The sequence below is a fragment of the Streptomyces sp. BE20 genome (assembly GCF_036322525.1).
Lineage (GTDB): Bacteria > Actinomycetota > Actinomycetes > Streptomycetales > Streptomycetaceae > Kitasatospora.
Genome location: NZ_JAQYWW010001060.1, coordinates 115,344 through 170,612, shown reverse-complemented (window position 1 = coordinate 170,612; position 55,269 = coordinate 115,344). Strand labels below are relative to the sequence as shown.

The 55,269-nt window shown below is 73.7% G+C and carries 53 protein-coding genes (2 of these 53 running past the window's edge); 14 read left to right on the top strand and 39 right to left on the bottom strand.

Features of this window, described 5'->3' with window-relative positions; translation table 11 throughout:
- On the top strand, positions 1-617 hold the 3' portion of the coding sequence (gene sepH / locus PUR61_RS30205) for a septation protein SepH (RefSeq protein WP_329882666.1). It extends 460 nt beyond the left edge of the window; the window shows 617 of its 1,077 coding nt (coding positions 461-1,077); its start codon lies beyond the left edge, outside the window; the stop codon is at positions 615-617.
- A 127-nt stretch (positions 618-744) separates the two neighbouring features.
- Here sepH and PUR61_RS30200 read toward each other — a convergent pair whose 3' ends face one another.
- The gene (locus PUR61_RS30200) at positions 745-1,605 is read right to left on the bottom strand and encodes a sulfurtransferase (protein ID WP_329882665.1); all 861 of its coding nucleotides are present in this window, start codon (positions 1,603-1,605) and stop codon (positions 745-747) included.
- 153 nt (positions 1,606-1,758) lie between these two features.
- Here PUR61_RS30200 and PUR61_RS30195 point away from each other — a divergent pair, with 153 nt between their 5' ends.
- Complete coding sequence (locus tag PUR61_RS30195) at positions 1,759-2,517, top strand: VOC family protein (protein WP_329882664.1); 759 nt, start codon at positions 1,759-1,761, stop codon at positions 2,515-2,517.
- A 52-nt stretch (positions 2,518-2,569) separates the two neighbouring features.
- Here the strand turns inward: PUR61_RS30195 and PUR61_RS30190 are convergent, their stop codons facing one another.
- From PUR61_RS30190 to PUR61_RS30175, 4 genes are all read right to left on the bottom strand, one after another.
- The gene (locus tag PUR61_RS30190; protein ID WP_329882663.1) at positions 2,570-3,232 is read right to left on the bottom strand and encodes a thymidine kinase; all 663 of its coding nucleotides are present in this window, start codon (positions 3,230-3,232) and stop codon (positions 2,570-2,572) included.
- 33 nt (positions 3,233-3,265) lie between these two features.
- On the bottom strand, positions 3,266-4,450 hold the full coding sequence (locus PUR61_RS30185; RefSeq protein ID WP_329882662.1) for an alkaline phosphatase family protein: 1,185 nt from the start codon (positions 4,448-4,450) through the stop codon (positions 3,266-3,268).
- Between the two features lie 172 nt (positions 4,451-4,622).
- Positions 4,623-5,222 (bottom strand): DUF5998 family protein, encoded by a 600-nt coding sequence (locus PUR61_RS30180; protein ID WP_329882661.1) that lies wholly within the window; start codon positions 5,220-5,222, stop codon positions 4,623-4,625.
- Positions 5,223-5,315: 93 nt separating this feature from the next.
- Positions 5,316-8,069 (bottom strand): bifunctional acetate--CoA ligase family protein/GNAT family N-acetyltransferase, encoded by a 2,754-nt coding sequence (locus PUR61_RS30175; RefSeq protein WP_329882683.1) that lies wholly within the window; start codon positions 8,067-8,069, stop codon positions 5,316-5,318.
- 355 nt (positions 8,070-8,424) lie between these two features.
- Here PUR61_RS30175 and PUR61_RS30170 point away from each other — a divergent pair, with 355 nt between their 5' ends.
- Positions 8,425-8,706: an HPr family phosphocarrier protein gene (locus PUR61_RS30170; protein WP_329882660.1), complete on the top strand. Its 282-nt coding sequence runs from the start codon at positions 8,425-8,427 to the stop codon at positions 8,704-8,706.
- Positions 8,707-8,786: 80 nt separating this feature from the next.
- Here PUR61_RS30170 and PUR61_RS30165 read toward each other — a convergent pair whose 3' ends face one another.
- From PUR61_RS30165 to PUR61_RS30115, 11 genes are all read right to left on the bottom strand, one after another.
- Positions 8,787-11,357, bottom strand: a complete 2,571-nt coding sequence (locus tag PUR61_RS30165) for an ABC transporter permease (protein ID WP_329882659.1) — start codon at positions 11,355-11,357, stop codon at positions 8,787-8,789.
- On the bottom strand, positions 11,354-12,106 hold the full coding sequence (locus PUR61_RS30160; RefSeq protein ID WP_329882682.1) for an ABC transporter ATP-binding protein: 753 nt from the start codon (positions 12,104-12,106) through the stop codon (positions 11,354-11,356). Before PUR61_RS30160 ends, PUR61_RS30165 begins: the two co-directional genes overlap by 4 nt.
- A gap of 38 nt (positions 12,107-12,144) precedes the next feature.
- A complete protein-coding gene (locus PUR61_RS30155; protein ID WP_329882658.1) occupies positions 12,145-12,525 on the bottom strand; it encodes an SHOCT domain-containing protein in 381 nt (126 codons plus the stop codon).
- A gap of 364 nt (positions 12,526-12,889) precedes the next feature.
- On the bottom strand, positions 12,890-13,558 hold the full coding sequence (locus PUR61_RS30150; protein ID WP_329882657.1) for a response regulator transcription factor: 669 nt from the start codon (positions 13,556-13,558) through the stop codon (positions 12,890-12,892).
- A gap of 36 nt (positions 13,559-13,594) precedes the next feature.
- Positions 13,595-14,827 carry a sensor histidine kinase gene (locus PUR61_RS30145; protein WP_329882656.1) on the bottom strand — a complete coding sequence of 411 codons (1,233 nt, stop codon included), beginning with the start codon at positions 14,825-14,827 and terminating at the stop codon, positions 13,595-13,597.
- Positions 14,828-14,841: 14 nt separating this feature from the next.
- Positions 14,842-15,636 (bottom strand): DUF2269 domain-containing protein, encoded by a 795-nt coding sequence (locus PUR61_RS30140; RefSeq protein ID WP_329882655.1) that lies wholly within the window; start codon positions 15,634-15,636, stop codon positions 14,842-14,844.
- Positions 15,637-16,009: 373 nt separating this feature from the next.
- Positions 16,010-16,648, bottom strand: coding sequence for an NAD(P)-dependent oxidoreductase (locus PUR61_RS30135; protein ID WP_329882654.1), 639 nt, complete (start codon positions 16,646-16,648; stop codon positions 16,010-16,012).
- 97 nt (positions 16,649-16,745) lie between these two features.
- The gene (locus tag PUR61_RS30130) at positions 16,746-17,375 is read right to left on the bottom strand and encodes an NAD(P)-dependent oxidoreductase (RefSeq protein ID WP_329882653.1); all 630 of its coding nucleotides are present in this window, start codon (positions 17,373-17,375) and stop codon (positions 16,746-16,748) included.
- A 76-nt stretch (positions 17,376-17,451) separates the two neighbouring features.
- Positions 17,452-19,086, bottom strand: a complete 1,635-nt coding sequence (locus tag PUR61_RS30125) for an outer membrane protein assembly factor BamB family protein (RefSeq protein ID WP_329882652.1) — start codon at positions 19,084-19,086, stop codon at positions 17,452-17,454.
- A gap of 31 nt (positions 19,087-19,117) precedes the next feature.
- A complete protein-coding gene (locus PUR61_RS30120) occupies positions 19,118-20,095 on the bottom strand; it encodes an NAD(P)-dependent oxidoreductase (RefSeq protein ID WP_329882651.1) in 978 nt (325 codons plus the stop codon).
- A 290-nt stretch (positions 20,096-20,385) separates the two neighbouring features.
- On the bottom strand, positions 20,386-22,107 hold the full coding sequence (locus tag PUR61_RS30115) for an MDR family MFS transporter (protein ID WP_329882650.1): 1,722 nt from the start codon (positions 22,105-22,107) through the stop codon (positions 20,386-20,388).
- Between the two features lie 217 nt (positions 22,108-22,324).
- Between PUR61_RS30115 and PUR61_RS30110 the strand changes: the two genes are divergently transcribed.
- Together PUR61_RS30110 and PUR61_RS30105 are read left to right on the top strand one after the other, a co-directional pair.
- Positions 22,325-23,188: an SDR family NAD(P)-dependent oxidoreductase gene (locus PUR61_RS30110; protein WP_329882649.1), complete on the top strand. Its 864-nt coding sequence runs from the start codon at positions 22,325-22,327 to the stop codon at positions 23,186-23,188.
- A 154-nt stretch (positions 23,189-23,342) separates the two neighbouring features.
- Positions 23,343-24,098: a GNAT family N-acetyltransferase gene (locus PUR61_RS30105; RefSeq protein WP_329882648.1), complete on the top strand. Its 756-nt coding sequence runs from the start codon at positions 23,343-23,345 to the stop codon at positions 24,096-24,098.
- A gap of 282 nt (positions 24,099-24,380) precedes the next feature.
- Here PUR61_RS30105 and PUR61_RS30100 read toward each other — a convergent pair whose 3' ends face one another.
- The 13 genes from PUR61_RS30100 to PUR61_RS30040 form a co-directional block, all read right to left on the bottom strand.
- A complete protein-coding gene (locus PUR61_RS30100) occupies positions 24,381-25,430 on the bottom strand; it encodes an ArsR family transcriptional regulator (RefSeq protein ID WP_329882647.1) in 1,050 nt (349 codons plus the stop codon).
- Between the two features lie 204 nt (positions 25,431-25,634).
- On the bottom strand, positions 25,635-26,813 hold the full coding sequence (locus PUR61_RS30095) for an RCC1 domain-containing protein (RefSeq protein WP_329882646.1): 1,179 nt from the start codon (positions 26,811-26,813) through the stop codon (positions 25,635-25,637).
- 31 nt (positions 26,814-26,844) lie between these two features.
- On the bottom strand, positions 26,845-27,243 hold the full coding sequence (locus PUR61_RS30090; protein ID WP_327681289.1) for a nuclear transport factor 2 family protein: 399 nt from the start codon (positions 27,241-27,243) through the stop codon (positions 26,845-26,847).
- Between the two features lie 54 nt (positions 27,244-27,297).
- A complete protein-coding gene (locus PUR61_RS30085) occupies positions 27,298-28,725 on the bottom strand; it encodes a tryptophan 7-halogenase (RefSeq protein ID WP_329882645.1) in 1,428 nt (475 codons plus the stop codon).
- Positions 28,726-28,729: 4 nt separating this feature from the next.
- Complete coding sequence (locus tag PUR61_RS30080; protein ID WP_329882644.1) at positions 28,730-29,095, bottom strand: antibiotic biosynthesis monooxygenase family protein; 366 nt, start codon at positions 29,093-29,095, stop codon at positions 28,730-28,732.
- A 29-nt stretch (positions 29,096-29,124) separates the two neighbouring features.
- Complete coding sequence (locus PUR61_RS30075; RefSeq protein WP_329882643.1) at positions 29,125-30,360, bottom strand: beta-ketoacyl synthase N-terminal-like domain-containing protein; 1,236 nt, start codon at positions 30,358-30,360, stop codon at positions 29,125-29,127.
- Complete coding sequence (locus PUR61_RS30070; RefSeq protein ID WP_329882642.1) at positions 30,357-31,643, bottom strand: beta-ketoacyl-[acyl-carrier-protein] synthase family protein; 1,287 nt, start codon at positions 31,641-31,643, stop codon at positions 30,357-30,359. The genes PUR61_RS30075 and PUR61_RS30070 overlap by 4 nt, the downstream gene beginning before the upstream one ends.
- Entirely contained in the window at positions 31,640-32,071 is a 432-nt protein-coding gene (locus tag PUR61_RS30065) for a cupin domain-containing protein (RefSeq protein ID WP_329882641.1), read from the bottom strand. The genes PUR61_RS30070 and PUR61_RS30065 overlap by 4 nt, the downstream gene beginning before the upstream one ends.
- Before the next feature lie 5 nt (positions 32,072-32,076).
- Positions 32,077-32,568, bottom strand: coding sequence for an SRPBCC family protein (locus PUR61_RS30060; protein ID WP_329882640.1), 492 nt, complete (start codon positions 32,566-32,568; stop codon positions 32,077-32,079).
- A 3-nt stretch (positions 32,569-32,571) separates the two neighbouring features.
- On the bottom strand, positions 32,572-32,841 hold the full coding sequence (locus PUR61_RS30055; RefSeq protein WP_329882639.1) for an acyl carrier protein: 270 nt from the start codon (positions 32,839-32,841) through the stop codon (positions 32,572-32,574).
- 119 nt (positions 32,842-32,960) lie between these two features.
- The gene (locus PUR61_RS30050; RefSeq protein ID WP_329882638.1) at positions 32,961-33,293 is read right to left on the bottom strand and encodes a TcmI family type II polyketide cyclase; all 333 of its coding nucleotides are present in this window, start codon (positions 33,291-33,293) and stop codon (positions 32,961-32,963) included.
- Positions 33,294-33,334: 41 nt separating this feature from the next.
- On the bottom strand, positions 33,335-33,790 hold the full coding sequence (locus tag PUR61_RS30045; protein WP_329882637.1) for an ester cyclase: 456 nt from the start codon (positions 33,788-33,790) through the stop codon (positions 33,335-33,337).
- A 117-nt stretch (positions 33,791-33,907) separates the two neighbouring features.
- Positions 33,908-34,363, bottom strand: coding sequence for a hypothetical protein (locus PUR61_RS30040; protein ID WP_329882636.1), 456 nt, complete (start codon positions 34,361-34,363; stop codon positions 33,908-33,910).
- A gap of 408 nt (positions 34,364-34,771) precedes the next feature.
- Here PUR61_RS30040 and PUR61_RS30035 point away from each other — a divergent pair, with 408 nt between their 5' ends.
- The 4 genes from PUR61_RS30035 to PUR61_RS30020 all read left to right on the top strand — a co-directional run bounded on the left by PUR61_RS30035 (position 34,772) and on the right by PUR61_RS30020 (position 38,402).
- Positions 34,772-35,872 (top strand): amidohydrolase family protein, encoded by a 1,101-nt coding sequence (locus PUR61_RS30035; protein ID WP_329882635.1) that lies wholly within the window; start codon positions 34,772-34,774, stop codon positions 35,870-35,872.
- A 259-nt stretch (positions 35,873-36,131) separates the two neighbouring features.
- Positions 36,132-37,088: an SDR family NAD(P)-dependent oxidoreductase gene (locus tag PUR61_RS30030; protein WP_329882634.1), complete on the top strand. Its 957-nt coding sequence runs from the start codon at positions 36,132-36,134 to the stop codon at positions 37,086-37,088.
- Between the two features lie 59 nt (positions 37,089-37,147).
- Complete coding sequence (locus tag PUR61_RS30025) at positions 37,148-37,528, top strand: SchA/CurD-like domain-containing protein (RefSeq protein WP_329882633.1); 381 nt, start codon at positions 37,148-37,150, stop codon at positions 37,526-37,528.
- Position 37,529: 1 nt separating this feature from the next.
- On the top strand, positions 37,530-38,402 hold the full coding sequence (locus tag PUR61_RS30020; protein WP_329882632.1) for an LLM class flavin-dependent oxidoreductase: 873 nt from the start codon (positions 37,530-37,532) through the stop codon (positions 38,400-38,402).
- A 230-nt stretch (positions 38,403-38,632) separates the two neighbouring features.
- Here the strand turns inward: PUR61_RS30020 and PUR61_RS30015 are convergent, their stop codons facing one another.
- From PUR61_RS30015 to PUR61_RS30000, 4 genes are all read right to left on the bottom strand, one after another.
- On the bottom strand, positions 38,633-39,232 hold the full coding sequence (locus PUR61_RS30015; protein WP_329882631.1) for a TetR/AcrR family transcriptional regulator: 600 nt from the start codon (positions 39,230-39,232) through the stop codon (positions 38,633-38,635).
- A gap of 197 nt (positions 39,233-39,429) precedes the next feature.
- The gene (locus PUR61_RS30010; protein WP_327681265.1) at positions 39,430-39,936 is read right to left on the bottom strand and encodes a quercetin 2,3-dioxygenase; all 507 of its coding nucleotides are present in this window, start codon (positions 39,934-39,936) and stop codon (positions 39,430-39,432) included.
- Positions 39,937-40,022: 86 nt separating this feature from the next.
- Entirely contained in the window at positions 40,023-41,000 is a 978-nt protein-coding gene (locus tag PUR61_RS30005; RefSeq protein ID WP_329882630.1) for an alpha-ketoacid dehydrogenase subunit beta, read from the bottom strand.
- 107 nt (positions 41,001-41,107) lie between these two features.
- Positions 41,108-42,034 carry a thiamine pyrophosphate-dependent dehydrogenase E1 component subunit alpha gene (locus PUR61_RS30000; RefSeq protein WP_329882629.1) on the bottom strand — a complete coding sequence of 309 codons (927 nt, stop codon included), beginning with the start codon at positions 42,032-42,034 and terminating at the stop codon, positions 41,108-41,110.
- A gap of 548 nt (positions 42,035-42,582) precedes the next feature.
- Between PUR61_RS30000 and PUR61_RS29995 the strand changes: the two genes are divergently transcribed.
- The gene (locus PUR61_RS29995) at positions 42,583-43,446 is read left to right on the top strand and encodes a sensor histidine kinase (RefSeq protein ID WP_329882628.1); all 864 of its coding nucleotides are present in this window, start codon (positions 42,583-42,585) and stop codon (positions 43,444-43,446) included.
- A gap of 124 nt (positions 43,447-43,570) precedes the next feature.
- Positions 43,571-44,227, top strand: coding sequence for a response regulator transcription factor (locus PUR61_RS29990; protein ID WP_329882627.1), 657 nt, complete (start codon positions 43,571-43,573; stop codon positions 44,225-44,227).
- A gap of 91 nt (positions 44,228-44,318) precedes the next feature.
- Here PUR61_RS29990 and PUR61_RS29985 read toward each other — a convergent pair whose 3' ends face one another.
- Both PUR61_RS29985 and PUR61_RS29980 read right to left on the bottom strand, forming a co-directional pair.
- Complete coding sequence (locus PUR61_RS29985) at positions 44,319-44,585, bottom strand: hypothetical protein (RefSeq protein WP_329882626.1); 267 nt, start codon at positions 44,583-44,585, stop codon at positions 44,319-44,321.
- Between the two features lie 130 nt (positions 44,586-44,715).
- Positions 44,716-45,738 carry a medium chain dehydrogenase/reductase family protein gene (locus tag PUR61_RS29980; protein ID WP_329882625.1) on the bottom strand — a complete coding sequence of 341 codons (1,023 nt, stop codon included), beginning with the start codon at positions 45,736-45,738 and terminating at the stop codon, positions 44,716-44,718.
- Between the two features lie 168 nt (positions 45,739-45,906).
- On the opposite strand from PUR61_RS29980, the gene PUR61_RS29975 reads away from it, so the two are divergent.
- Positions 45,907-46,536, top strand: coding sequence for a TetR/AcrR family transcriptional regulator (locus PUR61_RS29975; RefSeq protein ID WP_329882624.1), 630 nt, complete (start codon positions 45,907-45,909; stop codon positions 46,534-46,536).
- Positions 46,537-46,879: 343 nt separating this feature from the next.
- Here PUR61_RS29975 and PUR61_RS29970 read toward each other — a convergent pair whose 3' ends face one another.
- Entirely contained in the window at positions 46,880-47,593 is a 714-nt protein-coding gene (locus tag PUR61_RS29970) for a DUF4386 domain-containing protein (RefSeq protein ID WP_329882623.1), read from the bottom strand.
- 197 nt (positions 47,594-47,790) lie between these two features.
- Between PUR61_RS29970 and PUR61_RS29965 the strand changes: the two genes are divergently transcribed.
- On the top strand, positions 47,791-48,228 hold the full coding sequence (locus PUR61_RS29965) for a MarR family winged helix-turn-helix transcriptional regulator (RefSeq protein ID WP_329882622.1): 438 nt from the start codon (positions 47,791-47,793) through the stop codon (positions 48,226-48,228).
- Between the two features lie 95 nt (positions 48,229-48,323).
- Here PUR61_RS29965 and PUR61_RS29960 read toward each other — a convergent pair whose 3' ends face one another.
- The 3 genes from PUR61_RS29960 to PUR61_RS29950 all read right to left on the bottom strand — a co-directional run bounded on the left by PUR61_RS29960 (position 48,324) and on the right by PUR61_RS29950 (position 52,698).
- Entirely contained in the window at positions 48,324-49,517 is a 1,194-nt protein-coding gene (locus tag PUR61_RS29960) for an RtcB family protein (protein WP_329882621.1), read from the bottom strand.
- Positions 49,518-49,906: 389 nt separating this feature from the next.
- Entirely contained in the window at positions 49,907-51,274 is a 1,368-nt protein-coding gene (locus PUR61_RS29955; RefSeq protein ID WP_329882681.1) for a M16 family metallopeptidase, read from the bottom strand.
- A gap of 20 nt (positions 51,275-51,294) precedes the next feature.
- A complete protein-coding gene (locus tag PUR61_RS29950; RefSeq protein ID WP_329882619.1) occupies positions 51,295-52,698 on the bottom strand; it encodes a M16 family metallopeptidase in 1,404 nt (467 codons plus the stop codon).
- Positions 52,699-52,949: 251 nt separating this feature from the next.
- Here PUR61_RS29950 and PUR61_RS29945 point away from each other — a divergent pair, with 251 nt between their 5' ends.
- On the top strand, positions 52,950-55,269 hold the 5' portion of the coding sequence (locus PUR61_RS29945) for a DNA gyrase/topoisomerase IV subunit A (RefSeq protein WP_329882618.1). The gene runs 131 nt beyond the window's last position; only the first 2,320 of its 2,451 coding nucleotides appear in the window; the start codon lies at positions 52,950-52,952; its stop codon lies off the right edge, out of view.

Sequence of the window (55,269 nt, the reverse complement as noted above, 5' to 3'; positions counted from 1 at the left end):
GCCGCGACGACGGTACGTGGGAGGTCATCCTCTCCTACCGGGCCGACGGCGAGGGCCGCAGCGCGGCCTGGACGTACGACCCGCCCCGGCGCCTGGTGCAGCCCAACGACGACGAGGCCCGCGCGCTGATCGGCGAGAACGTCGAGCGCGAGGAGGAGTCGGTCTTCCCGTTCATCCCGCGGATCGCCCGGCTCCCCCACGACCGGCCGCTGCGGCCGATGATCGACCGTCCCTCCGCGGACCGGATCATGTCGTCCCGCGAGGTGCGCGAGTCCCGCGAGGCGACGGCCGAGGCCAGGGACTCGCTGACCAGCCTGCTGGACGTCGTCCCGGCGTTCCGGGGCGACCTCGCCGTGGGCGCCCCGCCGCCGGTCGAGCCGATGCCCGCCGAGGTCGCCGAGGAGGCCGAGGAACCGGCGGCCGCCGCTCCGGCGGTCGGCGCGGGCTCCGCGTACGCGGACATCCTGATGCCGCGCGCGGTCGCGCCGCACCGGGAGCGACTGGTCGGCACCACCGACCGGCAGGCCGAGGCGGACGGCGTCCGGCCCGGGCGCCGGGCCACCGTGCCGAGCTGGGACGAGATCGTCTTCGGCAGCCGGCGCAAGAAGCAGGAGTGACACCGGGCACGACGGTGTGACGAAGGGGCGGGAGGCCGTGGCCTCCCGCCCCTTCGTCACCCGTCACCCGTCACCCGTCACCCGTCACCCGTCACCTGTCACGGGGTGGCGTCGGCCGGGCCCGGGATCAGCCCGGCTGGTCGGTGACCGCGACCGGCCGGGTCTCGTCACCGGACCACTCGCTCCAGGAGCCCGGGTAGAGGGCGGCCGGCAGGCCGGCCACCGCCAGCGCCAGGATCTGGTGCGCGGCGGTCACCCCGGAGCCGCAGTAGACGGCCGTCCCCCGCTCCCCCGCTCCCAGCGCCCGGAACCGGGCGGCGAGTTCGGCGGGCGCCAGGAAGCGGCCGTCCGACCCGACGTTCTCGGTGGTCGGCGCCGAGACCGCACCCGGGATGTGCCCGGCACGCGGGTCGATCGGCTCGGTCTCGCCGCGGTAGCGCTCCCCCGCCCGGGCGTCCAGCAGCAGACCCTCACGGGCCCAGACGGCGGCGCCGTCCGCGTCGACCGTCGGCAACTGCCCCGGGACCGCCTTGAAGTCGCCCTCCCCGGCGGGCGGCACCTCGGTGGTCACCGGCAGGCCGGCCTCCTGCCAGGCCGCGAAACCGCCGTCCAGGACGCGGACGTCCGGGTGGCCGGCCCAGCGCAGCAGCCACCAGGCGCGGGCCGCGGCCAGCGAGGTCGCACCGTCGTACAGCACCACCGGGCGGTCGGCGCTGACGCCGAAGCCCCGCAGGGCGGCGCCGAACGCCTCCGGGTCGGGCAACGGGTGACGGCCACCGCGACCGGGCGGGCCGGCCGGGGCGGCGAGATCCGTGTCCAGGGACACGAAGTGGGCGCCGGGCAGGTGGCCCGCCGAGTAGTCGTCGATGCCGGGCGGGCCGCCGAGCTGCCAGCGCACGTCGAGCAGAACCGGCGGGTGCGCGGAGTCGAGCGCCGCCCGCAGGTCGGTCACCGAGACCAGCGGGGAATCATCGTGATGGGTCGTCATGGCGGCCATTCTGGCGCAGCGCGACCTGGCCGGTGCTCTTTGTCCGGTCTTTGCCGGACTTTCCGCGCGGCCCGAGGGTTCGATGCACGCCACGGTGGAAGCATCACCCTCACTGCGCCGTTTCGTGCGCCTACCGCCCGTGAGGAGACTGTCATGCCCGCGGTGACACTCCGGCTGGCCCAGGGCACCCCGTGCTGGGTCAGCCTGATGACCGACGACCTACCCGGCTCCCGGGCGTTCTACGGCGAACTGCTCGGCTGGGACTTCGCGCCGGGCCCCGGCCCGCTCGGCGAGTACGTCCGGGCCCGGCTCGGCGGGGAGTCGGTGGCCGGCCTCGGGGAGTCCTCGGTGACGGGCTTCCCCGTGCAGTGGACCACGTACTTCGCGGTGGACGACGCCGACCGGGCGACCCAGTCGGTGCGGGAGTGCGGCGGGACGGTCGCGGTCGGACCGCTGCAGGCCGAGCGGGCCGGGCGGCTGGCGATCGCCTCCGACGTCTCCGGCGCGGTCTTCGGGCTCTGGCAGGGCGAGGAGCACCCGGGCCGGGAGACCGGGCCCGAGCCGGGCGGCCCGGCCTGGGCGGAACTGCTCACCCCGGACGCGGACGGGGCGGCGGCCTTCTACCGTGCGGTGCTCGGGGTGTCGGCGGCGGCGGCCGAGGGCGGGTCGGCGCTGCTGGTGGGCGGCCGGCCGGTGGCCGGGATCCGCCGCGGCGACGAGCTGCGCGGCCACCCGCCGCGCTGGCGGTCCCATTTCGCCGTGCAGGACGTCGACTTGACGGCCCGCCGGGCGGCGGAGCTGGGCGGCCGGGTGCTGGTCCCGCCGCAGGAGACGGTGCGCGGCCGGGCGGCCCGGCTGGCCGACCCGCGCGGCGGGCACTTCTCGGTGCTCGAAGCCCGGGGCCTGACCTGACCCGACCCGGGGCCTGACGTGACCTGACCGCGGACCTGTCGGTCCGTGTGCCTCAGAGCGTGGGCTGCTGCTCCTCGAAGGGGAGGACGTCCGGGGAGAGGACGGAGGCCCGGGCGGTGGCGGCGGTGAGCCGGCGGCGGTGGTGGCGGCGGCAGAGTACCTCGTAGCCGACCTCGTCGTCGCGGACCGAGATGTCGCCGATCACGACCTGGGCGCCCTCGACCACCATCACGCCGCCGACGGTCCGGGCGTTGTGGGTGGCGCGGGCACCGCACCAGCAGAGCGCCTCGACCTGGAGCACCTCGACCCGGTCGGCCAGCTCGATCAGCCGCTGCGACCCGGGGAAGAGCCGGGTGCGGAAGTCGGTGGTGATGCCGAACGTGTAGACGTCGATGTCGAGTTCGTCGACCACCCGGGCGAGCTGGTCGACCTGCTCGGCGGCGAAGAACTGGGCCTCGTCACAGATCAGGTAGTCGACCCGACCGCCGGCCGAGAGCCGCTGCACGACGTGCGCGTGGAAGTCGAAGCCGTCGGCCACCTCGACCGCGTCGGCGCGCAGGCCGAGGCGGCTGGAGATGGTGGCCTTTCCGGCCCGGTCGTTACGGGTGAGGATGATCCCCTGCCGACCGCGGGCGGCGTGGTTGTGGTCCATCTGGAGCGCGAGCGTCGACTTGCCGCAGTCCATCGTGCCCGAGAAGAACACCAGTTCAGCCATGGGTGGTGCAGAGGCCTTTCGGATCGGGGGAGTTCAGCTGCGGACTTCGAGCAGCGGCACGAACTGCTCGACCGGGGTCATCGAGCCGTGCAGGCCGATCATCGCGGACTCGCCGGGCTCGTTGCGGGAGGCGGTGATCGCGATGTCGTCCCGGGCGGCGGCGACCACGTCGCCGATCCGGTGGTAGACCCGGTCGTCCACCGCGGGGCCGAACCAGCCGGCGGCGATCGCCTGGTCGCGGGTGGCCACCCACATCCGGTCGCCGAGCACCTCGCTCCAGACCGTGTGGACGTCCGCGGCCGCGCCGGGGACCGCGTAGACGTGCCGGGCCCGCCCCTCGCCGCCGAGCAGGGCGACCCCGGCGCCGAGCTCCCAGTCCTCGTCGAAGTCGATGCGGTCCTCGGGGGCGATGTCGATCATGCCGTGGTCGGCCGTGACGTACATCGCCGAGCGCGGCGGCAGCTGTTCGGCGAGCCGCCGGGCGAGCCGGTCGACCGCGTCCAGGGTCATCCGCCACTCGTCGGAGTCCACGCCGAAGCGGTGCCCCGCGCCGTCCAGTTCGCTGACGTAGGTGTAGACCAGCGCGCGGTCGTGCTCGGCCAGCCAGGCGGCGGCCAGGTCCATCCGCTCCTCGCCGGTGGTACGGCCGTGGAAGGTGCCGCCGGAGAGCGCCACCCTGGTCAGCGGCGTCTGGGCGAACAGCGGGGACGACACCTGGGCGGTGGCCACCCCGGCGGCGTGGGTCTGCTGGAAGACGGTCGGGTACGGCTGCCAGGCCGCCGGGTCGGTCGGCGGCTGCCAGCGGAGCTGGTTCATCAGGTGCCCGGCGCCGGGGACGGCCACCGTGTAGCCGACCAGGCCGTGCAGACCGGGCGGGGTGCCGGTGCCCACCGAGGCCAGCGAGGTGGCGGTGGTGGAGGGGAAGCCGGCGGTCAGCGGGCGACCGGTGCCGCCGAGCGAGCCGGAGGTCAGCGAGGAGAGGAACGGCGCGTACTCGGGGTGGCGCAGCAGCAGCTCCCAGCCGAGGCCGTCGACCAGGAAGACCACCACGCGGTCGGCGGGCGCGATCGGCAGCGTCGCGGTGAAGCCCGGGACGCCGAGGCCGGCCGCCACCGAGGGCAGCAGGTCGCAGAGCGAGCCGCTGCCGTAGGGGGGCGCGGGGGCGGCGGCCGGGTCGAGGAGCTCGAAGGCGTCGTAGTCGTCGGGGGCGAAGGGCATGTGGCGGGGGTGGCTTCCTGGCTGGCCGGTGCGTCACGGGCGCGGTGGCGGGGCCGCGTCCGGGCGTGCGTCGGTACGGGTCGGTCAGGCGGGGATCGGTCCGGTGTACGGGTCGGTCCGGTGGCGATCGGTCCTTCGGGTCGGGCGGGCGGGGGTCGGGCGGGAACCGGGTTCAGACCCGGGGGCCGCCGCCGGTCGTCGCCTCGGAGAGCGCGCGGGCGAAGACCAGCGCCTGGGCGACCGTCTCCGGGCCGTCGCCGGCCTCGCTGACCCGCAGGGACAGGTCGTCGGCCGTGGCCGAACCGGTGTAGCCGTGGTCCGCCTCGCAGTTGGGGTCGGAACAGCCGGCCGGTTCGAGGTCGAGGCGCTGGACGGCGCCCCAGCCGATGGTGAGCACGACCTCGCGCGGGAGGGTGCCCGGGGTGTAGGTCTCCGGGTTGGCGACCATCCGGCTCACCACGACGGAGTTGATCCGGTCCAGCCGGACGCTCTCGGTGGAGGTCGTCGCGTACGGGACGGCGGGGGTGGTCGCGTCACCGGACTGCTCGTCGGTGTGGCTCACCACGAACCGCGTCGAGGTGAGGACCAGCACCGTGACGTGCCGGCGGACCTCGTTGGCGTCGAACGTGGTCTCCTGGTGCACCAGGTAGGAGCTGATCGGCTCGGGGCCCACCGCGGACTCCACCGCCTCGGACACCAGGGCCGGGTAGTAGCCGCTGCGTTCGATCGCCGAGCGCAGGTCCTGCGTGGTGGTGGTACCGGTCTTCGCCATAACTCCATCCTGGCATGGTCCGCCGACGAAGCGGGCGGCACGGCGCCGAGCTTCGGACAACGGCGCCCGCGGTCCGGACGCAACCAAGGAAGGTTACAGCGTGCTCATCGCGCGCGGACCCAGATCACTGCGGACCGGCAGGGGCGCGATCCGCACGCGCGCCCCCAGGATCGCCAGCCCGTGCGGGGCGACGACCACCGGTTCGAGATCCACCGAGGCGACCTCCGGCAGGTCGTCGACCAGCCGGGACACCCGCAGCAGCAGCTCCTCCAGAGCGCCGGTGTCGACCGCCTCGGCGCCGCGCCAGCCGAACAGCAGCGGGGCCGCGCGGACCTCGCGGACCAGCCCGGCGACGTCCTGGTCGGTGGCCGGAACCAGCCTGTGGGCGACGTCGCCCAGGAGTTCGGCGGGGGCACCGGCCAGGCCGAAGGAGAGGATCGCGCCGACCGCCGAGTCGACGGTGGCCCCGATCACGGTGTCCACCCCGCGCGGGGCGAGCCGCTGCACCACCAGCGCGGCCTCGGCGGCGCCGCCGAGCAGGGCGTCCAGCTCCCGGTGCGCACGGCGCAGCCCGGCTTCGCCGGTCAGGTCCAGCCGGACGCTGCCGAGGTCGGGGCGGTGGCGCAGGTGCGGCGCGGTGGCCTTGAGGGCGACGGGGTAGCCGAGGGTAGCGGCGGCCCGCACGGCGGTCTCCTCGTCGGGGGCGGGCAGCGTCGGCGAGACGTCGATGCCGTAGCGGGCGAGCAGCGCGACGGTGTCGGCGTCGGGCAGGGTGATCCGGGCTCCGCCGGGCTGGGTGCGGGCGGCGATCGCGGCGCGGGTGGAGAGCGCGGCCTCGACCAGGCCGCGGGCGCCGGCCTCGTCGATCCGGTCGAGCTCGGGGACCCGGGCGGTCTCCTCGGCCTCGGCCATCCGGCGGCGCCAGTCGGCGTAGTGGACGGCGTGGGCCAGCGCGTGCACGGCCCGTTCCGGTGCGGGGTAGGCCGGGATGCCGCCGGGGCGCAGCCGGGACGGCAGGTCGGTGAGCGCCAGGTGGGCGAGGAGCAGCGGCTTGCCCAGGGCCCGGGCGCGGGTACCGGCCTCCAGCAGGGCGGCGGCGATCTCGGGGTCGTCGGAGCCGACCTCGGGGTCGTCCGGGCCGGTGAGCCGGCCGCCCATGAACGCGTGCGCGGAGGTCCCGATCGGCGGGATGGCGACGGCGATCACCGCGTCCACCGCCGGGTCGTCCAACGCGGTGTCCAGGGCGATCCGGAAGTTCTCGCCGGTGGCGGCGGTGGTGAGGTCGACGGGGGTGCGCGGGCGCAGGCCCGCGGAGAGGCAGGCGTCGTGGGTGAGCAGGCCGAGCGAGTCGGAGTTGCCGACGACGGCGACCCGGTCACCGGGCGGCAGCGGCTGGAGGGCGAGCAGTTCGCCGGTGTCGTACAGCTCGGTGATGGTCTCCACCCGGGTGACGCCGGCCTGCTGGAAGAGCGCGTCGACGGTGGCGTCGCGCAGGCCGGTGGCGGTGGGCGGGACGGCGTGACCGGGCGGGAGGCTGCCGGTGTGGCGGGCTCCCTTGACCACGACCACCGGCTTGGCCTGGGCGAGCCGGCGGGCGATCCGGGTGAACTTGCGAGGGTTGCCGAAGGACTCCAGGTAGAGCAGGACGACGTCGGTGGACGGGTCCTCGGCCCAGTACTGGAGGAAGTCGTTGCCGGAGACGTCGGCGCGGTTGCCGACCGAGGCGAAGGAGGAGATGCCGAGGCCGCGCCGGTGGGCGGACTCCAGGAGGGCGACGCCGATCGCGCCGGACTGGCAGAAGACGCCGAAGCCGCCCCGGCCGGGCAGGACGGGGGCGAGCGAGGCGTTCAGCGGGCGGTCGGGGTCGGTGGAGATCAGGCCGAAGGCGTTCGGGCCGATCACCCGCATGCCGGCCGCGCGGGCCTGGCGGACCAGGGCGCGCTGGCGGTCGCGGCCCTCGGGGCCGGTCTCGGCGTAACCGGCGGTGACCACCACCAGGCCCTGCACGCCGTGCGCGCCGCACTCGGCGACGGCCGCGGGGACGGCGGAGACGGGGACGGCGATCACCGCGAGGTCGACCGGCCCGGGGATGTCCAGGATCGAGCGGTGCACCGGGACGCCGTCCAGCTCGGTGCCGGGCGGGGCGTTGCGGTTGACCGCGTAGACGGGCCGGTCCTCGTCGGCGGAACCGGCCAGCAGGTCGCGGAGCAGGGCCCGGCCGACGGTCTGCGGGTTACGGGAGGCGCCGATCACCGCGACCGAGCGCGGGGTGAGCAGCCGTTGGACGGACCGGGCCTCGGCGCGGTGCTCGCGGGCCCGCATGACGGCGAGCGAGGCAGCGGTCGGTTCGAGGTCGAACTCCAGGTGGACGACGCCGTCGGCGAAGCTGCGGTGCTGGGTGTAACCGGCGTCGGTGAAGACCTTCACCATCTTGCGGTTCTCGGGCAGCACCTCGGCCTGGAAGCGGCGGATGCCGCGCTCCTGGGCGACCGCGGCGATGTGTTCCAGCAGGGCGGAGGCGACGCCGCGGCCCTGGTGGGCGTCCTGGACCAGGAAGGCCACCTCGGCGTCGGTGCCGGTCTCGGAGGGGCGGCCGTCGGCGTCGATCCGGTCGTACCGGACGGTGGCGATGAAGCGGTCGCGGACGACGACGGCGAGGCCGACCCGGTTGACGAAGTCGTGGTGGGTGAAGCGGCGGACGTCCTTGTCGGAGAGCCGGGGGTAGGGCGCGAAGAAGCGGAAGTACTTGGACTGGTCGGAGACCTGTTCGTAGAACTCGACCAGGCGGCCGGCGTCGGCGGTGCCGATCGGCCGGATCCGGGCCGTGCCGCCGTCGCGCAGCAGGATGTCCGCCTCCCAGTGCTGGGGGTAGTCCGGCTCGGCGGGCCGGCCGTGCTGCCGGTCCTTCTCGCCCGGCCGGTCCTGCTGGTCCTGCTGGTCCTGCTGGGGGGGCGGTGCCGCGGAGTCGTCCACATTCGTCAGGTTATCCGGCGGCGAGCCGAATGGCGCCGGGCGTGCGCACGAGGCAGGGTGGACACGGCCGTTGGCCGGGGGTTATGCGCCGGTTATGCCCCCGAAAGAAACAATCACAAGTCCCGAACGCAGCTCCTCGCAGGGGTCGGCTGCATGCAACACTGGTCTAGACAACATGGTCGATTCCCCCATCACGGCCATGACCAGCTTTACCGGAAAGGCACGTCTCATGGCTGAGCGCCGCGTCACCATCGGTTGGGCCGAGGGCCTGCACGCCCGTCCCGCCTCCGTCTTCGTCAAGGCCGTGACCGCCACCGGCGTGCCGATCACCATCGCCAAGCCCGGCGGCAAGCCGGTCAACGCCGCCTCCATGCTCGGCCTGCTCGGCCTTGGCGCCGAGGGCGGCGAGGAGGTCGTCCTGGCCTCCGACGCCGAGGGCGCCGACGAGGCCCTGGACCGCCTGGCCCGGCTCGTCCAGGAGGGCCTGGACGAGCTGCCGGCCGCGGCCTGAGCCGACCGCCTCCGCGCACGCGCCGGAGCCCGGGCCCCGTTGGTCGGGGGGCCCGGGCTCCGGCGCGTCCGCCCCCGCGCTCAGCCGGCCGCGATCGCCCGCAGGATGTCCAGCCGGGCCGCCCGGCGGGCCGGCCGCAACCCGGCCACCGCGCCCGCCACCAGCCCGGCGACCAGCACCACCGACAGCTGCAACGGCGGCACCGCGAAGCTGCCCGTCCCCTCCGTGTCGGCCGCCCGCACCAGCGCCCAGCCGAGGAACGCCCCCAGGCCCAGCCCGCCGATCGTGCCGAACAGCGCCACCAGCACCGACTCCCAGCGGACCATCGCCCGCAGCTGGCTCCTGGTCTGCCCGACCGCGCGCAGCAGCCCCAGTTCCCTGGTCCGCTCGTGCACCGCCAGGGTCAGCGTGTTGGCGATCCCCAGCAGCGCGATCAGCACCGCCAGCGCCAGCAGCGCGTAGACCACCGAGAGCATGATGTCGACCACCGAGGCGGCACTCTTCGCGTACTCGGACCTGGTCTGCACCGACGGGTTGCCGAACGGCTCCGCCGCCTTCGTCACCGCCGCCTTGCCCGCCGCGAGCGAGACGCCGTCACGCAGCGCCACCGCCACCAGCGAGTCCGCGTCCTGGCCCTTGTGCGGCGCCCAGGCCTCCCGGGTGATCAGGTAGTCCCCGGTCAGCTCGCCGCCCCGGTAGAGCGCCTTCACCGTGAACGGGGCCTCGGCGCCGTCGCTGAACCGCACCGGGACCTGCGTACCCACCTGCCAGCCGTGCTTCTCGGCCTCCGTCCGGGAGACCGCCAGGCCGTCCGTCCCCAGCTGGAGCGAACCGTCCACCCGGCCGAGGTCGACGATGCCGGACAGCTTCGTCGGGTCGGTGACGTCCAGGGTCCGGCCGTGGCCGTCCACCCGGGCCACGCCCCGGCCGAGCCCCACGCTCTGCTGCACCTCCGGCAGCCCGCCGATCGCCTCCGCCAGCTTCGGGCTCAGCCCGCCGCCGCGGAACCCGCCGGTCGAGACCGCGAGGTCCCCGGCGAAGGTCTTCTTCACCGTGTCGTCCATCGTGGCCTTGATCGAGGCACCGAAGACCGTGAACAGCGACACCACCGTGACCCCGACCATCAGCGCGCTGGCCGTCGCCGCCGTCCGCTTCGGGTTGCGGGCCGCGTTCCGCTCCGCCAGCACGCCGGGCATCCCGCGCAGCCTCGGCAGCGGGGCACCCAGCACCCGCACCACGAAGGTCGCGGACACCGGACCCAGCACCACCACACCGAGCAGCGTGCCCAGCGCACCGCCCGCCGTCAGCGCCACCGACGGCCCGTTCGTCGCACCGACCACCGTGCCGACCACACCCGCCGCCACCAGCAGCGAGCCGACCGCCCAGCGGATCCGGCCGGCCCGGCCGGCCGCCGCGGTGTCCACGGCCACCGCGCGCATCGCGGCCAGCGGAGCCGTCCGGCCGGCCCGGACCGCCGGCAGCACCGCCGAACCGACCGCCGTCACCGTCCCCACCAGCAGCGGCAGCACCACCGAGACCGCGCTGATCACCAGCCCGCCGGTGGGCAGGTTGAACCCGATCACCTTGAACAGCGACTTCAACCCCGCCGCCACACCGATCCCGCCGAGCAGACCGGCCACCGAGGCCGCCAGGCCCACCGCGACCGCCTCCGCCAGGGTCGCCGCCAGCACCTGGCCGCGCGCCGCACCCAGGGCCCGCAGCAGCGCGTTCTCCCGCGTCCGCTGCGCCACCACGATGGCGAACGTGTTGTAGATGGTGAAGGTCGCCACCAGCAGCGCGATACCCGCGAACACCAGCAGCAGCGTGGTGAACATGGTCAGGAACCGGCTGGACACCTGGTCGGTGGCCTCCTGGGTGACCTTGGCCCCGGTCACCGCCTCCAGACCGGACGGCAGGTTCGCGGACAGCGCCGTCACCAGCTCCTGCTGGGAGACACCGCCCGCCGCCCGGAACTGGATCGAGCTGGCCTGGCCCTGCCCCTTCGGCGTCAGGTACCGCTCGGCGTCCGCCAGCGTCAGCCCGGTGTAGGTGTTCTGGCCCATGCCGTCGGCCTCGGGGCCGAAGGTCGCGATCCCGACGATCCTCACCGTCACCGGGTCGGGGGTGCGCAGCAGCGTGGAATCGCCCACTGCCAGACCGCCTGCCTTGGCCGCGCCCCGGTTGATCACCGCCTCCCCCGGCTGCTCCGGCGCCCGGCCCTCGGCCAGCCGGTACGGGTTCAGCCCGCTGTCCGCCTGCCAGTAGCCGGCCAGGGTGGGCGGCCCCTGGCCGCCCACCGCCTTGCCGTTGCTGCCGATCAGCTGACCGAAGCCCTGGACGGCCGGCTCGGCCGCCGCGACGCCGGGCACCGACCGCAGCCGGTCGGCGAGCGCGAGGTCCACCGGGGCCCGGACGCCGCCCGGGGTGTTCTCGGTGTCCATGACGTCGGCGCTGCGCACCACCGCGTCGGTGCCCCGGTTGGCGTCGGCGAAGAGCGTGTCGAAGCTGTTGCGCAGGGTGTCGCCGAGAACCAGCGTCCCGGCCAGGAAGCTCACCCCGAGCATGATCGCGGTGAACGTCCCGGCCAGCCGCCGTTTGTGCGCCGCCAGCGAGCGCAGGCTGATCCTGAGGGTGGCGGTGGTGCTGCTCATGACCGGACGCCTCCCCGGCCGGCGCCGGAGCCGCGCTCGAAGGCCTTCATCCGGTCCAGCACCCCGTCCGGGGTGGGCCGCTCCATCCGGTCCACCAGGCGGCCGTCGGCGAGGAAGAGCACCTCGTCCGCGTAGCCGGCGGCGGTCGGGTCGTGGGTGACCATGACCACGGTCTGGCCCATGTCGTCCACCGCGCGGCGCATCAGGCCCAGCACCTCGGCCCCGGTACGGGAGTCCAGGTTGCCGGTCGGCTCGTCCGCGAAGACCACCTCCGGGCGGCCGGCCAGCGCCCGGGCCAGCGCGACCCGCTGCTGCTGCCCGCCGGAGAGCTCGGTCGGCCGGTGGCCCAGCCGGTCACGCAGACCGACCGCGTCGATCAGCGTCTCCACCCACGACTCGTCCACCGTCCCGCCGGCCAGGTCGACCGGCAGGGTGATGTTCTCCCGCGCCGTCAGCACCGGCACCAGGTTGAAGGACTGGAAGACGAAACCGATCCGCTCCCGGCGCAGCACCGTCAGCTTGCGGTCGCTCAGCCCGTCCAGCTCGGTGTCGCCGATCATCGCGGTGCCGGCGGTCAGCCGGTCCAGCCCTGCCGCGCAGTGCAGCAGGGTGGACTTGCCGGAACCGGACGGGCCCATGATCGCGGTGAGCCGGCCGGCCGGGAACCCGACCGTCACGTGGTCCAGGGCGCGGACCTCCGTCCGGCCGATGCCGTAGACCTTCACCGCCTCGGAGACCTGGGCCGCCATCCGGTCGGTCTCGACCAGTTCGAGGACGGGGAACGCCGTCACTTGGCACCGCCCCGGCCCGGCTTGGTGTCGTCGGGGCCCTCCAGGTGCTCCAGCAGGGTGTCCCGGCGGATCCGGTACTCCTCCTCGGTGATCTGGCCCTCCGCGTACCGGCGGGCCAGCGAGGCCAGCGGGCCCTCGGGGCCGCCCGGCCAGCCGCCGCGCCATCCCGGGCCGCCGCCCCACGGGCCACCGGCCCACGGCGGGCCCCACGGACCGCGGCCGGCTCCGCCGCGGCGGCGCAGCGTGGTCACCACCACGACCAGGACGAGCAGCCAGAACAGCGGGAAGATCAGGAACCACGGACCCGGGCCGCCGCCCCACGGGCCCCAGCCCTCCCGGCAGACGGTGTCGGCGAGCAGTGTCGCGGTGCTCTGCATGTCGTTCAACTCCTCGGTGTGCCCCCCGCGCACTCCGGCGGGGGCCCTGCCCCGGGACGCTCCCCGAGGCCACCACGAGCTTCTCGCCGGGGAGGGGTCCGGCGCGTCCTCCGGGGAGCGGCACCCGGGCTACGACACGGGGAGTACGGCCTGGCGACCTGGCTGCTTCCGGCCGGACGGCTTCCGGTCGTGCGCCTTCCGGGCGGGTGGTCGCGCGCGGGACGTCGGACCCGCCGACTTCCCGCGCCGGCGGCGGGGCGAGGAGCGGCGTTGCGGCGCGGGGAGCGGGCGCGGCGCGCTTCGGGCGCGGGGCACGCGAGACCGGCGGACCGGTGCCGGGCGGGCCCATGGCGGGGCGCGGTGGTCAGCCCAGCCAGCCGGGGCGGACCAGGCCGGACTCGTAGGCGAGCACCACCAGCTGCGCCCGGTCGCGGACGCCGAGCTTCACCATGGCCCGGCTGACGTGCGTCTTCGCCGTGAGCGGGCTGACCACCAGCCGGCGCGCGATGTCGTCGTTGGTGAGGCCCATGCCGACCAGGGTGAGCACCTCGCGCTCACGGTCGGTGAGCGAGGCCAGCAACCGGCCGGTGTCGGAGGGCTCCCGGGAGCGGCTGGCGAACTCGTCGATCAGCCGGCGGGTCACGCCCGGGGAGAGCAGCGAGTCCCCGACCGCGGCGACCCGGACGGCGCGCAGCAGGTCGGCCGGCTCGGTGTCCTTGGCCAGGAAGCCGGCCGCGCCGAGCCGGAGCGCCTCGAAGATGTACTCGTCCATCTCGAACGTGGTCAGCACGACCACCCGGACGCCGGAGAGCTCGGGGACGGCGTAGATCCGGCGGGTGGCCTCCAGCCCGTCGGTGCCCGGCATCCGGATGTCCATCAGCACGACGTCCGGCCGGAGTTCCCCGACCAGCCGGACGGCCGCGTCTCCGTCGTCGGCCTCGCCGACCACCTCGATGTCCGGCTGGGCGTCGAGCAGCGCCCGGAAGCCCGCCCGGACCAGGACCTGGTCGTCCGCCAGCAGTACTCGGATCATGTCGTTCGTCGTCCCTCGCTGTGCTCGCCCTGCCGGCTACCGCCCGTGCCGTTCCGCGCCGGTCCGCCCGGCGCCGTTCCCCGCCCGGTCCTTCCCCGCCGGATCGGGCAGCCACGCCCGGACCCGGAAGCCGCCGCCGTGCGGACCGACCGTCAGCTCGCCGTCGAACGCCGCGGCCCGCTCGCGCATGCCGATCAGGCCGTTGCCGGAGCCGCCGCCGTCACCGCCGGCGGCCGGACCCGGATCGTCCACTTGGAGCAGCAGCCCCTCCGGGGAGGTCCAGTCCATCAGAACCGTGGCACTGCGCGCGGCCGAATGGCGGATGACGTTGGTGAGCGCCTCCTGGACGATCCGGAACGCGGCCAGCTCCAGCTGGGACGGCAGCGGCCGCCCCTCCCCCGCCGTCTCCACGGAGACCGTGAGGCCGGCGTGGCCCGCCTGGGTGACCAGTTCGGGCAACCGGGCCAGCCCGGGTGCGGGCGTGCGCGGGGCCTGGCCGTCGGGGCCCCGCAGGGTGCCGAGCACCTGCCGGACCTCGCCGAGGGCCTCCTTGCTGGTGGCCTTGATGACGGTCAGCGCGGCCCGGACCTGCTCGGGGTGCTGGTCGATCAGCTCCAGCGCCACCCCGGCCTGCAGGTGGATCACCGAGATGGAGTGGGCCAGGATGTCGTGCAGCTCGCGGGCCATCCGGAGCCGCTCCTCGGCGGCCCGGTTCTCCTCGGCCTGCCGCCTGGCCAGCCGGCGGGCGGCCAGCTGCTCGCCGCGCGAGCGCATGATCTCGGCCACGGCCAGGACCAGCAGCAGCCAGGCGGCCACCCCGGCCTCCTGCCACCAGCCGGGGCTCTGCGCGGGCGCGCGCAGCCAGCTCTGCGGCAGCAGGTGGGAACTGGCCAGATGGACCAGGTAGCCGGTGCCGACCGAGATCCAGGCGACCCGGCGGTAGCCCCGGGACAGCGCGCCGTACACGGCGACGGCGAGGCTGAAGAAGACCGGCCCGTACGGGTAACCGGCCAGCAGGTAGCCGGTGGTGACGGCGGTCACCGCGATCACCACCGGGCCGGGGAAGCGGTTGCGGAACAGCAGCAGGACCGGGCCGAGCAGCAGCAGGGCGTATCCGGCGGCGTCCAGCGGGACGCGGTAGTCCTGCTGCTGGCGGGCGGCGGCGGTGGAACCGACCACCTGGAACAGCGCCACCAGGACGGCGGAGACCACCGTCCAGGAGGGCCTGGTCCAGGGCGGGCCGCCGAGCGGGTCGTGGTCGGTGCTCATGCCGGGACTCCCGCTCACCGCCCCGGCCGCACCGCGGCGGCGTCGGTGTCGGCGGTACCGGGCGCGGCGGCGTCCTTGGCACCGGGGGCGTCCTTGGCGCCGGCGGCGTCCTTGGCGCCGGGGGCGGACCGGACGTTCCGGGCGGCAGCGGGGTCGGACGCGCTGCCGGCACCGGGCGGGCGGACGCGGCCGGCCCGGGCGGCGGCGGCCAGCCGGGTGCCCCGCCGGGTCATGCCCCAGGGCTTCAGCACGGAGAGGATCGTGGCGGTCAGGTAGATGGTCAGTGCCACCGACGGGGCGATCACCAGGACGTGCGGGGACCGGCCGTCCGGCGGCACCGTCCCGGCGGCGACCTGGCCGGCGGCGTCGTGGATGAAGGCGCGCAGCGCGAAGATCGAGGCCAGGGTGGCGGCCAGGGTCAGCCAGAACTTGGTGACCACCCAGCGGTACTTGAGCAGGCCCCAGGTGGTGCCGAGGGACAGCACCAGACCGGACAGCAGGGAGAGCAGGCTGACCGGGATCAGTAGCCAGTCGGCGAAGATCTCCTGGGCCAGGTACGCGGCCTTGACGGTGTCCGGGTCGTCGGAGAAGCGGCCGGCGATGCCGAGGGCGAGCACGCCGGCGGTGAGGCCCAGCCAGCCGACCGAGAGGGCGACGTGCGCGACGAGCCAGATCCGGCGGGCGTGCCGGGGCAGCCGGAACCGCGCGGCGCGGTCGGCCGGGGGCTCGGGCGTCTCGGTGGTCGCCGCGGTCGCCCGGCCGGGCGGCACGGACGTGTCGGCGGCGGGCGGGCCGGGAGGTGTGGACATCGGCTGTGCTCCGGAAGGCGAGGGGCGACGCGGGCCACGGGCCGGCGGCCACCGGGGGTGGATGGTGATGAGGCCGCCGGCCCACGGCTTGGGTGATCCGCGGATCACTCCATACTCTGCCCCGTCCGGGAAGGCCGGGCATCGCACCACGGGAGTAGCCGGCCGTACCCCCCGTTGAGTACGGACCGTCCTCGGGGAGACGGTCCGTACACGGTCCGGGCGGGCGGCGCCCCGACGGGCGGCCGTCGGGAGGGAGTGGAGGGAGGTCGGGGGGCGGCCCGGCCCGCCGACCGGGCCGGCGGAACGGTGCCCGGCCGGCACCACCGGCGAGCGGTGCCGGGGCGGTCTCCGTAGGCGGTCTCAGTACGCGGTCTCAGTAGGCGATCTCGACCACCGCGCGGTGGGTGGACGGCTCGGCGAGCGCGCCGACCAGGTAGTGCGCGAGGTCGGCCCGGGATATCGACCAGGCCCCGGGCAGCCGGCTCCCGACGCCGGTGCGGTACCGGCCGCGGGCCCGGCCGCCGGTGAGCCGGGCGGCCCGGACGAGCGTCCAGTCCAGCCCGGTGTCCTCCAGCACCAGCCGTTCCATCCGCGCCATGTCGGCGTACGGCCGGCGGAGCATCGGGTGCAGCACCCAGGACGTGAGCGCGCGCTGGAACGGGGCGGCCCGCCAGGGCGGCGGGCCCATGCTGGTGGTGGAGACACAGAGCACCCGGCCGACGCCGGCCGCGCGCATGGCCTTCAGGATGTGGTCGGTGCCGGCCGAGTAGACGGTGGTGGCGGCCCGGCTGTAGCCGATGCCGAGCGCGGAGACCACCGCGTCGGCGCCCTCGACGGCCCGGGCCACCGCGTCCGGGTCGAGGACGTCCCCCTGCCGGATGCTGTGCGGCCGGGCGTCGACCAGCGCCAGCGGGTCACGGGCGAAGGCGACGGTGGAGTGCCCGGCCTCGGCGGCCAGGTCCAGCACGTGGCGGCCGGTACCCCCGGTCGCGCCGAACACGACGATGTTCACGGAGCGTTCCCCTCCTCGCTCGGGTCCTCGGGTCCGGGCGCGCGGCCGGCCCGCGCCGCGGACGTGCCGCGGGCGGGCCGGCCTCCGCCGGGGTCCATCAGTTGGCCACCTCGACGCGACGGCCGTAGGTGGCCGCGTCATCCAGATGGGTGACGATGTAGTCGGCGACGTTCGCCCGCGCGATGCGCGAGGCCTTGGCGATGTGACCGCCGACCACCGCCTGGTAGTTGGGCGTGGCCGGGCCGTCCGTGAGCATCGGCACCCGGACGATCGTCCAGTCCAGCGGGCTGGCCTCGACCTCGTCCTCCATCCGGGCGAGGTCGAGGTGGATGTTCCGGTAGACCCGGTCCACCACGAACTCGGCGACGAACCGCTGCATCGCCGGCAGGTGCTTGGTCTCCAGCCCCGCCGAGGACATCGTGACCAGCCGGCGCACCCCGCCCGCCCGGGCGGCGGCGATGACGTTGCGCACGCCCTCGGAGAAGACGGTCGTCGTGGTGCGGCTGGTGACCCCCAGCGCGACCAGGACGGCCTCCTTGCCCGCGAGCGGGCCGTTCAGCGACGCCACGTCGAAGACGTCCGCGCGCACCTTGGTCAGCCGCTCGTGCTCGACCGGCAGCTTGGCCGGGTCGCGCACCAGTGCGGTGACGCTGTGCTTGTTCTCCAGTGCCTTCTCGACCAGCAGTCGTCCGGTACGACCGGCCGCTCCGACCACGACGATCTCCATGATGTGCCTCCTTGCCGGGGCCGGCGGCAACTGTTCGCCGCCGGCCGTGAGTTGACCTTCGCTACGACAACGTGTCCTACGGTAGGGAAAAGGCGAGCAGTACGCCGCCCGAGTTGCTCGGATACTGCGGGTAGTAGGCGGCCTGGATGTAGAGCATGCCGTCGGCCACCACCGCGCCGCCACCACCGGAGAGGGCCGTGCCGTGTGCCGGCACGCCGTTGACCGTGGTGAAGTCGCGGACCACGTCGTACTGCCAGAGCACCGCGCCGGTGGCGGCCGAGAAGACCCTCATCTTGCCGTCCGCGCCGCCCTCGTAGACGAGGCCGCGGGTCGCGGTGACCGCAGGCGTGAAGGCCCGCTGGCAGAGCTGCGGGTAGGCGGCGGCGCCGCCCCACTGGCAGCCGTCGGCGGGGCTCTCGGTCTGCCAGAGGATCGCGCCGGTCGCCGGGTCGAGCGCGTACAGGGTGCCCGGGTTGGCGAACCAGGTGGCGACGTAGAGCCGGTTGCCGTCGTAGCTGGTGCCCCACTGGATGCCCGAACTGCCGCCCTTGGTGTTCGGGTTGGCGACGACCGCGCGGTCCCAGACCTTGGCGCCGGTCAGTGCGTCGTAGACGTGGTAGACGCCGTTCTTCTGGCCGATGCCGACCACCCGTCGGTTGCCGATGCTGAAGACGTTGGCGCTGGCGCCGAAGTCCCAGTCGTGGTCGGTGCCATCGGCCTTGCTCGGGCAGTAGGCGTCGGCGCCCGGGGTGCCGCAGGCGACGGTGAAGGTGTCCGGGAAGGTCTCCTGGGTGCGCCAGCGGACCGCGCCGGTGCGGGCGTTCAGGGCGAGCACCGAGTCGGTGTCGCCGGCCGCGCCGGTGTAGTTCTGGCCGGTCCCGACGTAGACGGTGTTGCTGGCCCGGTCGAGGACCGGGGAGCTCCAGACGGCGACACCGGAGGGCTCGTAGCGGTTCGCACCGTTGGGCCAGGTGCCGACCAGCTGCGGCTCGGGGTTGGTCCAGTGGCGCCATTCCAGCTGCCCGGTCCAGGCGTTGACCGCGACCACCGAGCCGCGGAAGGTGCAGCACGGGTAGGTGAGGTCGAAGGTCGCGCCGGACTCCTTGCTGGAGACGCCGACGTAGACCTTGCCGTCGTGGACCAGCGGGGAGCTCGTGATCTGGGCCAGCGGGTGGGTGTCGAGCTTCAGCGACCACCGCAGCGCGCCGTTGCGGCGGTCCAGCGCGTACAGGTAGCCGCGGTTGTCGCCGAAGTAGACGGTGTTCCCCTCGACCGCCGGGCTGCTGCGGACCGGGTCCGGGTTGCTGGTGGAGTGGGCGCCGGCCACCGGGGCGACGTCGAAGGTCCACCGGGCCGCGCCGGTCTTCGCGTCCATCGCGTGGAAGGTGCCCTCGGCGCCGCCGACGTAGAGGGTGCCGTCCGCCACGGCGGGCTGGCTGCCCAGGTAGACCCCGGGCACCTTGGCGTGGCCGAAGGCCCACTTGAGGCCGAGACCGGAGACGTTGGCGGGGGTGATCCGGTGCTCCTGGCCGTTGAACCGGGTACCGGTGGCGTCGAACTGCCAGCTGCTCCAGTCGGCGGAGCGGTGGCGGGAGCCCTCGGCGTCCTCGGCTCCGGCGCCGTTGGTCACGGTGAGCATCACGAGCGCGGTCAGCAACGCCACCAGGGCGGAGCCGTACCTGGCCGCCCGGGGCCGTCTGTACTGGGACACGTAAATCAACTCCTCGGTGAAGGCGTGTGGTTCACGTACGGTCCGGAGTGGCGGCCAGTCCTGCGGCGGCCTCCGCGTGGGAGAGCACGGCGGCACAGTCCAGTTCGCCGAGGCCCGCCTCGGCGGCGGCGATCAGCGTCTCATGGGTGGCGTCGCAGACGGGGGTGTCGACGCCGAGGCGGTCGGCCTCCGCGGTGGCCAGCCGGAGGTCCTTGCGCATCAGGTCGAGCCGGAACTGCGGGTCCCCGTAGGCCCGGCGGCGCATCACGCCGGCCTTGAACCGCATCACCGGCGAGCTGAAGCCGCTCTCGCTGATCATCTGGAGCGCCAGCTCGCGGTCGATGCCGGCTGCCTGGGCCAGCGTCACCGACTCGGCGAGCACCTGCATCTCCACGCCCATCAGCACGTTGAGCATCACCTTGGCGGTGGCGCCCAGACCGCTCGGGCCGAGGTGCCGGATCTCCTTCGCCAGCGGCTCCAGCACGGCGCTCAGCCGGTCGTAGGTCTCGGCCGATCCGCCGACCATGAAGCGGAGTTCGCCGTCCTTGGCGTGCTGGCCGTTGCCGATGATGCAGGCGTCGACGGCGTTGCGGCCGCGGCCGGCCACCCGCTGGGCCACCGACCGGGCGAAGTCGGGGGAGACGGTGCTGGTGTCCATCACGATGCCGTGCGCGGGCAGCGTCTCCAGGACGCCGCCGGGGCCGAAGAGCTGTTCGTCGACGGCGGCCTCGGACGCGAGGCTGAGCAGGACCACGTCGACCCGCTCGGCCAGCGCGGCCGGGGTGTCGGCGACCTCCGCGCCGCGGGCGGCGAACGGGGCGGCGCGCTCGGGGGTCCGGTTGTGGACCACGATCCGGTGGCCCTGGTCGAGCAGCCGGGAGGCCATGCCGCCGCCCATCACACCGAGGCCGATGACACCGATCCTGGTCACCGGCGGGATGGTGGGGGCGTCTGCGGGCGGGAGGTCCCGGGAGAGTGCACGCCGCTGCTGGCTGGGTATGTCGGCCATGGAGTCGACCCGCTTCCTGGTGGGCTGGTCGCGCCGGGACTCCCGGCGCTCGGAGTGCGGCGGGGAAGGCCGTGCCAGGCACCCCGCCCCACCGCGGCCGGGGTGCCGACTGCCCGTCCAGCCTAGCGGGTGAACACTCACTCCGCACTGTCTTTCGACGTCCGTTTCGAGCCGTACCGTGCACTGATCTGGCGTCAAATCGCTGCCCGGACAGACCTCCTCCCCCACCACCCGGCGAGGGCGGAGGGGGAGGAGGTCGTCACATCGGCGGGACACCGGTCCGGCAGCCGTCAGCCGGCTGCGGCCTCCGGACGGGCACCGGGGCCGGCGGCCTCCGGTCGCCCGCCGCCCTGGCCGGCGGCCTGGGCCCCCTGGCCGGCCGGCCCACCCTGCGCGCCGACGCCCTGGGCACCCGGGGCACCCTGACCGCCCTGCGCACCCTGCCACTGGCCGCCGGGGCCGCCCTGGCCCTGGTGCTGACCGCCGGGACCACCGGGGCCACCCTGTCCGCCGGGCCCACCCGGGCCGCCCTTGCCGCCGGGCGCGCCCATCGGCGCCCGCATCGGACGCTCCTGGAGGAAGAGCACCACCACGGCGCCGATCAGCGAGACCACCATGCCGACCAGGTAGACCACGTGCAGCGACTGGGCCAGCGCGTCGGACACACCGTCGCGCACCGGCTCGGGCAGCGCCCGGACCTTGGCGGGAGCGGTCAGCACGCCATCGGTGCCGAGCCGCTCCAGCGCCTCGGCCGGCACCTTCTTCGGCAGCAGGTCACGCAGCTGCGAGTTGAGGATGGCACCGAAGACGGTGACGCCCATCGCGCCGCCGAGCGAGCGGAAGAAGTTCGCCGCAGCCGTGGCCACGCCCAACTGCCGCATCTCGACCGAGTTCTGGACCGCCACGATGAGCACCTGGGTCACCATGCCGAAGCCGATGCCGAAGACGGCCAGGAAGCCGCCGGCCGCCACCTCCGAGGAGTCGGCCTTGAGCGTCGACATCAGGAAGAGCCCGAGCGACATCACCAGGAGGCCGATGATCGGGAAGATCTTGTACCTGCCCGTCGCCGCGACGACCTTGCCGGAGACGGTCAGGCTGACCACGGTGGCGAGCATCATCGGGACCAGCAGCAGGCCGGACTCGGTGGCGGTGTCACCGTTGGCGACCTGGAGGAACAGCGGGGTGTAGACGGTCGCCACGAAGAGGGAGATCGAGGTGAGGAAGAGACCCAGGGTGGCGACCAGGACCACCGGGTCCTTGAACAGCTCCAGCGGGACGACCGGCTCGGCGGCCCGCTTCTCCTGGAGCACGAACCCGATCAGCAGCACCACGGCGAGCACCAGCAGGCCGATGACCTGCACGGAGCCCCACGCGTACTGGTCGCCGGCCCAGACCGAGACCAGCAGGATCGAGACGATCGCGGCACTGAGCAGCGCCGACCCGAGGTAGTCCAGCTGGTGCTTCTGCCGGTTGACCGGGAGCTTGAGCACGGAGGTGACCACCACCAGCGCGACGGCGCCGATCGGCAGGTTGATGTAGAAGATCCAGGGCCAGCTGAGGTGGTCGACGAAGGCGCCGCCGACCAGCGGGCCGACCACGCCGGCCAGGACGAAGCAGGACTGCGCGTAACCCTGCCACTTGCCGCGCTCGCGCGGCGGGACGAGCTCGGCGATCAGGGCCATGGCCAACGCCATCAGGCCGCCGGCGCCGAGACCCTGGAGGGTCCGGAAACCGATCAACTGGCCGATGTTGGCGGAAAGTCCGGACAACGCGGAGCCGAGGAGGAAGATGGTGATGGCCGACTGGAACATCAGCTTGCGGCCGTAGAGGTCGCCCAGCTTGCCCCAGAGCGGCGTCGCGGCGGTCGCCGCGAGCATGTAGGCGGTGACCACCCACGCCAGGTGGGTGACACCGCCGAGGTCGCCGGCGATGGTCGGAAGGGCCGTCGCCACGATCGTCTGGTCCAGGGCTGCCAGGAACATGGCAAGCACCAGGGCAGCAAAGATCGTCAAGAAGGTCTTCCGTGGCACTTCTGGGGCGGGTGCAGCGTACGGGGCGCTCATTGGGTACTCCTTGAGGAGGCGTCCGCCGGCTCGGAGTCCTTGCTCCGAGCTTGAATTCGTATAGACTATACAATCAAAATTAGCCGTCAAGAGCCAACGTCAGGGCGGCCACGGCCGCCCGGAAGGGCAGCGAACGATGAGCCAACTCCAGGGGAAAATCGCGCTCGTGACCGGATCCACCTCCGGCATGGGGGCGGCGGCCGCGCTCGCACTCGCCGCCGCCGGGGCGCACGTCGTGGTCTCCGGCCGCCGGGCCGAGCTGGGCGAGGCCGTGGTGAACAGGATCCGCGAGAAGGGCGGGCAGGCGGACTTCATCGCCGCCGATGTCACCGTGGAGGATGACGTCGCCCGCCTCGTGGGTACCACGGTCGAGCGACACGGCCGGCTCGACATCGCCTTCAACAACGCCGGCGGCGGCGGCGCGTTCGGCCCGCTGGACCGCGTCCCGGCCGAGGCCTTCGCCGCGGTCCTCGCCGTCAACCTGACCGGCACCTACCACTCGCTCAAGCACGAGATCGCCGCCATGCGGGCGAGCGGCGGCGGCAGCATCATCAACAACGCCTCCACCGCCGGCGTCCAGGGCACCGCCTTCGGCCTGGGCGCGTACACCGCGGCGAAGCACGGCGTGGTCGGCCTCACCAGGGCCACCGCCCTGGAGGCCGGTCCGGCCGGCATCCGGGTCAACGCGCTCATCACCGGGCCGGTCGACACCGAGGAGTTCCGCCAGCGGGTCGGCAGCCAGCCCGGCGCGCTGGAGCGGGCCGGTTCGGGCACCGCACTCGGACGGATCGCGACCGAGGAGGAGGTGGCCAACGCGGTGGTCTTCCTGAGCAGCGACGCGGCCAGCTTCGTCACCGGCTCGCTGTTCGGCCTGGAGGGCGGCATGACGGCCGGCGTCTCGGCCGGAATGATGCAGCGGCCGGGCGGCCAGGGAGGCCCGGGCGGAGGCGGTCAGGGCGGCCCCGGCGCGGGCGGCCGGGGCCGTCCGGGACAGGGCGGCCCCGGAGCCGGTCGGCCGAACGCGGGCTGAGTCGGGAAAAGCGCATGGCCCCATTGCCATCGAACCACCCTCGGGATATTTTTTCGACATGCTCGTAAAAACCACGAGAAACACCGAAGAGTTCATCTCCGAAACCGGTGGGTGGATTGCTGGCAACCCCGTCGAGAATTCCATCCTGCTGACCATGCTGGCAGGTGCGAGGTTCCGGCCGCCGACCGCCCCGCCGATCAACTGGAGCCGGGTCGAGGACCCGACCTCCGGCTCGGCGCCGGTGGTCGGCGTGGCGGCCTTCACACCCCCGCACCTGGTCGTGCTGAGCGGGATGCCGGAGGCCGCCGCGGCCGCGCTCGGCACCGAGCTGGGCGCCGGCCCCGACCGGCTTCCCGGCGTGATCGGACCGGACGCGGCGGCCGCCGCGTTCGCCGCCGCGTGGTCCGAGGCCACCGGCCGACCCGCTCACGCGGGCCGGCGTGAGCGGGTACTGAGCCTGTCCGGCCCCGCCGTGACCTCCGACCGGCCGGCCCCGGCCGGGCAGTCCCGGGCCGCCCTGGCGGAGGAGTTGGAGCTGTTCACCGACTGGTGCCTGGAGGCCGCACACGGCGCCGGGCTCAGCCGGGAGACGGCCCGGCGGTCGGTCCAGCAGCAGATCTCCTCCGGCCTGCTGCGGGTCTGGGAGCACGAGGGCGACGCCGTCGCCATCCTCGGCCGGACCGCCTCCGTCGCCGGCGTGGTGCGGTTCAACCCGATGTACGTACGGCCGGAGATCCGCCGCGGCGGGTACGGCCGGGCGCTGCTCGGCGAGATGCTGGCCGAGCTGGCCGTACGCGAGACGGTGATCTGCCTGGCGGTCACCGGCGAGGGCAACAGCGCCATCCGGTCACTCTTCGAGTCGTTCGGGTTCCGGCCGGCCGGGGGGCTGTCGGAATTCCGCTTCGACTGAGCCGAAAGACCTTCCGGGAATTCACCCGGGAGGACGACCGGGGGCCCGGATCCGTTACGGATCCGGGCCCTTTTCCATGGCGCTCCGGAAAATCACCGGAGAATACGCGGACGGACGGTGGAGCGAATATGCGGACGGATATTTCGGCGGCTGTTCCGGCGCCGCCGCCGGGCCGCGACGACCGCACGCCGACGGCCGGGCCGAGGGTCCTCGGTCCGGCCGCTCACGGTCCTGCGGCGTACGGCCGTACGGTCACCCGACCGCACGGCCGCACGTGGTCGCTCAGTCCAGCGGGTCGGGGTCGGGCACGGCCTCCAGCAGCGAGAAGGCCGTCCCGGTGGGCACCACCCGGTTCAGCCGGAAGCCGCCGCGCCGGAAGACCTCGGCGAACTGCTCCTCGGTCCGGACCTCGCCGCTCATCGTGACCAGCATGACCAGGTCGAAGTTCTTCACGAAGCGCGGCACACCCTCGCGGTGCACCAGCTCGGCCGCGACGAAGCGGGCGCCCGGCGAGGCCTCCCGGCACTTGCGCAGCAGTCGCACCAGCGCGTCGTCCGGCCAGGAGTGCCAGACCTGCTTGGTGACGTACGCGCCGATCCCGGCCGGGACGCCGGCGAAGAAGTCGACCGGCTCGAAGTCCAGGCGGCCCTGCTCGGCCAGCTTGGCGACGTCCGGCTGGGTCCGGGCCTGCTCGATCACGCTCGGCAGGTCGGCCAGCACGCCGCGGCCGAGCGCGTCGTACTTCTGGAGGATCGCCGCCAGGTAGGTGCCCTGCCCGCCGCCCAGGTCGCAGACCGCGCCGGCCTCGGCGAACTCGGGGTAGGAGGAGACCAGGGCGTCGGAGAGCGCGTCGGTGAAGTCGGTCATCGCCTGGTTGAAGGTGGCGGCGGCACCCGGGTTGCGCTGGAGCCACGGCCAGAGCGCGGTGCCGTGCACCTTCTCGAAGCCGGGCTTGCCGGTGACCAGGCTGTGGTCCAGCGCGCCCCAGGAGGACCAGAGCCACTCGGCACCGACCATCCGGGCCATCGCGTCCATCGAGCCCGGCACGCCGGGGCGCAGCAGCTCGGAGAGACCGGTGTTGGCGAAGACGCCGGGCTCGGTCTCCTCGAAGACACCGTCCTCGGCGAGCAGCCCCAGCACCTTGGCGAGCGGGCCGGCGGCCACCCCGGCGCGCTCGGCGAGTTCGGCGGCCGGCAGCGGGCCGTCGGCCAGCAGCTCGGCGATCCGGTACTCGGCGGCCAGTGCCAGGCAGCGCGGCGTGGACGGGAACATCAGTTCGGAGAGGAACACCGCGCCGGCCGAGGCAGGGGCGGTCTGGGGAACGGCGGTCATAAGGGTGAGGCCTCCCTGCGGGGACCGGGCCGCGGGCGGACGGTGCCCGCGGCCCGAGCGGTCATGGGTGGACGGGACGACGGACCGGTCCGCCCTGCACGGACCGCCGGGCGGACCCGGCGGTGCGTGCGCGGCGGGCCCGTCGGCCCGGCACCGCGCGGCCCCGAACGGGCCGGGACCACGCGGCGGTTGCCCGGAAGGGGCTCAGCCCAGCAGGGCGAAGGCGAAGCCGCCGCCCGGGTTGGCCATGAACTTGTTGGTCGGCGGGATCTCCCCGCCGGCGGCGATGCCCACGGCCGGGCCGGACAGCGCGATCCGGGCCGGGGTCGGGACGGTCTCGGCGTCACCGGCGGCCAGCTGGCCCCAGTTGTTCCAGCCCCAGCCGAGCACCGAGCCGTCGGCGAGCAGTGCCAGCGCGTGGCCGCCGGTGCCCGGGTTGGCGTCGGTGCCGCCACCGCTGGCCGTCACCGCCTTGACGCCGGTCAGACCCGGCACCGGGGCGGGCACCGCGCGGTCGACGGTGGTGCCGTCGCCGAGCTGGCCGCCGTCGTTGAGGCCCCAGGCCGCGACGGTGCCGTCGGCCAGCAGCGCCACCGTGTGGTGGTAGGCGCCGACCAGCTGGGTGACCGGGCCGAGGCCCTGCACCTTCTGCGGGGCGGCGCGGTCGATCAGGGTGCCGTCGCCGAGCTGGCCGCGGTCGTTGAAGCCCCAGACCGAGGCGGAGCCGTCGGCGTGCACGGCCAGGCTGTGGCCGCCGCCGGCGCTCAGCCGGACCGCCGGCTCCAGGCCCTCGATCACGGCCGGACGCGGCCGGCAGTCGAAGGAGGCGGTCATGTAGGAGCGGACGATCCGGCCCTCGCGGGTGGAGTTCGGGCCGTCGCCCAGCTGGCCGCGGTCGTCACGGCCCCAGGACCAGACGGTGCCGTCGGCCTTGAGGGCCAGGTTGTGCGCGCCGCCGACGGCGAGCTCGATCACGTCCTCCAGGCCGTCGACCCGGACCGGGACCGGCTGCACGCCGAAGTTGGCCTCGCCGAGGGCGCAGAAGAAGCCAGCGCCCCAGGCCCAGACCGTGCCGTCCTCCAGCAGCGCGGCGCTGTGCCCGCCGCCGGCGCCGGCCGAGCGGACCCGGCCGGGCAGGCCGATCGTCCGGACCGGGCTCGCCTGGTTCTCCGTCGAACCGTCGCCGAGCTGGCCGAAGGCGTTGCGGCCGAAGCCCCAGAGCTCGCCGTCGGCGGTCAGGGCCAGGGCGTGACCGCTGCCGGCCACGACCCGGACCACGCCCTCCAGGCCCTTGATGTCCTGCGCGGCGGCCCGGTTGACGGTCCCGCCGTCGCCGAGCTGGCCGTTGGTGTTGTCACCCCAACTGCTGATGATCCCTGCCATGGTGATGCCACCTCTCAATCGTCGGGGAGCGTCAGGCCCAGAACTGGTCGACGGCGTACTGGTCCTCGGGGTAGGTCCAGAACTCGGCGATCAGGCCGTCCTGGATGCGCGCCACGTTGACGAACGGCATCTCGAGGCTCTTGCCCTCGCGCTCGTAGCGGGTGAAGACCGTGGCGAACGCGAACGTGTCGCTGGCGCCGATCTCGTGGATCTCCATCTGGATGCGGCCCTGGCAGATCTCGAACATCCGGCCGGCGAAGGCCAGTGCGGACTCGATGCCCTCGTGCGCGCCGGACAGTTCGCTGGTGCCCGGGTAGTAGTGCACGCAGTCCTTGGTCCAGTAGCCGGCGGCCTTCTGGACGTCGCCCACGGTGAACGCGGCGTAGACCGCCTCCATGAGCTTGGCGTTGGGGTGGTCGACGACCTTCATGATTCTCCTCCTGTGGGTGGTGCCTTGCGGGGCGGGAAGGGAAAGGTGAGGACGTCAGCCCGCGGCGCGGCGGACGACGTCGACCAGGGAGGCCCGGTCCGGGGCGGGGAACGGCGGCGGCCCGCCCGCGGCGGCCTGCTTGACCCGCAGCCGGATCTCCTCGTCCTCGTAGAGGCCGGCCGGGTTGTCGAGCGACATCATGGTGCGGGCCAGCCGGCGCCAGACCACCTCGTCGGTGGCGGCCGCCTCGGCCACGGTGCCGAAGGTGATGACGTCCGGCGGCAGCGGCGGCAGCTGCTGGCCGGCCACGGTGGCCCGCCAGAGCCGGGCCCGGCCCGCGTCGTTGCGGACCGCGTCCTCGAACCACGGGCGGAAGGTCCGCCCGGCCAGGCCGGCCGCCAGCGCGGCCTGCTCGGCGTCCGGCTCCGGGTGCTCGCGCACCAGGTCGGCCAGGCCGAGCACGTGGGCGATGGCCAGGGAGACCCCGCGCCCGTACGCCGGGTTGGTGGTGCAGACCGCGTCGGCGACCGGCAGGAAGCCGGGGACCGGCTGCGCGTTCTGCCCGTACAGCCGCAGCGAGTTGTCCAGGCCGCCCATCGCGTGCACCGGCGAGATCGGCGCGGCGACCTCCGGCGACACCCAGGGGGCCAGCAGCGGGGTGGCGCGGACCGCGGCGGTGAACGCGTCCTCGATGCGCAGCGCCTTCAGCTCCGTGTCGTCCGGCAGCACGCCGAAGGAGATGGTGAAGGTGTTGCTGTCACCGAGGAACAGCACGCCGGTGTAGTGGTCCCAGAGCCCGCCGGCGCCGAAGCCGCGGTTGAGCGGACCGGCCGGACGCGGGCTCAGCGCACGGTAGTAACGGGTGTAGTAGGTGATGTCGGCGCTCTGCGCGACCTGCTCCGGCTCGGCCAGGCCGTGCTCGCGGAGCCACTCGTGTCCCTGCGAGCGGCGACCGCTCGCGTCGATCACCAGGTCGGCCGCGACGCTGCGGCCGTCCTTGGTGACGACGCCGGTCACCCGGGCCGGGCCGCGGTCGGCCACGGTCAGACCGCGCACCGTCTCGCCCCGCCGGAAGGAGATCCCGGGCCGGCGCAGCGCCTCCTGGCGGAGGATCAGCTCGAAGGTCGAGCGCCGGCTGCCGATCATCCGGAGCTCGGCGTCGGACGGGTGCGGGGTCTTGTCGGCCAGCGACGGCGGCATCGCCCGGCCGAGCTCGATCTCCCGGGCACCGGCCGCGACCAGGGCCTGGTAGACGGCGGGCAGCCGGTCCCGCAGCAGGTTGGTGCCGAGCGAGCCGAAGGCGTGCGACTGGTGCATCTGCGGCACGGTGGGCCGCTGCCAGTCGCTGTGCGCCAGGTCGACGGTGTCCGGCGCCTCGTTGGCGTCACGCTCCAGCACCGTGACGTCGTGCCCGAGGTCGGCGAACGCCAGCGCGGCCACCAGGCCCGCGACGCTGCCACCGATGATCAGTGTCCGTGTCATGACCTCAACCCGTGGTGGTGGGAGTGGAAAGGCTCGCCCGCGGGGTGTCCCGCGAGGTCTCGGCCTGGATGTGGAACCGGATGGACTTCGCGTTGGTGAAGCACTCGCGCATCGGGCGCACCAGGTCCCGGTGCTCCTCGGTCTCCTCCCAGGCCACGAAGTCGTCCAGGGCGCGCCACTCGCTGGTGATCAGCCACTGCTCCGGGTCGGTGGACGACTGGCAGACCTGGTCGCGGACGTGTCCGGGGACACCCTCGGCCACCAGATGGCGGACCTGCTCGTACGCCTTGAGGAAGTCCTCGCGGCGCTCTTCCTTGACGGTGATGAGGAAGAGCACGCGGCCTCGCGCCGCGCCCTCGTCGACCGGCATGGCGGTCTCCCTTCCGAGGTCGTTGGGTGTCAGGAGTGCGCGCGCAGGACGACGGCGCTGTTGAAGCCGTCGAAACCGCGGGCACCGATCAGCGCGGCGCCGACCTCGACGGCCTGCTCCTCGCGGACGAAGGCCAGCTCGCAGCCGTCGGCCGGGCGGGCCGGGCCCGCCGAGGGCGGGATCAGGCCGTTGTCCATGGCCAGCACCGCGGTGGCGGCGTCCAGTGCGCTGCCGCCCTGGTAGAGCCGCCCGGTCAGCGGCTTCTGGGTGGTGACGGCGGCCGGGCCGGCCTCGCCGAACACCTCGCGCAGCGCCTGCACCTCGGTGCGGTCGTACGCCGCGACGCCGACCGCGTCAGGGAAGGCCACGTCGACGTCGCCGGGGGTGAGCCCGGCCCGTTCGATCGCGGTGCCCAGCGCGCGGGCGTACTGGCGGACCGAGCCTGCGCCGGTCCGGGTGGTGGAGGCGCCGTCGTGGGTGGCGGCCCAGCCGGAGATCTCGGCGCGGATCCGGGCACCCCGGGCCAGCGCGTGTTCGAGGTCCTCGACCACGAAGACCGCGCCGCCCTCGCCCGGCACGTAGCCGGCCGCGCGCTCGTCGAACGGCAGGTACGCCGCCGCCGGGTCGGTGCCGGTGTAGAGCCGGCCGCTGCGCTGCTGGCAGGCGAGCGCGTACGGGCCGAGCGGCGCCTCGGTGCCGCCGGCCAGCACCACGTCCGCGCCGCGGCGGATCAGGCGGGCGGCGTGCGCCAGGGAGTCCAGACCGCCGGCGCCCTCCGAGACGAGGACGCTGGACGGGCCCTTGGCCTGGTGCCGGATGGCCAGCTGGCCGACGGTCGCGGCGTAGAACCAGGCGATCGACTGGTAGGCGCCGACGGTCCGCGAGGTGTCCGGCTGCCAGAGCCGCTGGAGCTCGCGCTGGCCGAACTGGTTGCCGCCGGACGAACTCGCCAGCGCCACCGAGAACTTGTAGGGCTCGACCGTCGACGGATCCAACTCGGCTTCGCCGAAGGCCAGTTCGGCCGCCGCGTAGGCCAGGTGGGTCCAGCGGTCGGTCTGCACCTGGAGCCGGCGCTCGACGTACCGGTTGGCGTCGAAGTCGCCGACCTCGCCGGCCAGCGTGGTCTCGTACGAACTGGCGTCGAAGAGCGTGATCGGGCCGATCCGGCTCTCGCCGCCGCAGACCGTCTTCCAGTGGGCCTCACTGCCGGTCCCGCTCGGCGCGACCACGCCGACGCCGGTGATGACCGCGCGCCGCTCGCTCATCGGATCCTCCCGAGCTTGGCGAAGAGCATCGCGGACTGGAAGCCGCCGAACCCGCTGCCGACCGACAGCGCCGCACCGACCCGTACCTCACGGGCGTTGTTGGGCGTGTAGTCGAGATCGCACTCGGGGTCCCGGTTCTGCCAGTTGGCGGTCGGCGGGACGACCCCGCGCTCGACGGCCAGCGCGCAGGCGGCCATCTCGATCGCGCCGATCGCGCCCAGCGAGTGGCCGACCATCGACTTGATCGAGCTGATCGGCACGCCGTACGCGGCGTGGCCCAGCGAGCGCTTGAACGCGCCGGTCTCGTGCCGGTCGTTCTGCCTGGTCCCGGAGCCGTGGGCGCTGATGTAGTGCACGTCCTCGGGGTTGAGCCGGGCCTGGCGGAGCGTGTCGCTGATCGCCTCGGACATCTCCAGGCCATCCGGGCGCAGCCCGGTCATGTGGAAGGCGTTGCCGCGGTTGGCGTAGCCGACCACCTCGCAGTAGATCCGGGCGCCGCGCCGGCGGGCGTGCTCCAGCTCCTCCAGGACGAGCACCGCGCAGCCCTCGCCGAGCACGAAGCCGTGCCGGTCCCGGTCGAACGGCCGGGAGGCGTGCTCCGGGTCGTCGTTGTCCGGGGTGGTGGCCTTGATCGCGTCGAAGGAGGCCACGGTGACCGGGGAGATCGGCGAGTCGGAAGCACCGGTGATCATCACCTCGGCCTCGCCGTCCACCAGCAGCTGGTAGGCGTGGCCGATCGCGTCGATGCCGGAGGTGCAGCCGGTGGAGACCACCACGGCCGGGCCGTGCACCGCGTGCCGGGCGGCCACGTCGGCGGCCAGGCTGCTGGGGATCAGGCCCTGGTAGAGGAAGGGACTGGTGACGTCCGGGTCGACCAGCCAGTTCCGGCCGGAGTCGCTGGCCACCACGAACTCGTCCTCCAGGACGATGGTGCCGCCGACCGCCGAGCCGAGCACCACGCCGGTGGCCTCACGGGTCTGTTCGTCGAGCTGCAGTCCGGCGTCGGACACCGCCTCCTGGGAGGCGGCCAGCGCGAACTGGACGTAGCGGTCGGCGCGGCGCAGCTCCAGCGGGGTGAGGCCGGCCGCGACTGCGTCGAAGTCCGCCTCGGCGGCGATCTGCGAGCGGAACGCCGACGCGTCGAACGCGCTGATCCTGCGGGTCGCCGTGCGGCCGGAGGTGATGAGGTCCCAGAAGGACTCCCGGGTGGTGCCGCCGGGCGCCACCACACCGATCCCGGTGACCACCACGCGGCGGGCACCTGCGGAGGGGGATGCGGTCATCGCTCCCCCAGCACTATGTGTCCCTCGTGCGCCTTGGTGCCCGGGCCGTCCTCGGTGTCGACGTGGCCCAGCTCCGGGGAGGGCGCCAGCGGGCCGAGGTGGAAGACCACGAAGGCCTCCTCGTTGCCGGTGTTGCGCAGCCGGTGCCGGACGTCCTTGGGGATGACCAGGCCCTGGCCGGCGAACAGCTCGAACGGCTTGTCGTCCAGGTCGAGGGTGAGCTCGCCCCGGACGAGGAGCACGAACTCCTCGCTGTACGGGTGGTAGTGCTCGCTGATCCGCTCCCCGGGCTGGAGCCGGGCGATCCCCATGAAGCCCGAGGTCGAGCCGACCGTGGCCGGGGAGAGCACCGCACGGGTCTCGCCACCGCGCTTCCGGTTGGCGGGGACGTCGTCGATGCCGACGATTCGGTAGTTCCTGACGGCCATGGCGCTCACTCCTCTTCGGCGGGGCCGGCCTGGGCGGTGCCCCGGTCGGCGGCGAGTGCCTCGACCTTGCGGCGGATGATCTCCAGCTGCACGGGCGAGTTGGTGTTGAGGCGTTCGGTCATGCCCTGGTCGTCGACCGGGGCGGCGGGCTTCATCGAGAAGTCCTGGATCCAGGTCATCCGGGTGCCGCCCTCGGGCAGCTCCTCGTAGCGCCAGTGGATCTGCATGTAGGCGAAGGGCCCGGTCTCGACCCGGTGGGCGTGGACGGTGCGGTCGGCCGCGTTGACGGTCCGGTCGCTGACCCAGCTCCAGATCCGCCCCTCCTCGTCCGGGTGCATGGTGAGCCGGAACCGGACGGTCTCGCCGCGCTGCTCGATGATCTCGGCGGACGCGTACTCGGTGAACAGCTCGGGCCAGCCGGCGACGTCGTTGGTGACGTCCCAGACGAGCTTGAGCGGGGCCTGGATGACGATGCCGTTCTCGGTGTGTCCGGCCATCGGTCAGCTCACCGCCCCGGCGCCCTGCAGCTGGGCGACGATCTCGTCGACGCTGAGGGCAACGGCGCCGTCCGGGACCTTGAGGCCGTACCGGTCGGCGATCACCGCCTCCAGCTCCAGGACGGCCAGCGAGTCGAGGCCGAGCTCCTCCAGGGGGACGTGCCGGGAGCCCTCGAAGACGTCCGGCGCCGCGCCGGCGCTGGTGATGAGGACGTTCTCGATCTCCGCCGCGGTGACGACCGTGGTCGTCCCGCCGGCCTGGTGGTCGGTCATGGTGCTGCCTCTCGTTTCTCCGGTGTAGGGACTGCTCCGGGGCGGGGGTGCCGCTCCGGGGCACAGCGCTGCTCCGGGGTGAACGGACCCCGTCGGTCAGGGCGCCGGCGGTGGTCGGGTCACCGACCGCCGGTACCGGACTCCCAGCTGTAGAAGCACTGGGCGACCGCGTCCTGCGGGGAGCGCCACGTGGCCAGGTAGGGGGAGATGAACGGGGTGAGCCGTTCGCTGACGCGGGCGAACTCGGGGTGGCGGCGGGCGGCGTCGACCGCTGCCTGACCCGGGTCGTCGGTCTCCAGCAGGTGGACGTAGGTGTCGCCGAGCAGGTACAGCGAGCGGTGGGTGACGCCGGCGATCCGCGGCAGTTCGGTCTCGTCCGACTCGCCGAAGATGCGGGCGACGTCGCCCTCCGATCCGGGCACCATCCGGGCGATGATCAGTGAGCGGTGCATGGGGGCTCCCCTCGGGGTGCGGTGGGCTCGGGCTGGTGGACTCAGTGCTGCGGGCGGCCGACCGGCTGGATGGCACCGATGTCGAGAAGGATCCGGGGCACGTTGTCGCCGATCCACGACTCGACGACCCGGCCGTCGACGATCCGGTGGCAGGACATCTCGTGCACCGTGACCGGCTTGCCGGTCGGCGGGATGTCGAACAGCTGCCCCTGGTGGGTGCCGCGGGTGGTGAAGCGGGCGTAGACCCGGTCGCCGTCGCCGGCCACGTCCTCGACGGTCACGTGGACGTCGGGGAAGGCGTTGCGCCAGAGCAGCACGGCCTGGCGGAACGAGTCCGGGCCGGGCGGCATCGGGGGCAGGCCGGGGGCGTGCACCACGTAGTCCTCGGCGAAGCGGTCGCCGATGGTGGACAGGTCGCCGTCGTTGAAGGCCCGCTCGGTCAGGTCGCGGATGAGGGCCTTGTTGGTCTCGACCGTGGTCTCGGTGGACGAGGTCATGACACTCCTTTGCTCGGCGGACGACCCTGCGGCCGAGGCCGTGGGCGGTCCGGGTGGGCGGAAGTCAGGGCTTCGCAAACCGGGGCAGGGAAGGCCCCGGAGGTGGACCGGCGCAGGTCAGAGAAGTGCGGCGAGGGTGAAGCAGACCGCCGCACCGATCGCGCCCATGGTCCGGGTCTCGTGCGCCAGGTGCCACCGACGGCGCTTGCCGCGCCAGGCGGCGTCGCTGTCCTGGTGGGGGCTCCAGCGCTCGATCTGGCGCCAGATCGGGCGGTTGACGCCCTCGGAGGCGACCGCGACGGTCGCCATGCCGACGGTGCCGGCCGCGTACAGCACCTTGGCCACCTTGCTCTCCGAGCGGACGGCCTTGGTGGCGCCCACGGTGGCGGTGGCGATGCCGTTCCAGAAGGCGATCGGGTGGAACACGTGCATGTCGATGAGCTGGCACGTGTTGACGTACCGGTCGTAGGGCAGAGAGTTCAGCATCGGCAGGATCGAGGTTTTCATGATCCACAAGGTGCCGAGCTGAACGCTGGACGATGTCACCAGCCAGACGTTCGCATTGTCCTTCATGTCGATTCCTCGAATCGATCCTGGAGATCACGGGACGTTCGCCGAGTGTTCGGCGAACCGGGGCGGGGTCGCCCGGTGCGATGGCACGGGACCCCGGGGGCCGGGGCATCTCGGCCCCCGGGGCGGCCCCGCCGGCTCATCCTTGCCGCCGGGCGGTCCCAGTGTCAGGAGGCATCCGTCTCCACCGGGCTGGGACGTCGCCCGGGCGTCCACGGACCGCGTCCCGGTCCTCCCGGGCCGGTTGCCCAGCCGGTTCGTTGCACCAACCGGCCAGGGAGGAGGCCGTGTTGACGCGCGCACCGGCTGCACCCTACGGTGCGAGCGGGCACTCACTCACTTGACTGTCCGGGCCCGCGACCACCCTGCCGAGCCGACCGGCCGGCGGACATCCCAGGAGGTGTCGAGCCGATGACGATCGATGTGCACGGCCACATCACGTCGCCCGAACTCTTCCGCCGGTTCCCCATGCCGCCGAGCCTCGTCGACGTCGACGGCATGGTGGAACTCAAGGCGGCGGCCGGGATCACCACGTCCCTGGTCGGCAGTCCCGTAGGCGCGGGCACCATGGTGCGCACGCCGGGACTGGACAACTACCGCCAGCCGCTCGACACCCTGGAGCGGTTCCACGACTGGCTCGGCGAGCAGGTCCGGGCCCGGCCCGGAGCCCTCCGCGGATACGTCTACACCAACCCGCTGGGCTCCGACGCCGAGCTGGCCGCCACCGCCAAGCGCCTCGAACAGCCCGAGTTCGTGGGGCTGATGGTGAACTCCAGCATCGAGGGGCGCTTCCTCGACGGCCCGGAGGCCGACGCCTTCTTCGCGATGGCCGCACAGTACCGGACCCCGGTCATGCTGCACCCGCCGGCCGAGCCGGCCGGTGCCGGCGAGCTGGACGACCTGCGGCTGGTCGAACAGATCGCCCGGCCCTGCGACGTCACGCTGGGAACGGCGGCGGTGCTCTTCGCCGGCTGGTTGGAGAAGTACCCCGACCTGCGGATCGTCGCGCCGGTCTGCGGCGGCGGGCTGCCGCTGCTGCTGGAGCGGTTGGAGCTGGCCCGGCGGATGCCGGTCACCTTCGGGCGGCCGGGCGCGGGCGGCCCGCCGCCCGGCGCCGGCGGGCCCCCGGCGGGTGTCGGCGGACCCCCGGCGGGCGGGCCCGGTGCGGCGGGCCGGCCCGGCGGTCCCGGAGGGCCGGGGACGGGCGGACCGGGCGGGCCGGGTGCGGCGGCACCGGCCGGTCCCCCCGTCCCGCCGCTCGCCGAGGTGCTCGGCCGGGTGTACGTCGACACGGCGACCCCGAGCCTGCGCGCCATCGCCGCCGCGGTCGACGCCTTCGGGGTCGGCAACGTCATGTTCGGCACCGACTCCCCGCCGATGAGCGCACCGCTGGACGCCTCGCTCGCCCGGCTCGACGGGCTCGGCCTGGACGCCACCGCGGTCGCCCGGATCCGGCACGGCAACGCCGCCGAGCTGTTCGGCCTGGCGCCCGCCGCGCCGGACCGCATCTGAACCCGGCACATCCCGAGCGGACCCGGGTAGCACCGGGCCCGGACTCACCCCGACCCGCCGGCGCCGCCCGCGCCCCGGCACCGCAACGGTCCCGGCTCCACGCCGGATCCGGGACCGCGCCGGGACCGCGCCGGGACCGCGTTCCGCGGTTCCGCGCCGGCACGACCCACCGGGAACCACGCACCGGGAACCACCCACCACGGGGGCCAGGGGCCACGCGCCTGGAACCACCACCGACAAGCGACAGGGAGGTGCCGTCATGACGGCAGCCGCACCGACCGACCCGCCGGGCCCGCCCGCCGGACGCCCGGGCGGCGGACCGCCCCCGGGCTTCGCCGGCCCACCCGGCGGACGCCCGGGCGGGCCGCCGCCGGGGGTCTTCGGCCCGCCCGGCGGAGGACCGCCCGGCGCGGGAGCGCCCCAACCCGCACCCGAACGGGTCCCCGCCGACCGGCAGTTCGCCGGCAGCCGGGTCCTGGTGGTCGGCGGCTACGGCAGCATCGGCGCCGCCGTCGCCGAGGACCTCGCCGCCCAGGGCGCCCGGGTGGCCGTCGCCGGCCGCTCGCTGAAGAAGGCCGAGGAGACCGCCGACCGGCTCGCCCCGCTGGCCGCCCGGGGCGGGGAGGTCGTCGCCCACGCCGTCGACGTCGCCGACCGTGCCGACGTGGACCGGCTGGTGGACACCCTGGTCGCAGGCTGGGGCGGCATCGACGTCCTGGTCAACTGCGCCAGCGCGCTGGTGACGGTCGGCGCCGAGACCATCTCGGAGGAGGACTGGCGCACCATCGTCGACACCAACCTGCTGGGCGCCTTCTGGCTCTCCCAGTCGGTCGGGCGGGCCATGATCGCGGGCGACGGCGGCCGGATCGTCCATCTCTCCTCCGTACGCGGCAAGTTCGGCGCACGGCGCGGCTTCAGCGCGTACGGCGCGAGCAAGGCGGGCCTGGACCTGCTGGTCAAGCAGCTGGCCGCCGAATGGGGCCGGCACCGGATCGCGGTGAACGCGGTCGCTCCCGGCTTCGTGCGCACCGACTTCGTCCAGGAGAACGCCCAGAACCCGGAGTTCATGAGGATGGTGATCGGCCGGATCCCGCTGGGCCGCACCGCCGAGCTGCACGAGGTCGCGGACGCCGTGACCTTCCTCGCCTCACCGCGGGCCGGATTCATCTCCGGCCAGGTGCTGTACGTGGACGGCGGCGTCACCGCCAGCCAGTGACAGCGCCACCTCCCCACCCCGACGGGGCCGGACCCGGCCCCGAACCGTCAGGAGACGACATGAGCACGTGGCACGCGCTGTACTACCCGCTGCTCCCGGGCAGCGAGGACACCGTCAAGGAGCTGTTCCGCAAGAGCGGCCGCCCGGAGTTCGACGTCCGCACCCCGGACGGCACCGTCGTCGGGAAGCTCCTCGGCACCCAGGCCTTCGTCGGCAAGGAGCTGGCCGTCCGGGTCATCGAGATCGAGGGCCCGCTCCCGCTGGTGGCCGCGCACATGAGCCAGCAGCCGGCCGTCCGCGAGTTCGAGCGGGAGCTGGAGAACCACCTGGCCGTCCCCCGCGACATGACCAGCCGGGAGGGCGCCCAGGCCTTCTTCCGGCTGGCCTCGATGGAGAACGTGCTCTCCCGCCGCCACGACCAGCCCCTCCAGGGGGAGTGACATGAAGATCGGAATCGGACTGCCGACCTCGCTGGAAGGTACCGCGGGCGAGGACGTGGTCGGCTGGGCGGTGCAGGCCGAGGCCGCCGGGTTCTCCACGCTCGGCACCATCGACCGCCTGTTGCACACCAGTTGGGAGCCGCTCACCACGCTGGCCGCGGCCGCCGCGGTCACCGAGCGGATCGGTCTGGCGACCAGCATCCTGATCTCGCCGCTGCGCTCCAACACCGCGCTGCTGGCCAAGCAGGCCGCCACCGTGGACCGGCTCTCCGGCGGGCGGCTCACCCTCGGGCTGGCCGTCGGCTCGCGACCGGACGACTTCGAGGCCGGCCGGATCGAGAAGACCGGCCGGGGCGCCCGGACCGGCACCCAGGTGGCCGAGCTGCGCCGGCACTGGGCCGACGCGCAGGCCGGCCGGGAGCCGGCCGTCGGACCGGCGCCGGTCCGGCAGAACGGGCCGGAGCTGATCCTCGGCGGCCACTCGCCGGCCGCACTGCGCCGGGCGGCGCGGCTGGGTGACGGCTGGATCGGCGGCGGCACCGGCCCGATGATGTTCGCCCAGGGCGCGCAGTCGCTGCGCGAGCTGTGGACGGAGGAGGGCCGCGAGGGCGCGCCCCGGCTGGTGGCGCTGGCGTACTTCGCGCTGGGCGGGGACGCGACCAAGCACACCGAGGGCTACCTGCGGTCCTACTACCGGGACGCCGGTCCGTTCGTCGAGCACATCCTGCGCGGCGCCGCCGACTCGGCGGGCAAGTTGCGCGGGATCGTCGGCAAGTACGCCGAGGCGGGCTGCGACGAGCTGCTGTTGATGCCGTGCTCCCGGGACCTCGACCAGGTCACGGCCGCGGCCGAGGTGCTGGGGCTCCAGGGCTGACCACGGCACGGCGGGGAGGGGCGGGCGGCCACTGGCCACCCGCCCCTCCCCCGTTCCCCGCCCGGGTCCGGCGACGGGGGGGTCCGGCAGGTCCGGCGGTCCGGCGCCGGGGCGCCCCGGGCGGGGCGGGCCGCCGGCGCCGCGGCGCCGGACCGCGGAAGGTCCGCCGCCCGGCACTGCTCGCCGGGCGACGGACCGGTCCGGACGGGCCCGCCGGGGCCGGGCCGGTGCTACACGGGCGCCGGGGCCAGCGTCCGCCACAGCTGCCGGACGAAGGCCTCCGCCTCGCGCAGCGCCTCCTGGCCGGCCGACGGCGCGGCGAACACGCCCCCGTACGCGGCCAGGTAGCAGGCGCCGAGCAGGAGCTGGGACGCGGCCATCGGGTCGGCGTCCCGGCTGACCACGTCGACCCGCTGGGCCCGGCGCAGGTAGTCGGCCAGCAGCTCGGAGGCCCGGTGCGGGCCGGCGTTGTTGGCCCGCATCCACTCCCGGTGCCGGTCGAGCAGCTTGGGCTCGGCGAAGACCGAGAGCAGCATCGGCATCGACTCCCGGTAGAAGGCGAGCGCTTCCTCGGCCACCTGCTGGAGGGTCGCGCGGACCTCCCCCTCGGTGCCGATCTCCTCCGGCAGGGCGCGCAGCACGGGCAGCAGCCCGGGCAGCCGCTCGGCCAGGACGGCCAGGAAGACGTCCTCCTTGCTGCGGAAGTGCCGGTAGATGGTGCCCTCGGAGCAGCCCGCCACCTCCGCGATCTCCTTGGTGGTGCAGCGGGCCAGGCCGAGGTCCCGGATCACCCGCTCGGCGGCGTCGACGATCTGCTCGCGCATACTCATGAAGGCTCCGAAGGGACGGGTGCGGCCGGGGTCGTCCCGGTCCGCGACTGCGGAGTGGTTACCGAAGGATAGCGTGTAGGTGAGCGCCCGCTCACCCGTTCGGGCCGGTCCGTGGCCGGCTCCGGTACGCACGGCGCCGGCCCTGCCGCCCGGTTGGACGGCAGGGCCGGCGCGGCACTGTCCAGACGCGGCACCGCTCAGCGGGGCGGTCCGGCGGGGCCGCCCAGCCCGGGCGGCGGCCCGACCAGCTGCACGCCGAGCGGCTCCAGCGCGCCCAGCAGTCGGGCGAAGTCCGGCGGTCCCTGGAGCGGCGGGGGGAGTTCCAGGCTGGTGGCCGGCTCGCCGGTCTGGAAGAACCACTCCTCGAAGCCGGCCGGGGTCCCGAGCACCAGGAACCGGGTGCCCTCGGTCTCCACCCGGTACTGGTGGGCGATGCCGCGCGGCGCGAACACGGTGGCACCCGGGCCGACCTTGTGCTCGTCGTCGCCGATCCGCAGCACCATCTCGCCCTCCTGGACGATGAAGAACTCGTCCTCGCGGGTGTGCAGGTGGACGGGCGAGGCGTAGCCCGCCGGCGAGAGCTGCTCGGCGAGCCAGAACTGGCCGTTGGTCTCGGCGCCGGTCGCCTTGAACTTGAGCAGGGCGCCCACGTGCCAGATGGCGCGACCCTCGTCGGGCTGCTTCACGAACGGTTGGGACGTCACTCGGTTCCTCCTCGGTCGGCGGGCCCGCGCGCGGGACCGCTCGGAAACGGTGCGGAAACTGATGGAGCGCCTGATCGGTCGGAGCGTCAGGCCGCGGTGCGGACGGCGCTGGTGGCCAGCACGGCGGCCACCACCTCGTCCGGTCCGGGCGCGAAGGCGTCCTCCAGCTCGGGGCTGAAGGGCACCGGCGCGTGCGGCCCGGTGACCATCCTGACCGGTCCGCGCAGCGCCGCGAAACGGTCCTGCGCGACCTGGGCGGCGATGTCGGTGGCCAGGCTGCACCGCGGGTGCGCCTCGTCGACCACGACCAGGCGGCCGGTCTTCTCGACGCTGGCGTAGATGGTCGAGGTGTCCAGCGGCGAGAGCGTCCGGGGGTCGATCACCTCGACGTCCACGCCCTCGGCGGCCAGCCGCTCGGCGGCGGTGAGCGCGACCGAGACCATCCGGCCGATCGCGACCACGGTGGCGTCCGCGCCCTCGCGGACCACCTTGGCCGTGCCGAACGGGATCGCGTACGGCTCCTCGGGGACGGGGCCGGGCGCGAAGTAGAGCATCTTGTGCTCCAGGAAGAGCACCGGGTCGTCGTCCACCAGCGCCTGCGCCATCAGGCCCTTGGCGTCGTACGGGTTGGACGGCGCGACCACCTTGATGCCGGGCAGGTGGACGAAGAGCGGGTGCAGCGCCTGCGAGTGCTGGGCGCCGCGGCGCAGGCCGGTGCCCCACATCGCGCGCAGCACCAGCGGCACGGAGACCTTGCCGCCGGACATGTAGCGCAGCTTGGCGGCCTGGTTGGCGATCTGGTCGAAGCAGACGGTGGCGAAGTCGACGAAGAGCAGGTCGACCACCGGGCGCAGGCCGGTCGCCGCAGCGCCGACCGCGGCGCCGACGAAGGCCGCCTCGGTGATCGGCATGTCGAGCACGCGGTCCGGGAACTCGATGTGCAGGCCCTTGGTCGGGCCCCACGCGTTGGTGCTGTCCTCGCCCATCAGGACCACGGAGCGGTCGAAGCGCATCTGCTGGGCGAGCGCCTCCCCGATGGCCTGCTGGTAGGTGATGGTACGCACGTGACTCTCTCCTCCGGAGGTGGTCCCGACCGACCGGCGCCGGTCGGCGGGCGGACTCGTCCAAGGCCGTGCGCGCCCGCGGGCGGACGCGTCGAAGGCCGCGCGCGTCAGCGGGTGTAGACGTCCGTGAGCAGGCTCGCCCGGTCCACCGTGAACGGCTCCGCCGAGGCCACGACGGCGGCCTCCACGAGGGCGGCGACGTCCCGGTCGATCCGGTCCAGTTCGAAGGCGGCGGGCCCTGCGGCGGTGCCGTCGGCGATCCGGGCGCGGAGCAGCAGCAGCGGGTCGGAGTCGGCGCGGAGCCGGTCCGGGTCCGCGCTCGGGCGGTAGGACTGGTCGTCCCAGAGCTCCATGTGGCCGTGGAACCGCTCGGCCCGGAACTCCAGGACGGTCGGCCCGTCGCCGGCCCGGGCGCGCTCGACCGCCTCGGTGGTGGCGGCGTGCACGGCGAGGACGTCGTAGCCGTCGACCACCGCGCCGGGGATACCGAACCCGGCCGCGCGCTGGGCCATGTCGGTGCCGGAGAAGTGCCGGTCGGCGGGGGTCGCCTGGGCGTAGCCGTTGTTCTCGACGGCGAACACCACCGGCAGGTCGAGCATGCGGGCGAACACCAGGCTCTCCAGCACCGCCCCCTGGTTGGCGCCGCCGTCACCGGTGAAGGCCACCGCGACCTGTCCGGTGCCCTGCTGACGAGCCGTCAGGGCGGCGCCGCAGGCGAGCGGCACGCCGCCGCCGGCGAGGCCGTTGGCGCCGAGCATGCCGCGGTCGAAGTCCGCGATGTGCATCGAGCCGCCCTTGCCGCCGCAGAGGCCGTCGGGGCGCCCGTGCAGTTCCTTCATCATGGCCTCGACGTCACAGCCCTTGGCGATGGCGTGACCGTGGCCGCGGTGGGTGCTGGCCAGGTAGTCGTCGGGGGCGAGCGCCGCACAGACGCCCGCCGCGACGGCCTCCTGTCCGCTGTAGAGGTGGACCGCGCCGGGCAGGTTCTTCGCCAGCCCGTGCAGACGGTCCTCGAAAGCTCGGATCATGCTCATCGTCCGGTAGATCTCAGCGATCTGATCGACCGTCAAACGTGTGGTACGGGATGTGCCCATGGGGTCGCCTCCTCGGCTCTCCGGGGGACGGCCGGCGAGTCGCCGCGCGACCCGGTCGCCGGCCGCGCTCGTGGCCCGACTCCCATGAGGGTAAGTGCTCACTCACATGGGTGCAACCAAGTGTCCGAATCCGCCACGGCGCCATACACCACTCCCCCCGCCCACCCTTGCGCCCTGTGCAACAGCCCGCCTAAGGTCTTGTCCCGGGTGGATTGGGATCACGGCACAGAACACGCGACGGACCGTTTGTGCGGGGTTCGCCGTGCCGGTTTGCGCGTATGTCCGACGAATTCCTTTTCCCCGCGCCAGAAACGCCCGTGCACTGTGGGTTCGACGCGAGCGACGGGGGGATTTCAGGAACCATGCTGGATCAGATAGCCAAAACCTCCGGCGGGGAAGACCGAAGACCAACCAGCCTGGCCATGGACGGCGTGGCGACACTCGCTACGCGCGGTGAACGGAACACCTCCGACCGGATCGGACGGTTGGTGAGCACCCTCATCGGGCTGGTCACGGGTCTCGGCGCCGCCGGCCTGCCACCGGCCCCGGAACCACGCGGCGGCCGGCCGAAGGACTCCGCTCCGCCGCCCGCGCCCGGCCCCTTCACCCTGTCCTGGCTGCATCTGGCGCTGTCCCATCCGCGCCGCCGGCCGGACGGGGCGAGGGCCGACGAGCCGGAGCCCGCCTGTCCGGCCGACGCCGCCCGGCTCGACGAGCGCCGTCGGGTCCGCCGCGAGCTGCACGACTCGCTCGCCCCCAGGCTTGCCGCCCTCCACATGCGGATGGAGCTGGCCGGCCTCTCGCTGACCGGCGACGCCGACCAGGCCCCGGCCCTGCTGGCCCAGGCCCGGGAGGACGTCAGCACCGCCATCGCCGACGTCCGGCAGGTGATCCGCGACCTCGACACGTCCGAGTCCCGGTCCACGCCCAGTCCCGGCACGCTGCGCCAGTTCCTGCACCGGCAGGTCCGCGCCTTCGAGGAGGCCGGGGCCGGTCGGCTCCGTTTCGTCACCGAGCTGCCGACCCTCGTCGACGGTTTCCCGGACCGTGTCCAGAACGAATTGAAGAATATCTCCGGCGAAGCCGTCGCCAATGTCGCACGGCACGCCCAGGCCACCGTCTGCCGGATCTCGGCCTCCATCGGCCGGAACGGCCTCGACCTTTCGATCGAGGACGACGGGGTGGGGATTTCCAGCGGTTCCGTCGGCGGAATAGGACTGCCGTCCATGTGTGTCCGCACCAGGGAACTCGGCGGGATTTTCTCGGTCGAGACCAGAGCCCCGCACGGCACCGTGATCCGGGTGCGGCTGCCGCACTCGGTGCTCACCGGCGACGCGGACCGGACCGGTTGACCCACGCGTTCCCGCCTTTCTCCCACGGCCCGCCGGTACGGCGGAGTCCGTGTCCGACCGACCCGTGCCGCCCCCGGCCCGTCCCCCGGGTTCCCGCTATCCGCACCCTCTCCTAGGAGCTCCCATGGACCCGGTCGCGCCTCGAAACCTTCGTATCCTCGTGGTCGACGACCACGAGCTTTTCCGGGCTGGTTTACGCCAACTCCTGGACCGGATCGACTCCCTGACCGTCGTCGGCGAGGCCTCCAGCGGCGCCGACGTGCTCTCCGCCGTCGAACGCCTGGCCCCGGATGTCGTCCTGATGGACATCAGCATGCCGGGCACCGACGGCATCGAGGCGACCCGCACCCTGCTCGCCCGCCACCCCCGGGTCGCGGTGGTGATGCTGACCGCCGACGACAACGACGACTCCATCGTCGCCGCGGTCCGGGCCGGTGCCCGTGGCTACCTGGTCAAGGGCGCCGGCCTGGACGACGTGCGCCGGGCCATCACCGCCGTCAGCCAGGGCGGGGCCCTCTTCGGCCCGGAGGCGGCCGCCCACCTGTTGGCCCAGGTCAGGCGACCGGCTCCGGAGCGCGAGCCGTTCCCCGACCTGACTCCCCGGGAGATGGCCGTCCTGACCATGCTGGCGGACGGCCGCAACAACTCCTTCATCGCCAACGAGTTCGGGCTGTCGATGAAGACGGTGCGCAACTACCTCTCCCGGATCTTCAGCAAGCTGCAGGTCACCGACCGCGCCGAGGCCGCGGTCCGGGCCCGGCGGGCCGGGCTCGGCAGCTAGCCCGTCCCTGGGAGGTCCGCGGACCTGCCCGCGGACCTGCCCCGGGGCGGAGCGGACCGGCCCGGGGTGGGCCGGGCCGGCCGGGGTGCCGTCACCTCTCCAGCTGCGCCCAGAGTTCGGCCTCGTTCCGGCTCAACGGGGCGGCCTCGGCACCGGCCCGCTCCGGGTGCCAGTCCGGCACACCCGGCGGCGGCAGCACCGGTTCGGGCCGGCGGGCGCCCGGCAGCGCCGAGGGCGAGGTCAGCGGGGCCATGGCCAGCCCGAGCCAGATCATGCCGTCGGCCAGGTACCGGCCGGAGCGCCGCGCCCACCGGCGCAGCAGGAGACGACGGTGGGCACGGCGCAGAGCGGATCGCATCGGAAGGCCTCCGGCGGGACGGCAGCGGGGGGAAGCGGTGCTACCGCCATCCTGGTGACCTGCCGTCCCACCGTCATGGGGCGGGAATCCCCATCGCGCTGGGAAAGTTTCCTGGCCCCGTCCCGGCCCGCTACGCCGGAGCCGGGACCAGGACGATCTTCCCGCTGACGGCCGCGGTCTCCATCGCGCGGTGCGCGTCGGCCGCCTCGTCCAGCGCCATGGTGCGGCCCACCCGCGGGTTGACCAGCCCCTTCTGCAGCAGTTCCAGGACGGTCGCGAGGTCCTGCTGGTACGCGGCCGGCTGGGACTTCTCCAGGCTCCAGGCGTTGTAGAACAGCGTCCGCCGCCCGTCCGGGAGCAGCTTGGGCAGCACGATGCCGCCCAGGAATCCCTGGGCACCGACCAGCAGGTCCGGCTTGCCGCCCCGCAGCGCGGCGTTCTGGCCGTAGCCGACCATCACTCCGCCGCGCCGGACGGCCTGGTAGGAGCGGAGGAAGTGCGGTCCGCCGACCGGGTCGAAGACCGCGTCCACCGCGCCGCCCGGCAGGCCGCGCACCACCCGGAGGAAGTCCTCGGTGTCCCGGTCGATCGGGTGGCCGCCGAGCCGTCGCACCTGGTCGGCGCGGGCACCGGAGCAGGTGCCGTAGACGGTCACCTCGGCGAGCGCCGCCAGTTCCAGGAAGGCGGTGCCGACGCCGCCGGACGCGCCGTGCACCAGGACCGTCCCGCCCCGCCGCACCCGGGCGACCCGGTGGAGCATCTGCTGCGCGATGAAGTAGTTGAGCGCGAGCGCGGAGGCCTCGACCGGGTCCACCCCCTCGGGCAGCTCGACGAGCCGGTTGGCGGGCACGATCGCGTACTCCGCGTAACCGCCGCTTCGCACCAGTGCGACCACCCGCTGCCCCACTGCGGGGGCCCGGGTGCCCGGGCCCACCTGGTCGACCTCGCCCACCAGGTCGTATCCGGGGGTGAAGGGACGCTTCGGCCCGCCGGGGATGACCCCGGCGCGTAGCAGAATGTCACCGTAGGAGACGCCGGCGGCGAGCACCCTGACCCTGACCTGACCGACGGCCGGGGCCGGGAGTTCTTCGCTGGACAGCCGTAGGACCTCGGCTCCGCCGAGCCTCGGCACACTCACGTGGCGGTACCTCATCGTGGCCTCCGCAGTGGAGAGACGTCATGGAAGGAGTGGCACTGGTCCTCCGTGGGGGCGGACGGTCACGGGAGCCGGCCGCCAGGCCGTTCCCTGCCCCCGTATTTTTATATAGACTGAGTGTACAATGAATGTGATAGCACCCGCCTCAGGAGACGTCAACAGCCCATGAGCCCACGCCAGTACCGAGCCGGCCAACGCCAGGTAGCCGCCGAGCAGACCCGCACCCGCATTCTGGAAGCCGCCTGCGAGCTGCTGACCGGGGAGAAGGGCCCGGCCTCGTTCAGCATGGACGCCGTCGCCAAGACCGCCGGGGTGGCGCGGATGACCGTCTACTACCAGTTCGACTCGAAGACCGGCCTGCTGGAGGCGCTCTTCGACGATCTGGCGCTGCGCGGCGGAATGGACAGAATGCCCGCGGCCTTCATGCGGCCCAGCGGGCGGGAGGCGCTCTCCGCGATCCTCGACGTCCTCAGCGGCTTCTACGGATCCGGGCGGATCGCCCTGCGCCGGCTCCGCGGCCTGGGCATCCTCGATCCGGAGCTGGACACGGCGCTGCAGAGCCGCGGCGAGCGTCGGCGCGGCGGCCTCCAGGTGGTCCTCGGCCGGCTGCTCGCCGACCGGGACGCCGAGGTCGGCGAGGCCGAGCTGGAGGAACTGGTCGAGCTGCTGTTCATGCTCACCAGTTTCGAGACCTTCGACCTGCTGGCCGGTCCCGAGGGTGAGACCTCGGCGGTCGCCCGCCGGATCGAGGAGCTGATTCTCGCCGTTCTCGACCGCCGGCTCGCGGCTTCCTGACGCCCGGCCGGCGCACCACGCGCCCCAGGGCCCGTCACCCGCCCCTCGCGTCCCGAACCCCCCGCCGCCCGGCGACCCCCCTCCGGTCGCCGAACGGCGGCCGGCGGCGCGGCGGCCTTCCTCCCCAGGACGCCGCCGCGCCGCCTTCCCTTTTCCTCACGAGCCCCGCGGCCCGCTCGGTCGCGACCGGTCCGCCGCGCCTCCCGGCGCCACGCTCCCCGCCGCTCTCCCCCGGCCGGGGCGGCCCCGCCTCGGAGCACCACCTACGAGGTGCCGGGCCGCCGCCGTACCGGAGCAGTCGGGACCGGCCGGCGTTTCCGCCGACCGGTCGGTCAGTGGTACCTCAGGCCTCGACCCCGTCACCCTCGTAGCCCGCGGTGCGGCGCGGGCGCTGCTTGGGCAGGATCACGCTGGCCGCGATCAGCCAGATCAGACCGCCGAAGCGGCCGATCGGCAGGAAGAACCCGAGGCTCGTGGAGAGCAGCGCCAGGGTGCCCAGCACGCCGATCCCGGCGAGCACCAGGCCGGTCCAGGCGAAGCCCTTCGGGCCGAAGCCCAGCAGGAGCATCGGGACGGCCACGCCGGCCAGCATCACGCCGAACGGGACGACGTGCCCGGGGCCGCCGGTGGCGAAGAGCAGGTCGGTCAGCACGCGGACCAGCGGCGCGTCACCGAGGCCGCCGGCACGCGAGGCGGCCCAGACGGTGAGACCGCAGGTCGCCATCGAGACCGCCGAGAGCACACCGGCGACCAGGGCGATGCCCGGGCCCGGGGCGCTCACGCCGAGTCGGCGCAGCCGCTGGTAGACGATCGCGGCCCAGACCGCCAGCGGCAGCGAGGCGCCGAACTGCAGCGTCCCGGCAACCCGGGCGGCAGTCTCGTGGTCGCGGAAGTAGGCCAGGGTGTCGGCCGCCGAGTCGGTGGGCAACGGGGTCTGGCGGGACAACACGATGGACACCACCATCAGCGCCGCGAACGCCACGGCGGGCAGCAGCAAGGGGGGGCCTGACTGCTGGCGCCGGGCGGAGGCGGCCGGTGCCGCGGATGTCGTGGTCATGATGGGCACTCCAGTCGAAACGGGTCGCTTGGGCCGGCGCCGGACAGGATCGGCACCGGTAGTTCCGACTTTAGAATAGTTCACTAGGGGACATCATTGTCCACTGGTATCGTGTTTCCATGACCGAAACTCCCGACCGCGCCCCGTCGCTCCACCGCGGCCAGCAGGGAGCACAAGTAGCTTTTCTTCTCTCACAGTTGGGTGAACACGCAGCTCAGGCCTTCGCCCAGCGGGTGGCCGAGCTCGACCTCACGCCCGCCCAGGCGGGCCTGCTCAGGTCCGTCGCCTTCTCCCCCGGCCTGCACCAGCAGGAACTCGCACGGCGGCTGGGAATGTCACCCAGTCGGTTCGTCGCCTTCATTGACGCCATCGAGGCGCGCGGGCTGGTCGAGCGCCGGCGGAACCCCAAGGACCGCCGGTTCCAGGACCTCTACCTCGCGCCCAAGGGCGAGGAGCTGATGCGCGGACTGGCCGAGGCGGCGCTCGCCCACGAGGAGGCCATCTGCACCGGCCTCGACCAGCAGGAACGCGTCGTCCTGGCCGGCCTGCTGCGCCGGGTCGCCGAGGCGCAGCACCTCACCGCCGGGGTGCACCCCGGCTACCGGCGGCTCAACCCCAAGCGCGACCACGTCTGAACGCCGGGCTCCGGACGCGAAAGGGCCCCCGACCGGAGTCGGGGGCCCACATGTCCGCACGTGCTCGCGCGCTCGTGTACGCGGGCGACCGGGGGTCAGCCCTTGACGCAGACGACCTGCTTCAGGTGCGCCACGACCTCGACCAGGTCCCGCTGCTGCTCGATCACCTTCTCGATCGGCTTGTACGCACCCGGGATCTCGTCCACCACGCCGGAGTCCTTGCGGCACTCCACGCCCTTGGTCTGCTCGGCGAGGTCCTGGGTGGTGAACCGCTTCTTGGCGGCGGTCCGGCTCATCTTCCGGCCGGCCCCGTGCGAGGCCGAGTTGAACGCCGCCTCGTTGCCCAGCCCGCGGACGATGTACGAACCGGTGCCCATCGAACCCGGGATGATCCCGTAGTCGCCGGCTCCGGCCCTGATCGCGCCCTTCCGGGTCACCAGCAGGTCGACGCCGTCGTACCGCTCCTCCGACACGTAGTTGTGGTGGCAGCTGATCACCTCGTCGTAGGAGACCTTCGCCTTGGCGAACTCGCGGCGGACGACGTCCTGGAGCAGCGCCATCATCAGCGCCCGGTTGCGCTTGGCGTACTCCTGCGCCCAGAAGAGGTCCTGCCGGTAGGCCGCCATCTGCGGGGTGTCCGCGATGAAGACCGCGAGGTCACGGTCGATCAGCCCCTGGTTGTGCGGCAGGGACTGCGCGACGCCCATGTGGTGCTCCGCCAGCTCCTTGCCGATGTTGCGCGACCCGGAGTGCAGCATCAGCCAGACCGCTCCGCCGTCGTCGACGCAGACCTCGATGAAGTGGTTGCCCCCGCCGAGCGTCGCCATCTGCTGCGCCGCCCGGTCGCGGCGCCACTTCACCTCCGGCGCCACCGCCTCGAACCGCTGCCAGAAGTCGTCCCACCCTCCGGTCGGGACGCCGTGCAGCCGGCCGGGGTCGACCGGGTCGCTGTGCAGACCGCGCCCGACCGGGATCGCCTGCTCGATCCGCGTCCGCAGCCGGGAGAGGTCGTCCGGCAGGTCCTCGGCGGTGAGCGAGCTCTTCACCGTGCTCATCCCGCAGCCGATGTCGACGCCGACCGCCGCCGGGCAGACGGCACCGCGCATCGCGATCACGGACCCGACCGTCGCGCCCTTGCCCAGGTGGACGTCGGGCATGACCGCGAGCCCGTGCAGCCAGGGCAGCGAGCTGATGTTGCGCAGCTGCTGCATCGCCTGGCCCTCGACGGTGGCCGGATCGGTCCACATCCGGATCGGGACCCGGACGCCGGGTACCTCGGTGTACGACATGGTGGAACGACCTCCTGGGGTCGGTTGGTTCAAGCCTAGGTGGGTGCCGCGCGAAGAATCCCGGTGCGGCCCGGGGGATGTCAGGGGGTGGCTGCGCTCAGGCGGCCGAGGGGCATCGGGAGGACAGTCTCGGGGAGCGTCGAACGGTTTGCTCGACCCGCATGGTGACCGCCTCCTCTCCGTGTGTGTACCGGGTGCCGGGAGCTATCTACCCACGCCCCGCGCGGTGTCCGCAAGGGAAATAACGCGCAGGGCCCGGTGGAGCGCACACACGCTCCACCGGGCCCTGCCCACAGCCTCGTTCCGGCCCTGCCGGGCCCGCCCGGGCACCGGCCCGGGCGCTGATCAGGCCGTCGTCAGGCACTGATCAGGCGCTCGTCAGGCCCTCGTCAGGCGCTGATCACGGTGACCTCTCCGATGCCCAGCTCCCGCACCTGGTCCGCGAACGCTGCGGCGTCCCCGACCAGGACGGTCACCAGCCGGTCCGGCGGGAAGGCCTCGACCACGGCCGCGGTCGCCGCCGCCGTCGGCAGCTCGGCCAGCTGCCGGTAGACCTCGGCCTGGAAGTCGTCCGCCAGGTGCTGCTCCACCTGGTCGGCCAGGGTCGCGGCCACCGAGCCCGCCGTCTCGTACTTCAGCGGGGCCACACCGACCAGGAACTGCACGGCCTCGTCGCGCTCCGCGTCGGTGAGCCCCTCGGCGGCCAGCGTGCGCAGGATGGTCCAGGTGTCGGCCAGCGCCGGGGCGGTGGAGGCGGTGTCCACCGAGCCGCTGATCGCCAGCAGCGCCCGGCCGGTGCCGTCGGCCGCCGAGCGCAGCGGCTGGGCGAACGACCGCACGCCGTAGGTGTAGCCCTTCTCCTCGCGCAGCACCCGGTCCAGCCGGGAGGTGAGCGTGCCGCCCAGGCAGTAGGTGCCGAGGATCTGGGCGGCCCAGCGCGGGTCGTGCCGGTCCGGGCCGATCCGGCCGACCAGCAGCTGGGTCTGGACCGAGCCGGGCCGGTCCACGATGATCACCCGGCCGGTGTCGTCGGCGGTCACCGGCGCGTGCGCGGCGGGCTCGGCCGGGGTGCCCTTCCAGACGCCCAGGGTGGACTCCAGCAGCGCCGGCAGGTCGGTGCCGGTGAGGTCGCCGACCACGACGACCGTGGTGGTGGCCGGGCGGACGTGCGCCTCGTAGAACGCCCGGACGGCGGCCCGGTCGATCGACTTGACCGTCTCGGCCGTGCCGCTGCGCGGGCGGGAGAGCCGGTCGGCCGCGTCGAACAGCTCGGCGTAGAGCGCCTTGGCGGCCCGGCGGGCGGGGTTGGCCTGCTCGTGGACGATCTCGTCCAGGCGGTTGGCGACCAGCCGCTCGATCTCCCCCTCCGGCAGCGCCGGGCTGCCCAGCGCGGAGGCCAGCAGGTCCAGGCCGCGGGCCAGCCGGGAGGCCGGGACCTCCAGCGAGACGCGGATGCACGGGTGGTCGGCGTGGGCGTCCAGGGTGGCGCCGGCCCGCTCCAGCTCGGCGGCGAACTCCTCCGCGGTGAGCGTGTCCGTGCCCTCGCTGAGCGCGCGGGACAGGATCGACGACACGCCGTCCAGCCCCTCCGGCTCGGCCGCGAGCGGGACGTCGAGCAGCACGTCGACGGCGACCAGCTGCTGGCCGGGGCGGTGGCAGTGCAGCACGGTGATGCCGTTGCCGAGGGCCGCGCGCTCGGGGGCGGGGAAGGCCCACGGGCTCGGGGTGCCCGGCTCGGGCTGGGGGTGGAAGGTCATGGCGGGGACGTAGTCGGTGCTCATACGGCGGCACCCTCCTCGTCGGTCTCGGCGGTGGCAGCGGTCTGGCCGGCGGCGGCCTCGGTGTCGGTGTCCTCGGTGTCGGTCGCGACACCGGTCGCGGCGTCGTCGGCCGTGGTCGGCTCGTACACCAGGACCGCCCGGTTCTGCGGGTGCAGCCGCGCCTCGGCGACCGCCCGCACCTCCTCGGCGGTGACGTCGAGGACCTTCGGCAGGGCGTCGTTCAGCAGCTTCGGGTCGCCGAACAGCACGGCGAAGCGGCAGAGTTCGTCGGCCCGGCCGGCCACCGTGGTGAGCCGGTCCAGCCACTCGCGCTCGATCTGCGCCTGCGCCCGCTCCAGCTCGGCCGGGGTCGGACCCTCGGCGGCGAACCGGGCCAGCTCCTCGTCGACGGCCGCGTCGATCTGCTCGACGGTCGCGTCGCCCGAGGTCTTGACGTCCAGCCAGCCCAGGCTGGGCGCACCGGCCAGCCGGAGCAGGCCGAAGCCGGCCGCGACGGCGGTGCGGTCGCGGCGGACCAGCCGGTTGTACAGCCGGCTGGACTCGCCGCTGCCGAGGATGGTCAGCGCCAGGTCGGCGGCGTCCGCCTCGCGGGTGCCGTCGTGCGGCAGCCGGTAGGAGGCCATCAGCGCCCGGGACGGGACGTCCTCGCGGATCAGCTCGCGGACCTCCCGGCCGACGGTGTCCGGCAGGGCGCCGTCGCGCGGCGGCTGCTTGCCGTCGTGCGCCGGGATCGAGCCGAAGTACTTCTCGACCCAGGCGATCGCCTGCTCCGGGTCGATGTCGCCGACCACGGACAGCACCGCGTTGTTCGGCGCGTAGTACGTGCGGAAGAACGCCCGGGCGTCCTCCAGGGTCGCCGCGTCCAGGTCGGCCATCGAGCCGATCGGGGTGTGGTGGTACGGGTGGCCGTCCGGGAAGGAGAGCGCGGTGAGCTTCTCGAACGCGGTGCCGTACGGCACGTTGTCGTACCGCTGGCGCCGCTCGTTCTTCACGACGTCGCGCTGGTTCTCCATCGACGTCTCGTCGAGGGCGGCGAGCAGCGAACCCATCCGGTCCGCCTCCAGCCAGAGCGCGAGCTCCAGCTGGTGGGCCGGCATGGTCTCGAAGTAGTTGGTCCGCTCGAAGCTGGTGGTGCCGTTCAGGGAGCCGCCGGCGCCCTGGACCAGCTCGAAGTGGCCGTTGTTGGAGACGTTGGCCGACCCCTGGAACATCAGGTGCTCGAACAGGTGGGCCAGTCCGGTACGGCCCTTCACCTCGTGCCGGGAGCCGACGTCGTACCAGAGGCAGACCGCGGCCACCGGCGTCAGGTGGTCCTCGGAGAGGACGACGCGCAGGCCGTTGGACAGGCGGTGCTCGGTGATGGCGATGCCTCGCTGGGAGGCGGGGGCCGGGTTGGCCATGCGCTCGGGTCCTTCCCGTCGTCGATGTCGGGGTTCGTGTGGCGTCCCCCATTGTGGTGCAACGCGCGAATGGCGTGGATGTGTCCGCGCGGACAGGGCGTTCGCCAGGGGCGGAAGAGGGGCGCTGGCCGGGACTGTCGGCGCGAGGGTCCACAATGGGGGCGCTGAGCCCTGTTGACACCACCCGACGACAGCCGGCGACACCACAGCGAAGACGAGACGCAAGCGAGACGTAAGGGAGCCCCGCCGCGATGGCCCGCCGCAGTTCGCAGACCCCGCCGCCCGGAGACTTCGAGGAGCGCATCCTCGATGTCGACGTCGTGGACGAGATGCAGGGCTCGTTCCTTGAGTACGCCTACTCGGTGATCTACTCCCGAGCACTCCCGGACGCCCGGGACGGCCTCAAGCCGGTGCACCGTCGAATCCTCTACCAGGCCAACGAGATGGGACTGCGCCCGGAGCGCGGCCACGTCAAGTGCGCCCGCCTGGTGGGCGAGGTGATGGGCCGGCTGCACCCGCACGGCGACGCCTCCATCTACGACTCCGTCGTCCGCATGGCCCAGCCGTTCTCGATGCGGCTGCCGCTGATCGACGGCCACGGCAACTTCGGCTCGCTCGGCAACGACGACCCGCCGGCCGCGATGCGGTACACCGAGTCGCGGCTCACCGCCGCCTCGATGGCGATGGTCGAGTCGATCCACGAGGAGACCGTCGACTTCGGGCCCAACTACGACGGCAGCGAGCAGGAGCCGCTGGCCCTGCCGGCCGCCTTCCCCAACCTGCTGGTCAACGGTGCCACCGGGATCGCCGTGGGCATGGCCACCAACATGCCGCCGCACAACCTCTCCGAAGTGGTCGCCGCCGCCCGGCACCTGATCAAGCACCCCAGCGCCGACCTCGACACCCTGATGCGGTTCGTGCCGGGCCCGGACCTGCCCACCGGCGGCCGGATCGTCGGCCTCTCCGGCATCCGGGACGCCTACGAGTCCGGCCGCGGCACCTTCAAGATCCGCGCCACCAGCACGATCGAGGCCGTCACCGCCCGCCGCAAGGGCATCGTGGTCACCGAGCTGCCGTACAACGTCGGCCCGGAGAAGGTCATCGCGAAGATCAAGGACCTGGTCAACGCCAAGAAGCTGCAGGGCATCGCGGACGTCAAGGACCTCACCGACCGCGAGCACGGACTGCGCCTCGTCATCGAGGTGAAGAACGGCTTCGTCCCCGAGGCCCTGCTGGAGCAGCTCTACAAGCTGACGCCGATGGAGGAGACCTTCGGCATCAACAACGTGGCGCTGGTGGACGGCCAGCCGCTCACCCTCGGCCTCAAGGAGCTGCTGGAGGTCTACGTCGACCACCGCTTCGAGGTGGTCCGCCGCCGCAGCGACTTCCGCCGCCGCAAGCGGCAGGAGCGGCTGCACCTGGTCGAGGGCCTGCTCGTCGCCCTGGTCGACATCGACGAGGTCATCGCCCTCATCCGGTCCAGCGACAACGCCGCCCAGGCCAAGGAGCGCCTGATCGAGCGCTTCTCGCTCTCCGAGACGCAGACCGCGTACATCCTCGACACCCCGCTGCGCCGGCTCACCCGCTTCGACCGGGTCGAGCTGGAGCAGGAGCAGGCCAAGCTCAACTCCGAGATCGCCGAGCTGACCGAGATCCTCGATTCGGACACCCGGCTTCGCAGCGTCGTCTCCACCGAACTCACCGCCGTGGCGAAGCAGTTCGGCACCGAGCGGCGGACGGTCCTGCTGGAGGCCGGCGCCGCGCCGACCGCTTCCCTGACCGTGCCGCTGGAGGTCGCCGACGACCCGTGCCGAGTGCTGCTCTCCTCCACCGGACTGCTCGCCCGCACCGCCGACGGCGAGCCCTTCGAGCTCTCCGAGAAGCGCGCCAAGCACGACGTGATCGTCTCCGCGGTGCCCAGCACCGCGCGCGCCGACATCGGGGTGGTCACCAGCGCCGGCCGTGTCCTGCGCCTGCCGGTGATCGACCTGCCGGCGCTCCCGCCCACGCCCTCGCCCACCCTCGCGGGCGGCGCCGCCGTCACCGAGTTCCTGCGCCTGGAGACCGGCGAGCGCGCCATCGCCCTCACCACGCTGGACGAGTCCTCCCCCGGTCTGGCGCTCGGCACCGTGCAGGGCGTCGTCAAGCGGGTGGTCCCCGAATGGCCCGCCAACAAGGACGAGTTCGAGGTGATCGCGCTCAAGGACGGCGACGAGGTGATCGGCGCGGTCGAGCTGCGCACCGGCGAGGAGGACCTCGTCTTCATCGCCTCCGACGCCCAGTTGCTCCGCTACCCCGCCGGCCAGGTCCGCCCGCAGGGCCGCCCGGCCGGCGGCATGGCCGGCATCAAGCTCTCCGACGGCGCCCGCGTGCTCTCCTTCACCGCCGTCGACCCGGCCGTCGACGCGGTGGTCGTCTCGGTCGCCGGTGCCTCCGGCACCCTCACCGGCGAGGCCCAGTCCAGCTGGAAGGTCACCCCCTTCGAGCAGTACCCGCGCAAGGGCCGCGCCACCGGCGGTGTCCGCTGCCAGCGCTTCCTGCGCGGCGAGGACGCCCTCACGTTCGCCTGGG

What these genes read in the sequence shown, in the direction of transcription:
- PUR61_RS30200 (WP_329882665.1), bottom strand. Translation starts at nt 1,605, where the DNA reads ATGACGACCCATCACGATGATTCCCCGCTGGTCTCGGTGACCGACCTG.
- PUR61_RS30195 (WP_329882664.1), top strand. Translation starts at nt 1,759, where the DNA reads ATGCCCGCGGTGACACTCCGGCTGGCCCAGGGCACCCCGTGCTGGGTC.
- PUR61_RS30190 (WP_329882663.1), bottom strand. Translation starts at nt 3,232, where the DNA reads ATGGCTGAACTGGTGTTCTTCTCGGGCACGATGGACTGCGGCAAGTCG.
- PUR61_RS30185 (WP_329882662.1), bottom strand. Translation starts at nt 4,450, where the DNA reads ATGCCCTTCGCCCCCGACGACTACGACGCCTTCGAGCTCCTCGACCCG.
- PUR61_RS30180 (WP_329882661.1), bottom strand. Translation starts at nt 5,222, where the DNA reads ATGGCGAAGACCGGTACCACCACCACGCAGGACCTGCGCTCGGCGATC.
- PUR61_RS30170 (WP_329882660.1), top strand. Translation starts at nt 8,425, where the DNA reads ATGGCTGAGCGCCGCGTCACCATCGGTTGGGCCGAGGGCCTGCACGCC.
- PUR61_RS30165 (WP_329882659.1), bottom strand. Translation starts at nt 11,357, where the DNA reads ATGAGCAGCACCACCGCCACCCTCAGGATCAGCCTGCGCTCGCTGGCG.
- PUR61_RS30160 (WP_329882682.1), bottom strand. Translation starts at nt 12,106, where the DNA reads ATGGCGGCCCAGGTCTCCGAGGCGGTGAAGGTCTACGGCATCGGCCGG.
- PUR61_RS30155 (WP_329882658.1), bottom strand. Translation starts at nt 12,525, where the DNA reads ATGCAGAGCACCGCGACACTGCTCGCCGACACCGTCTGCCGGGAGGGC.
- PUR61_RS30150 (WP_329882657.1), bottom strand. Translation starts at nt 13,558, where the DNA reads ATGATCCGAGTACTGCTGGCGGACGACCAGGTCCTGGTCCGGGCGGGC.
- PUR61_RS30145 (WP_329882656.1), bottom strand. Translation starts at nt 14,827, where the DNA reads ATGAGCACCGACCACGACCCGCTCGGCGGCCCGCCCTGGACCAGGCCC.
- PUR61_RS30140 (WP_329882655.1), bottom strand. Translation starts at nt 15,636, where the DNA reads ATGTCCACACCTCCCGGCCCGCCCGCCGCCGACACGTCCGTGCCGCCC.
- PUR61_RS30130 (WP_329882653.1), bottom strand. Translation starts at nt 17,375, where the DNA reads ATGGAGATCGTCGTGGTCGGAGCGGCCGGTCGTACCGGACGACTGCTG.
- PUR61_RS30120 (WP_329882651.1), bottom strand. Translation starts at nt 20,095, where the DNA reads ATGGCCGACATACCCAGCCAGCAGCGGCGTGCACTCTCCCGGGACCTC.
- PUR61_RS30105 (WP_329882648.1), top strand. Translation starts at nt 23,343, where the DNA reads ATGCTGGCAGGTGCGAGGTTCCGGCCGCCGACCGCCCCGCCGATCAAC.
- PUR61_RS30100 (WP_329882647.1), bottom strand. Translation starts at nt 25,430, where the DNA reads ATGACCGCCGTTCCCCAGACCGCCCCTGCCTCGGCCGGCGCGGTGTTC.
- PUR61_RS30095 (WP_329882646.1), bottom strand. Translation starts at nt 26,813, where the DNA reads ATGGCAGGGATCATCAGCAGTTGGGGTGACAACACCAACGGCCAGCTC.
- PUR61_RS30090 (WP_327681289.1), bottom strand. Translation starts at nt 27,243, where the DNA reads ATGAAGGTCGTCGACCACCCCAACGCCAAGCTCATGGAGGCGGTCTAC.
- PUR61_RS30085 (WP_329882645.1), bottom strand. Translation starts at nt 28,725, where the DNA reads ATGACACGGACACTGATCATCGGTGGCAGCGTCGCGGGCCTGGTGGCC.
- PUR61_RS30080 (WP_329882644.1), bottom strand. Translation starts at nt 29,095, where the DNA reads ATGCCGGTCGACGAGGGCGCGGCGCGAGGCCGCGTGCTCTTCCTCATC.
- PUR61_RS30075 (WP_329882643.1), bottom strand. Translation starts at nt 30,360, where the DNA reads ATGAGCGAGCGGCGCGCGGTCATCACCGGCGTCGGCGTGGTCGCGCCG.
- PUR61_RS30070 (WP_329882642.1), bottom strand. Translation starts at nt 31,643, where the DNA reads ATGACCGCATCCCCCTCCGCAGGTGCCCGCCGCGTGGTGGTCACCGGG.
- PUR61_RS30065 (WP_329882641.1), bottom strand. Translation starts at nt 32,071, where the DNA reads ATGGCCGTCAGGAACTACCGAATCGTCGGCATCGACGACGTCCCCGCC.
- PUR61_RS30060 (WP_329882640.1), bottom strand. Translation starts at nt 32,568, where the DNA reads ATGGCCGGACACACCGAGAACGGCATCGTCATCCAGGCCCCGCTCAAG.
- PUR61_RS30055 (WP_329882639.1), bottom strand. Translation starts at nt 32,841, where the DNA reads ATGACCGACCACCAGGCCGGCGGGACGACCACGGTCGTCACCGCGGCG.
- PUR61_RS30050 (WP_329882638.1), bottom strand. Translation starts at nt 33,293, where the DNA reads ATGCACCGCTCACTGATCATCGCCCGGATGGTGCCCGGATCGGAGGGC.
- PUR61_RS30045 (WP_329882637.1), bottom strand. Translation starts at nt 33,790, where the DNA reads ATGACCTCGTCCACCGAGACCACGGTCGAGACCAACAAGGCCCTCATC.
- PUR61_RS30040 (WP_329882636.1), bottom strand. Translation starts at nt 34,363, where the DNA reads ATGAAGGACAATGCGAACGTCTGGCTGGTGACATCGTCCAGCGTTCAG.
- PUR61_RS30035 (WP_329882635.1), top strand. Translation starts at nt 34,772, where the DNA reads ATGACGATCGATGTGCACGGCCACATCACGTCGCCCGAACTCTTCCGC.
- PUR61_RS30030 (WP_329882634.1), top strand. Translation starts at nt 36,132, where the DNA reads ATGACGGCAGCCGCACCGACCGACCCGCCGGGCCCGCCCGCCGGACGC.
- PUR61_RS30025 (WP_329882633.1), top strand. Translation starts at nt 37,148, where the DNA reads ATGAGCACGTGGCACGCGCTGTACTACCCGCTGCTCCCGGGCAGCGAG.
- PUR61_RS30020 (WP_329882632.1), top strand. Translation starts at nt 37,530, where the DNA reads ATGAAGATCGGAATCGGACTGCCGACCTCGCTGGAAGGTACCGCGGGC.
- PUR61_RS30015 (WP_329882631.1), bottom strand. Translation starts at nt 39,232, where the DNA reads ATGAGTATGCGCGAGCAGATCGTCGACGCCGCCGAGCGGGTGATCCGG.
- PUR61_RS30000 (WP_329882629.1), bottom strand. Translation starts at nt 42,034, where the DNA reads ATGAGCATGATCCGAGCTTTCGAGGACCGTCTGCACGGGCTGGCGAAG.
- PUR61_RS29990 (WP_329882627.1), top strand. Translation starts at nt 43,571, where the DNA reads ATGGACCCGGTCGCGCCTCGAAACCTTCGTATCCTCGTGGTCGACGAC.
- PUR61_RS29985 (WP_329882626.1), bottom strand. Translation starts at nt 44,585, where the DNA reads ATGCGATCCGCTCTGCGCCGTGCCCACCGTCGTCTCCTGCTGCGCCGG.
- PUR61_RS29980 (WP_329882625.1), bottom strand. Translation starts at nt 45,738, where the DNA reads ATGAGGTACCGCCACGTGAGTGTGCCGAGGCTCGGCGGAGCCGAGGTC.
- PUR61_RS29975 (WP_329882624.1), top strand. Translation starts at nt 45,907, where the DNA reads ATGAGCCCACGCCAGTACCGAGCCGGCCAACGCCAGGTAGCCGCCGAG.
- PUR61_RS29970 (WP_329882623.1), bottom strand. Translation starts at nt 47,593, where the DNA reads ATGACCACGACATCCGCGGCACCGGCCGCCTCCGCCCGGCGCCAGCAG.
- PUR61_RS29960 (WP_329882621.1), bottom strand. Translation starts at nt 49,517, where the DNA reads ATGTCGTACACCGAGGTACCCGGCGTCCGGGTCCCGATCCGGATGTGG.
- PUR61_RS29955 (WP_329882681.1), bottom strand. Translation starts at nt 51,274, where the DNA reads ATGACCTTCCACCCCCAGCCCGAGCCGGGCACCCCGAGCCCGTGGGCC.
- PUR61_RS29950 (WP_329882619.1), bottom strand. Translation starts at nt 52,698, where the DNA reads ATGGCCAACCCGGCCCCCGCCTCCCAGCGAGGCATCGCCATCACCGAG.